The sequence below is a fragment of the Poseidonibacter antarcticus genome (assembly GCF_003667345.1).
Lineage (GTDB): Bacteria > Campylobacterota > Campylobacteria > Campylobacterales > Arcobacteraceae > Poseidonibacter > Poseidonibacter antarcticus.
On record NZ_RCWF01000011.1, the window covers coordinates 1 to 56,792 of the forward strand.

The 56,792-nt window shown below is 27.1% G+C and carries 68 protein-coding genes and 1 pseudogene; 51 read left to right on the forward strand and 18 right to left on the reverse strand.

Features of this window, described 5'->3' with window-relative positions; translation table 11 throughout:
- Positions 1-289 precede the first annotated feature (289 nt).
- Together D9T19_RS11515 and D9T19_RS11520 are read left to right on the forward strand one after the other, a co-directional pair.
- Complete coding sequence (locus D9T19_RS11515; protein WP_121628387.1) at positions 290-988, forward strand: Bax inhibitor-1/YccA family protein; 699 nt, start codon at positions 290-292, stop codon at positions 986-988.
- 34 nt (positions 989-1,022) lie between these two features.
- Positions 1,023-1,427: a thiamine-phosphate pyrophosphorylase gene (locus D9T19_RS11520; protein ID WP_121628388.1), complete on the forward strand. Its 405-nt coding sequence runs from the start codon at positions 1,023-1,025 to the stop codon at positions 1,425-1,427.
- Here the strand turns inward: D9T19_RS11520 and D9T19_RS11525 are convergent.
- Positions 1,379-2,074, reverse strand: coding sequence for a methyltransferase (locus D9T19_RS11525; protein ID WP_121628389.1), 696 nt, complete (start codon positions 2,072-2,074; stop codon positions 1,379-1,381). The genes D9T19_RS11520 and D9T19_RS11525 overlap by 49 nt on opposite strands.
- A gap of 105 nt (positions 2,075-2,179) precedes the next feature.
- Here D9T19_RS11525 and secG point away from each other — a divergent pair, with 105 nt between their 5' ends.
- The 6 genes from secG to D9T19_RS11555 all read left to right on the forward strand — a co-directional run bounded on the left by secG (position 2,180) and on the right by D9T19_RS11555 (position 6,108).
- On the forward strand, positions 2,180-2,554 hold the full coding sequence (secG, locus tag D9T19_RS11530; protein ID WP_121628390.1) for a preprotein translocase subunit SecG: 375 nt from the start codon (positions 2,180-2,182) through the stop codon (positions 2,552-2,554).
- Positions 2,555-2,739: 185 nt separating this feature from the next.
- Positions 2,740-3,297, forward strand: coding sequence for a ribosome recycling factor (gene frr / locus D9T19_RS11535; RefSeq protein WP_121628391.1), 558 nt, complete (start codon positions 2,740-2,742; stop codon positions 3,295-3,297).
- Positions 3,298-3,299: 2 nt separating this feature from the next.
- Positions 3,300-3,899 carry an orotate phosphoribosyltransferase gene (pyrE, locus tag D9T19_RS11540; RefSeq protein WP_121628392.1) on the forward strand — a complete coding sequence of 200 codons (600 nt, stop codon included), beginning with the start codon at positions 3,300-3,302 and terminating at the stop codon, positions 3,897-3,899.
- Between the two features lie 3 nt (positions 3,900-3,902).
- Positions 3,903-4,379, forward strand: coding sequence for an RDD family protein (locus D9T19_RS11545; protein ID WP_121628393.1), 477 nt, complete (start codon positions 3,903-3,905; stop codon positions 4,377-4,379).
- Entirely contained in the window at positions 4,379-5,449 is a 1,071-nt protein-coding gene (locus D9T19_RS11550) for an MFS transporter (RefSeq protein WP_121628394.1), read from the forward strand. Before D9T19_RS11545 ends, D9T19_RS11550 begins: the two co-directional genes overlap by 1 nt.
- 59 nt (positions 5,450-5,508) lie before the next feature.
- On the forward strand, positions 5,509-6,108 hold the full coding sequence (locus tag D9T19_RS11555) for a thiaminase II/PqqC family protein (protein WP_121628395.1): 600 nt from the start codon (positions 5,509-5,511) through the stop codon (positions 6,106-6,108).
- On the opposite strand, the gene D9T19_RS11560 is transcribed toward D9T19_RS11555, so the two are convergent.
- From D9T19_RS11560 to D9T19_RS11570, 3 genes are all read right to left on the reverse strand, one after another.
- The gene (locus D9T19_RS11560; protein WP_121628396.1) at positions 6,105-6,848 is read right to left on the reverse strand and encodes a YaaA family protein; all 744 of its coding nucleotides are present in this window, start codon (positions 6,846-6,848) and stop codon (positions 6,105-6,107) included. The two genes, D9T19_RS11555 and D9T19_RS11560, sit on opposite strands and share 4 nt — an antisense overlap.
- Positions 6,849-6,856: 8 nt before the next feature.
- The gene (locus D9T19_RS11565; RefSeq protein WP_121628397.1) at positions 6,857-7,270 is read right to left on the reverse strand and encodes a YchJ family protein; all 414 of its coding nucleotides are present in this window, start codon (positions 7,268-7,270) and stop codon (positions 6,857-6,859) included.
- Positions 7,271-7,350: 80 nt separating this feature from the next.
- Positions 7,351-7,716 carry a ComEA family DNA-binding protein gene (locus D9T19_RS11570; protein WP_121628398.1) on the reverse strand — a complete coding sequence of 122 codons (366 nt, stop codon included), beginning with the start codon at positions 7,714-7,716 and terminating at the stop codon, positions 7,351-7,353.
- Positions 7,717-7,909: 193 nt separating this feature from the next.
- Between D9T19_RS11570 and D9T19_RS11575 the strand changes: the two genes are divergently transcribed.
- Together D9T19_RS11575 and D9T19_RS11580 are read left to right on the forward strand one after the other, a co-directional pair.
- Positions 7,910-8,308: a hypothetical protein gene (locus tag D9T19_RS11575; protein ID WP_121628399.1), complete on the forward strand. Its 399-nt coding sequence runs from the start codon at positions 7,910-7,912 to the stop codon at positions 8,306-8,308.
- A 58-nt stretch (positions 8,309-8,366) separates the two neighbouring features.
- On the forward strand, positions 8,367-8,714 hold the full coding sequence (locus D9T19_RS11580; protein WP_121628400.1) for a nitrous oxide-stimulated promoter family protein: 348 nt from the start codon (positions 8,367-8,369) through the stop codon (positions 8,712-8,714).
- 12 nt (positions 8,715-8,726) lie between these two features.
- On the opposite strand, the pseudogene ung reads toward D9T19_RS11580, so the two are convergent.
- The 3 genes and pseudogenes from ung to D9T19_RS11595 all read right to left on the reverse strand — a co-directional run.
- A pseudogene (gene ung / locus D9T19_RS11585) lies at positions 8,727-9,383 on the reverse strand (uracil-DNA glycosylase); the annotation flags it as partial.
- A gap of 69 nt (positions 9,384-9,452) precedes the next feature.
- A complete protein-coding gene (locus D9T19_RS11590; protein WP_121628402.1) occupies positions 9,453-10,844 on the reverse strand; it encodes an aldehyde dehydrogenase family protein in 1,392 nt (463 codons plus the stop codon).
- Positions 10,845-10,876: 32 nt separating this feature from the next.
- Complete coding sequence (locus D9T19_RS11595) at positions 10,877-12,523, reverse strand: acetolactate synthase large subunit (protein WP_121628403.1); 1,647 nt, start codon at positions 12,521-12,523, stop codon at positions 10,877-10,879.
- A gap of 266 nt (positions 12,524-12,789) precedes the next feature.
- On the opposite strand from D9T19_RS11595, the gene D9T19_RS11600 reads away from it, so the two are divergent.
- The 3 genes from D9T19_RS11600 to D9T19_RS11610 are packed head-to-tail and all read left to right on the forward strand — an operon-like array spanning position 12,790 to position 14,922.
- Positions 12,790-13,383, forward strand: coding sequence for a LemA family protein (locus D9T19_RS11600; protein ID WP_121628404.1), 594 nt, complete (start codon positions 12,790-12,792; stop codon positions 13,381-13,383).
- A gap of 2 nt (positions 13,384-13,385) precedes the next feature.
- Positions 13,386-14,000 (forward strand): TPM domain-containing protein, encoded by a 615-nt coding sequence (locus D9T19_RS11605; RefSeq protein WP_121628405.1) that lies wholly within the window; start codon positions 13,386-13,388, stop codon positions 13,998-14,000.
- A gap of 1 nt (position 14,001) precedes the next feature.
- Positions 14,002-14,922: a TPM domain-containing protein gene (locus D9T19_RS11610; RefSeq protein ID WP_121628406.1), complete on the forward strand. Its 921-nt coding sequence runs from the start codon at positions 14,002-14,004 to the stop codon at positions 14,920-14,922.
- Between the two features lie 2 nt (positions 14,923-14,924).
- Here the strand turns inward: D9T19_RS11610 and D9T19_RS11615 are convergent, their stop codons facing one another.
- Positions 14,925-15,362 (reverse strand): hypothetical protein, encoded by a 438-nt coding sequence (locus tag D9T19_RS11615; RefSeq protein ID WP_121628407.1) that lies wholly within the window; start codon positions 15,360-15,362, stop codon positions 14,925-14,927.
- 99 nt (positions 15,363-15,461) lie between these two features.
- On the opposite strand from D9T19_RS11615, the gene D9T19_RS11620 reads away from it, so the two are divergent.
- Entirely contained in the window at positions 15,462-16,115 is a 654-nt protein-coding gene (locus D9T19_RS11620) for an HAD family hydrolase (RefSeq protein ID WP_121628408.1), read from the forward strand.
- Between the two features lie 16 nt (positions 16,116-16,131).
- On the opposite strand, the gene D9T19_RS11625 is transcribed toward D9T19_RS11620, so the two are convergent.
- Both D9T19_RS11625 and D9T19_RS11630 read right to left on the reverse strand, forming a co-directional pair.
- The gene (locus D9T19_RS11625; protein ID WP_121628409.1) at positions 16,132-16,512 is read right to left on the reverse strand and encodes a hypothetical protein; all 381 of its coding nucleotides are present in this window, start codon (positions 16,510-16,512) and stop codon (positions 16,132-16,134) included.
- A 12-nt stretch (positions 16,513-16,524) separates the two neighbouring features.
- Positions 16,525-17,211 carry a lysophospholipid acyltransferase family protein gene (locus D9T19_RS11630; protein WP_121628410.1) on the reverse strand — a complete coding sequence of 229 codons (687 nt, stop codon included), beginning with the start codon at positions 17,209-17,211 and terminating at the stop codon, positions 16,525-16,527.
- 87 nt (positions 17,212-17,298) lie between these two features.
- Between D9T19_RS11630 and D9T19_RS11635 the strand changes: the two genes are divergently transcribed.
- From D9T19_RS11635 to D9T19_RS11665, 7 genes are all read left to right on the forward strand, one after another.
- On the forward strand, positions 17,299-17,664 hold the full coding sequence (locus tag D9T19_RS11635; RefSeq protein ID WP_121628411.1) for a S24 family peptidase: 366 nt from the start codon (positions 17,299-17,301) through the stop codon (positions 17,662-17,664).
- Positions 17,665-17,680: 16 nt separating this feature from the next.
- A complete protein-coding gene (locus D9T19_RS11640) occupies positions 17,681-17,878 on the forward strand; it encodes a WYL domain-containing protein (RefSeq protein ID WP_121628412.1) in 198 nt (65 codons plus the stop codon).
- Positions 17,879-17,920: 42 nt separating this feature from the next.
- On the forward strand, positions 17,921-18,316 hold the full coding sequence (locus D9T19_RS11645) for a hypothetical protein (RefSeq protein ID WP_121628413.1): 396 nt from the start codon (positions 17,921-17,923) through the stop codon (positions 18,314-18,316).
- A 99-nt stretch (positions 18,317-18,415) separates the two neighbouring features.
- Positions 18,416-19,237: a hypothetical protein gene (locus D9T19_RS11650; protein ID WP_121628414.1), complete on the forward strand. Its 822-nt coding sequence runs from the start codon at positions 18,416-18,418 to the stop codon at positions 19,235-19,237.
- Positions 19,238-19,261: 24 nt separating this feature from the next.
- Positions 19,262-19,735, forward strand: a complete 474-nt coding sequence (locus D9T19_RS11655; protein ID WP_121628415.1) for an ArsI/CadI family heavy metal resistance metalloenzyme — start codon at positions 19,262-19,264, stop codon at positions 19,733-19,735.
- 65 nt (positions 19,736-19,800) lie between these two features.
- Positions 19,801-20,169 carry a DUF2237 family protein gene (locus D9T19_RS11660; protein ID WP_121628416.1) on the forward strand — a complete coding sequence of 123 codons (369 nt, stop codon included), beginning with the start codon at positions 19,801-19,803 and terminating at the stop codon, positions 20,167-20,169.
- A gap of 49 nt (positions 20,170-20,218) precedes the next feature.
- Positions 20,219-20,425: a hypothetical protein gene (locus D9T19_RS11665; protein ID WP_205588718.1), complete on the forward strand. Its 207-nt coding sequence runs from the start codon at positions 20,219-20,221 to the stop codon at positions 20,423-20,425.
- Between the two features lie 70 nt (positions 20,426-20,495).
- Here the strand turns inward: D9T19_RS11665 and D9T19_RS11670 are convergent, their stop codons facing one another.
- From D9T19_RS11670 to D9T19_RS11680, 3 genes are read right to left on the reverse strand one after another with little or no spacing between them, the layout of a single operon-like run.
- Complete coding sequence (locus D9T19_RS11670; RefSeq protein ID WP_162984577.1) at positions 20,496-21,278, reverse strand: DUF2971 domain-containing protein; 783 nt, start codon at positions 21,276-21,278, stop codon at positions 20,496-20,498.
- Between the two features lie 14 nt (positions 21,279-21,292).
- A complete protein-coding gene (locus tag D9T19_RS11675) occupies positions 21,293-22,519 on the reverse strand; it encodes a BaiN/RdsA family NAD(P)/FAD-dependent oxidoreductase (RefSeq protein WP_121628418.1) in 1,227 nt (408 codons plus the stop codon).
- 8 nt (positions 22,520-22,527) lie between these two features.
- On the reverse strand, positions 22,528-22,839 hold the full coding sequence (locus tag D9T19_RS11680; protein WP_121628419.1) for a cupin domain-containing protein: 312 nt from the start codon (positions 22,837-22,839) through the stop codon (positions 22,528-22,530).
- 358 nt (positions 22,840-23,197) lie between these two features.
- On the opposite strand from D9T19_RS11680, the gene D9T19_RS11685 reads away from it, so the two are divergent.
- The 9 genes from D9T19_RS11685 (at position 23,198) to D9T19_RS11725 (ending at position 31,714) form a co-directional block, all read left to right on the forward strand.
- Complete coding sequence (locus D9T19_RS11685; protein ID WP_121628420.1) at positions 23,198-24,466, forward strand: O-acetylhomoserine aminocarboxypropyltransferase/cysteine synthase family protein; 1,269 nt, start codon at positions 23,198-23,200, stop codon at positions 24,464-24,466.
- 12 nt (positions 24,467-24,478) lie between these two features.
- Positions 24,479-24,892 carry an RrF2 family transcriptional regulator gene (locus D9T19_RS11690; RefSeq protein WP_121628421.1) on the forward strand — a complete coding sequence of 138 codons (414 nt, stop codon included), beginning with the start codon at positions 24,479-24,481 and terminating at the stop codon, positions 24,890-24,892.
- A gap of 11 nt (positions 24,893-24,903) precedes the next feature.
- Positions 24,904-25,836 carry a cysteine synthase A gene (gene cysK, locus D9T19_RS11695; RefSeq protein ID WP_121628422.1) on the forward strand — a complete coding sequence of 311 codons (933 nt, stop codon included), beginning with the start codon at positions 24,904-24,906 and terminating at the stop codon, positions 25,834-25,836.
- Between the two features lie 46 nt (positions 25,837-25,882).
- Positions 25,883-26,113, forward strand: coding sequence for a DUF2061 domain-containing protein (locus D9T19_RS11700; RefSeq protein ID WP_121628423.1), 231 nt, complete (start codon positions 25,883-25,885; stop codon positions 26,111-26,113).
- A gap of 9 nt (positions 26,114-26,122) precedes the next feature.
- A complete protein-coding gene (locus D9T19_RS11705) occupies positions 26,123-26,827 on the forward strand; it encodes a phosphoadenylyl-sulfate reductase (protein ID WP_121628424.1) in 705 nt (234 codons plus the stop codon).
- A gap of 17 nt (positions 26,828-26,844) precedes the next feature.
- On the forward strand, positions 26,845-27,759 hold the full coding sequence (gene cysD / locus D9T19_RS11710) for a sulfate adenylyltransferase subunit CysD (protein ID WP_121628425.1): 915 nt from the start codon (positions 26,845-26,847) through the stop codon (positions 27,757-27,759).
- Between the two features lies 1 nt (position 27,760).
- Entirely contained in the window at positions 27,761-29,215 is a 1,455-nt protein-coding gene (cysN, locus tag D9T19_RS11715) for a sulfate adenylyltransferase subunit CysN (RefSeq protein ID WP_121628426.1), read from the forward strand.
- Positions 29,215-30,309, forward strand: coding sequence for a ferredoxin-like domain-containing protein (locus tag D9T19_RS11720; protein ID WP_121628427.1), 1,095 nt, complete (start codon positions 29,215-29,217; stop codon positions 30,307-30,309). Before cysN ends, D9T19_RS11720 begins: the two co-directional genes overlap by 1 nt.
- A 103-nt stretch (positions 30,310-30,412) precedes the next feature.
- The gene (locus D9T19_RS11725) at positions 30,413-31,714 is read left to right on the forward strand and encodes an aminotransferase class V-fold PLP-dependent enzyme (protein WP_121628428.1); all 1,302 of its coding nucleotides are present in this window, start codon (positions 30,413-30,415) and stop codon (positions 31,712-31,714) included.
- 626 nt (positions 31,715-32,340) lie between these two features.
- Here D9T19_RS11725 and typA read toward each other — a convergent pair.
- A complete protein-coding gene (gene typA, locus D9T19_RS11730; RefSeq protein ID WP_121628429.1) occupies positions 32,341-34,155 on the reverse strand; it encodes a translational GTPase TypA in 1,815 nt (604 codons plus the stop codon).
- 228 nt (positions 34,156-34,383) lie between these two features.
- On the opposite strand from typA, the gene D9T19_RS11735 reads away from it, so the two are divergent.
- The 12 genes from D9T19_RS11735 to D9T19_RS11790 all read left to right on the forward strand — a co-directional run bounded on the left by D9T19_RS11735 (position 34,384) and on the right by D9T19_RS11790 (position 42,506).
- A complete protein-coding gene (locus D9T19_RS11735; RefSeq protein WP_121628430.1) occupies positions 34,384-34,785 on the forward strand; it encodes a DUF1924 domain-containing protein in 402 nt (133 codons plus the stop codon).
- A gap of 9 nt (positions 34,786-34,794) precedes the next feature.
- Positions 34,795-35,313: a diheme cytochrome c gene (locus D9T19_RS11740; RefSeq protein ID WP_121628431.1), complete on the forward strand. Its 519-nt coding sequence runs from the start codon at positions 34,795-34,797 to the stop codon at positions 35,311-35,313.
- A 10-nt stretch (positions 35,314-35,323) separates the two neighbouring features.
- Positions 35,324-36,100, forward strand: a complete 777-nt coding sequence (locus D9T19_RS11745) for a cytochrome b/b6 domain-containing protein (protein ID WP_121628432.1) — start codon at positions 35,324-35,326, stop codon at positions 36,098-36,100.
- A 19-nt stretch (positions 36,101-36,119) separates the two neighbouring features.
- The gene (locus tag D9T19_RS11750) at positions 36,120-36,443 is read left to right on the forward strand and encodes a cytochrome C (RefSeq protein ID WP_265936265.1); all 324 of its coding nucleotides are present in this window, start codon (positions 36,120-36,122) and stop codon (positions 36,441-36,443) included.
- Complete coding sequence (locus D9T19_RS11755) at positions 36,409-36,798, forward strand: Spy/CpxP family protein refolding chaperone (RefSeq protein WP_121628434.1); 390 nt, start codon at positions 36,409-36,411, stop codon at positions 36,796-36,798. Before D9T19_RS11750 ends, D9T19_RS11755 begins: the two co-directional genes overlap by 35 nt.
- Entirely contained in the window at positions 36,791-37,462 is a 672-nt protein-coding gene (locus tag D9T19_RS11760; RefSeq protein ID WP_121628435.1) for a response regulator transcription factor, read from the forward strand. The genes D9T19_RS11755 and D9T19_RS11760 overlap by 8 nt, the downstream gene beginning before the upstream one ends.
- Positions 37,463-38,674, forward strand: coding sequence for an ArsS family sensor histidine kinase (locus tag D9T19_RS11765; RefSeq protein WP_121628436.1), 1,212 nt, complete (start codon positions 37,463-37,465; stop codon positions 38,672-38,674).
- A 180-nt stretch (positions 38,675-38,854) separates the two neighbouring features.
- Positions 38,855-40,069, forward strand: a complete 1,215-nt coding sequence (gene yedE / locus D9T19_RS11770) for a selenium metabolism membrane protein YedE/FdhT (protein ID WP_121628437.1) — start codon at positions 38,855-38,857, stop codon at positions 40,067-40,069.
- 1 nt (position 40,070) lies between these two features.
- Positions 40,071-40,310 carry a sulfurtransferase-like selenium metabolism protein YedF gene (yedF, locus tag D9T19_RS11775; RefSeq protein ID WP_121628438.1) on the forward strand — a complete coding sequence of 80 codons (240 nt, stop codon included), beginning with the start codon at positions 40,071-40,073 and terminating at the stop codon, positions 40,308-40,310.
- Between the two features lie 81 nt (positions 40,311-40,391).
- A complete protein-coding gene (locus D9T19_RS11780) occupies positions 40,392-41,309 on the forward strand; it encodes a glutaminase (RefSeq protein WP_121628439.1) in 918 nt (305 codons plus the stop codon).
- A 55-nt stretch (positions 41,310-41,364) separates the two neighbouring features.
- The gene (locus tag D9T19_RS11785; protein ID WP_121628440.1) at positions 41,365-41,976 is read left to right on the forward strand and encodes a trimeric intracellular cation channel family protein; all 612 of its coding nucleotides are present in this window, start codon (positions 41,365-41,367) and stop codon (positions 41,974-41,976) included.
- 77 nt (positions 41,977-42,053) lie between these two features.
- Positions 42,054-42,506, forward strand: coding sequence for a hypothetical protein (locus D9T19_RS11790; protein ID WP_121628441.1), 453 nt, complete (start codon positions 42,054-42,056; stop codon positions 42,504-42,506).
- 34 nt (positions 42,507-42,540) lie between these two features.
- Here D9T19_RS11790 and purN read toward each other — a convergent pair whose 3' ends face one another.
- The 3 genes from purN to ruvC form a co-directional block, all read right to left on the reverse strand.
- On the reverse strand, positions 42,541-43,119 hold the full coding sequence (gene purN, locus D9T19_RS11795) for a phosphoribosylglycinamide formyltransferase (RefSeq protein ID WP_121628442.1): 579 nt from the start codon (positions 43,117-43,119) through the stop codon (positions 42,541-42,543).
- A gap of 62 nt (positions 43,120-43,181) precedes the next feature.
- On the reverse strand, positions 43,182-44,063 hold the full coding sequence (locus D9T19_RS11800) for a DMT family transporter (RefSeq protein ID WP_228198004.1): 882 nt from the start codon (positions 44,061-44,063) through the stop codon (positions 43,182-43,184).
- A 2-nt stretch (positions 44,064-44,065) separates the two neighbouring features.
- Entirely contained in the window at positions 44,066-44,533 is a 468-nt protein-coding gene (gene ruvC, locus D9T19_RS11805; protein WP_121628443.1) for a crossover junction endodeoxyribonuclease RuvC, read from the reverse strand.
- 314 nt (positions 44,534-44,847) lie between these two features.
- Here ruvC and D9T19_RS11810 point away from each other — a divergent pair, with 314 nt between their 5' ends.
- The 7 genes from D9T19_RS11810 to gyrB all read left to right on the forward strand — a co-directional run bounded on the left by D9T19_RS11810 (position 44,848) and on the right by gyrB (position 54,426).
- Positions 44,848-45,087, forward strand: coding sequence for a hypothetical protein (locus D9T19_RS11810; RefSeq protein WP_121628444.1), 240 nt, complete (start codon positions 44,848-44,850; stop codon positions 45,085-45,087).
- Positions 45,088-45,146: 59 nt separating this feature from the next.
- Positions 45,147-46,856 (forward strand): type I secretion system permease/ATPase, encoded by a 1,710-nt coding sequence (locus D9T19_RS11815; protein ID WP_205588719.1) that lies wholly within the window; start codon positions 45,147-45,149, stop codon positions 46,854-46,856.
- Positions 46,843-48,135, forward strand: coding sequence for an HlyD family type I secretion periplasmic adaptor subunit (locus D9T19_RS11820; protein ID WP_162984578.1), 1,293 nt, complete (start codon positions 46,843-46,845; stop codon positions 48,133-48,135). The genes D9T19_RS11815 and D9T19_RS11820 overlap by 14 nt, the downstream gene beginning before the upstream one ends.
- Positions 48,125-49,447 carry a TolC family protein gene (locus D9T19_RS11825; RefSeq protein WP_121628447.1) on the forward strand — a complete coding sequence of 441 codons (1,323 nt, stop codon included), beginning with the start codon at positions 48,125-48,127 and terminating at the stop codon, positions 49,445-49,447. Before D9T19_RS11820 ends, D9T19_RS11825 begins: the two co-directional genes overlap by 11 nt.
- 85 nt (positions 49,448-49,532) lie before the next feature.
- On the forward strand, positions 49,533-50,849 hold the full coding sequence (dnaA, locus tag D9T19_RS11830) for a chromosomal replication initiator protein DnaA (protein ID WP_121628448.1): 1,317 nt from the start codon (positions 49,533-49,535) through the stop codon (positions 50,847-50,849).
- Positions 50,850-51,018: 169 nt separating this feature from the next.
- Complete coding sequence (gene dnaN / locus D9T19_RS11835; protein ID WP_121628449.1) at positions 51,019-52,089, forward strand: DNA polymerase III subunit beta; 1,071 nt, start codon at positions 51,019-51,021, stop codon at positions 52,087-52,089.
- A gap of 21 nt (positions 52,090-52,110) precedes the next feature.
- Positions 52,111-54,426, forward strand: coding sequence for a DNA topoisomerase (ATP-hydrolyzing) subunit B (gene gyrB / locus D9T19_RS11840; RefSeq protein ID WP_121628450.1), 2,316 nt, complete (start codon positions 52,111-52,113; stop codon positions 54,424-54,426).
- A 40-nt stretch (positions 54,427-54,466) separates the two neighbouring features.
- Here the strand turns inward: gyrB and D9T19_RS11845 are convergent, their stop codons facing one another.
- The gene (locus D9T19_RS11845) at positions 54,467-55,474 is read right to left on the reverse strand and encodes an NAD(P)-binding domain-containing protein (protein WP_121628451.1); all 1,008 of its coding nucleotides are present in this window, start codon (positions 55,472-55,474) and stop codon (positions 54,467-54,469) included.
- A 141-nt stretch (positions 55,475-55,615) separates the two neighbouring features.
- On the opposite strand from D9T19_RS11845, the gene queF reads away from it, so the two are divergent.
- Positions 55,616-55,993 carry a preQ(1) synthase gene (queF, locus tag D9T19_RS11850; RefSeq protein WP_162984579.1) on the forward strand — a complete coding sequence of 126 codons (378 nt, stop codon included), beginning with the start codon at positions 55,616-55,618 and terminating at the stop codon, positions 55,991-55,993.
- 9 nt (positions 55,994-56,002) lie between these two features.
- Positions 56,003-56,632 carry a helix-turn-helix domain-containing protein gene (locus D9T19_RS11855; RefSeq protein WP_121628453.1) on the forward strand — a complete coding sequence of 210 codons (630 nt, stop codon included), beginning with the start codon at positions 56,003-56,005 and terminating at the stop codon, positions 56,630-56,632.
- Positions 56,633-56,792 lie beyond the last annotated feature (160 nt).

Sequence of the window (56,792 nt, forward strand, 5' to 3'; positions counted from 1 at the left end):
CATTTCTCGTAACACTTGGTGTCACTTAAATTGGACGGGAATTATAGGGGGTTTTATTTGCTTTGTCAAGGGAGTTTACTTTAGATTCGCTTAAATTTGTTAATTTAGGTGAACTTTTTAATTTTACTTATTTTTTATTGGGTTTTGTATAATTTGTTTATTTTATTCTTTATATTAATCTTTCATTTACTTTTTTATACTATTATTTATTAGTCTAAATAAAGATGTTATTAAGACTAACATAATAAAATTACAAAATTAATATAATAAAATTAAAAAGGATATAAATATGTATAATAGAGATTATTTATCAAATAATTCTAATCAACATACTCAAGAGTCTTCTCAAGCACAAATGATGAGTTTTTTAAGAGCAACTTATCAATTGTTTGCAGGTTCTTTATTAGCTGCAACTGCAGGGGCATATATTGGACTAGAAATAGTTCAAATGTTAATGGGACCTGTTAAATGGATTTTATTTGCTGTTGAATTAGCATTAATTTTCTTTGTAATCCCAAGAACAAAACATATTCCAGGTGTTAACTTAGCTGTATTATTTGGATTTACGTTTATCACAGGATTAACTATAGCTCCTTTATTAGCTTCGATTTTTGCGATGGCTTCTGGTGCATCAATAGTTGGTCAAGCTTTTTTAATGACTTCAGTTGCTTTTGGTGGTATTTCAATGTTTGCTATGACTACTAAAAGAGATTTTTCTTCAATGGGAAAAATGCTATTCATTGCTTTAATAATAATGATTGTTGCAGGTATTTCAAATATCTTTATTCAATCTTCATTAATGCAATTAGGTATTGCTAGTGTTGGAGCTTTATTATTTTCTGCATTTATTTTATATGATACGCAACAAATAATCAAAGGTGGATATGATTCACCAATTGATGCTGCATTATCTTTATATTTAGATTTCCTTAATTTGTTTGTTTCATTATTACAAATTTTAGGAATCATGAATAGTAACGACGACTAAAACTAACTCCTCTTGGAGTTAGTTTCATATTATTATGGAATCAAATAAACTACGACTTATAGATGCAAATTTAAATAGACTACGAGAAGGTATTCGAGTAGTAGAAGATATATTTAGATATGTATATAATGATAAAGAAACTTCACTCAAATTGAAAAACTTACGACACCTAGCTAGACTAGATATTTACAATGAAATGCTAGAAACTAGAGATGTTGCAAATGATGTATTAAGAGAATCTATTAAAAGTGAACAAAATAGAAATGATTTATATTCAATATTGATTGCTAACTTTAAAAGAGCACAAGAAAGTTCTCGTGTACTTGAAGAATTTTGTAAACTAATATCTATTAAAGATAGTGAGACTTTTAAATATATTAGATATGAACTTTATACTTTAGAAACAGTTTTAACAAAAATCACTTCAAATTCTAAATAGTTTAAATTATATTCTTTATATAATTTTTTAGCATTTTTAAAATCTAAACTTCTACCTTCTCCACTTACTCCTGAATTTTTAATATAATCAAACAAATCTTTTTTATTATCAAACTCTAATTTATACATAATTGTTTCAAATTCACAATTAAAATAATGTGAGAATGCTTCTTTTATCTCTTTTTGGCTTAAAATTGGAGATTTTGTATTTGTTATATTTTGTATTGTTTTAAAAGTATTTGAGGTAAATAAAACTGCGTTAATTTCATTACTAATAAATGAAAGATTTTTTATAATTTTATCTAAATCTTTTGACCATTGTAAAGCTGAGGAAGAGAGTATTAAATCATATGAATCATTTTTAATTTCATTTAAAAAATCTTCAGAATCAAAATCATAGCATTTAACTACTATATTCCCATTCTTAGGATGTAATTCACACATTTTGGGAGAAAAATCTATTGCTTTATAAAAATCAATTTCCCATGTTATGTGATTAAAAACTTGACCTGAGCCACAACCTAATTCTAATATCTTTTTTGGATTTGTTTTAACATCTCTTACAAGTGATTTTGCAATGATTTGTTGAATTATATTATTGTTATTATATTCATTCGCATGCTTAGAAAATTCATTTTTTATTGACAATTTTACTCTTTATAATAGTCTTTATTTTTTAATGTATTTTATTTTAACTTTTTCTTAATAAGTTTTAGATAAAATATACCCCATTTTTCAAAAAGGAAATAGATTATGACATCTACACTTTTGGTAGTTCAATTTGTTTTAGCAATAATATTAACAATAGTAATCTTACTTCAAAAAAGTTCAAGCATTGGTCTTGGAGCTTACAGTGGAAGTAATGAATCATTATTTGGTGCTAAAGGACCAGGTAATTTCTTGACTAAAGCTACAATGGCATTAGGTTTAATTTTTATCATTAACACAGTAGTCTTAGGTTACATGTATAATGAAAAAAGAAATGCAAGTGCAATTGATAATGTTAAAACAGAAACATTAATTCCATCTACTCCAGTTGCTGCAACTGAACAATCAGCACCAGCGGCTCCAACAGCCCCTGCCGCACCTACTTCTGCACCAGTACCAACGGTACCAGCAGCTAAATAATTTTTTAGTAAGAAATATTTAATATTTCTTACTTCATTTTCAAAACTCATTTTTAAATATTCTCTAATTTAATACGTAATAAACAAAAGATTTCAAAGTTTAAAATGGTATAATACCGCCAAATTAAGTAAAAAGTCAGACTACTATAAAATTAAGTTAATTATTAATAAAACAAAGGAGAATTAATGTTAGAAGAGCTAAACGCTGAAACTAAAGATCATATGGAGAAATCTATAGAGGCTTTAAAAAGAGATTATAAAACACTAAGAACGGGGAAGGTTACTACTTCAGTTTTAGATGGTATAAAAATTGATTATTATGGAACTCCTACTGATTTAAATCAAGTTGGTTCTGTTTTAGCAGCAGATGCTACAACTATTGTAATAAATCCATGGGAAAAAAATCTTTTAGGTACTATAGAAAAAGCAATTCAAAATGCTAACATTGGTGTTAATCCAAATAATGATGGAGATTTAATTAAATTATTCTTTCCACCAATGACTGTTGATCAAAGAAAAATTAGTGCTAAAGGTGCTAAAGTTATGACTGATAATGCAAAAGTTGCTATTAGAAATATCAGAAAAGCTGCGAATGATAAGATCAAAGTTTTACATAAAGATAAAGAAATAAGTGACGATGAGAGCAAAAAAGCTCAAGATGAAATTCAAAAAATTACAGATTCTTATGTAGCAAAAGCAGATAGTACTTTTAAAGCAAAAGAACAAGAAATTTTAACGGTTTAATGATGAATATAGCTCAAATATATAAAGATGCAAATGCATTATTAGAAGGTCATTTTAAACTTAGTTCTGGGAATTTTTCTAAATTTTATTTACAATCTGCAAAAGTTTTAGAAGATCCTAAAACAGCTAAACTTTTAGCTGAAGCTCTAGCTGTTCAAATTAAAGAATCTGGTATAAAAGTTGATGCTGTTTGTTCACCTGCACTTGGTGGATTAATAGCTGGTTTTGCACTAGCAACTGCTCTTGATGTAAGATTTATTTTTGCAGAAAGAGTAGATGGACAAATGACAATTAGAAGAGGTTTTGAAGTACAAGAAGGTGAAAATTATATTATTTGTGAAGATATTATCACAACTGGTGGTTCAGCACTTGAAGCAGCAAAACAAGTAGAAAATGCAGGTGGAAATATTACTGCTTATGCAGCACTTGCAAACAGAGGTTTTTGTTCTAGAGTTGGAAGTGATTTACAAGCAAAAGAAAATTGTAAACTTCCTTTGGATAAACCACTTTTTGCATTAGAAGACTTTACTTTCCAAATGTATACTCCTGATGAATGTGATTTCAAAGATATTGCATATAAACCAGGATCAAGAGGAAACTAATTTATGGCAAGATGGAGAGATACTAAACATAATAAGAATAAGGAAAAGTCACCTATTTCTAAAGAAGAAACTATTCAAGTGGAATCTTCTTCTATCTCTTCACGCCTTAGAGCTTTTTTAACAGATACTTTTCTGATTACTACTCCTATACTTTATATTGTAATATATCTTATTATGGGTAGTGGTGAAGCATTTTCACAAAATAGAACAAAAGGATGGTTAATAATTCTTTTTGTTCATCTTTTACTAATCATATTCTTTTGGTTTGTTAAAAATCAAACTCCAGGACTTAAAGCTTATAGACTTAAGATTGTAGATGCTGTAAGTAAAAAAAGAATATCTTTAGTTCAATCACTTATAAGATACGCTGCTACACTATTTGCAGTTGTTTCATTTTTCTTAATATTTCTACCATTTATAAGAAAAGATAAAAAAACATTCCAGGATTTACTCTCTAATACTATTATTGTTCACGAATAATGTTATTTTTTAATCTATCAGCCTTTTACTTTTTCTATTTTGCTGCTGTTGGTGTATATGTAATTTTTATGCCAAAAGTCTTACATGATATTGGATATGATACATTTCAAATTGGTGTAGTTTTTGCACTAGCTCCCTTAATGAGGTTTGCTACTCCATTTTTATTTTTAAAACATATTGAATTAAATCTAACAGTTTTTAAAACTGCTCTTTTTTTATCTATTCTTACATCATCATTATTTTATTTTACTATTGATAACTTTTATGCTTTTACAATAAACAATGCAATTTTAGGTGTTTGTTTATCTCTTATCCTTCCATATTTAGATGTAACAGCAATAAAAAATCTAGGTAGTAACAAATATGGTAAATCAAGATTATTTGGTTCTATTGGCTTTATGGTTGTTTCATTAGTTCTTGCAAAGTTTTTAAGTGAACCTAAGATTGCGTTAAACTATTATTTATGTGCGAATATTTTAACTGTAGTATTTGCATTATTATTAGTAAAAAATGATGTAGCTCATGTAAAAAGTATAGAAGATGAAAGTTTTTCTTTTTTTAAATATTGGCCATTTTGGCTTAGTTTATTTTTTATGCAAATGAGTTTTGGAGGTTTTTACAACTTTTTCACTATTTATGAAACAGAACATGGAATAAGTTTAGAAATGGTTTCATATCTTTGGACTTTTGGAGTTATATGTGAAATAATAATGTTGTATTTTCAAGGTCCATTATTAAAAAGAAACTTACTAAACATCATCAAAGTTTGTGTAGGAATTACAATATTTAGATGGTTGATATTATACATATTTCCTGATTCTTTAACTATGACATTTATTGCACAAGGATTACATGCTTTTTCTTTTGCTTTATATCATAGCACTGTTATTATATTCTTATACACTCTTTATGATAATAAAAAACTAGCACAGCAGTTTATGTATGGAGTTGCTTATGGTTTAGGTGGTTTTATTGGTGCTTTAGTTGCTGGTTGGACTTATGGTGAATATATATTTGTTTATAGTGCAATTTTTGCCCTTATCTCTCTTATCTCATTATTTTTAGTTTAACTTTGTATTTCTTTACATACTGTTTTTTGATACAATAACAAAAATTATTTGGAGTACCTGTGTTATTTAATGAATTAAAAACAAAAAATTTAAATATTTGGAACGGCTATACAAAACATATATTTGCCAATAAACTTGTAAGTCAAACATTAAGTCAAAAGAGTTTTGATTATTATATTGCTCAAGATTACTATTATTTACTTATATATCTAGCAGCAATTGAGAAACTATCACAATTTCCCAATGCTTCACAATGTTTTGCTCCTATTGTTCAAGGGGTACAATTAGAATTAGAACATCATACAAAATCTGATAATACAGATGTAAACCCAAGTCTTGCAACAAAGAACTATACTAATTATCTAGAAAATCTTATAAACAATGGAACATATGAAGACTTACTAATAGCAATTGCTCCATGTCTTGTTGGTTATTATGAACTGGGTGTTTATATAAGTAGTTTAGAAGTTTGTGAAAATAATCGTTATGAAGATTGGATTAAATTATATCAAGATGATGACTATAAAAAGTCTAGTGATGCTTGTATTGAATTAGTAAATGAAATTAAAGATTATAACTTTGAGAAATTAAATGATATATTTTCTCAAGCTATAAAATTAGAAATTGCATTTTTTGACCAAGTGGTTGAATTTAATTAGTCAGTAATATTATAAATAATTTCAGTTTTTAATTTCTGTACTTTTATTTCACTTACACTTAAATTATCTATTTCTAGATTCATTAATTCTTCAATTGAATTTATATTGTTTCTAGAAATTGTATTTAAAATAATACCCCGATAGGCTTTTGCCCAATGACTAACAACTTTACCATTTTTTATAAATTTCATTGTTGTATATGGTTTATTTAACTTATAAAACTTTTCATAAAAACCTGCTCTTAAATCTAAAATATCTTCATCTTGTAGATATTCATCTAAAGCTTCTGTAAAATGTTCTTTATAAAAAAGTTCAACTGCTAAGCCATCTAACTTTTCACCCTGCTTTAATTTATAATCAGGAAGACCTGTATCTCCTGCAAGTATAGGACCAAAAAGGTTAGAGAAAATCACTACATTTTTATCAATATATAATTGCTCACTTGATGATAATTCTTCATATTTCAAATAATCATAAGCAACTCCATCATATCTTTGTATAACTTTTTTTGTATTTCTTGCAAAAATATCACTTGAATAATAATCAATAACATCTTGTTTTTTTGTACCGATTAATTTTGCTTTTTGTTCATTTGTAGCATTATTTATAAAAGATTGATATTTCTCAATAATTTCTAATCTGTATTTATATAAAGATGGAAAAATAAAACTTTTCTCATCAAATTTTATATCATTGCCATCTTTATATTTTGCTTCACTTGGTGAAAATAATATTTTCATTTTATTCCTTAATCCGTAAATATTCCATCAACATATAGCCATTTGCCTTTTACTTTTAAGAATCTACTATTTTCATTAAAAGATGCATCTAGTTTACCTTGTTTAAGTGTTGCTCTAAAGTTCACAAAACTCTCTTCTTTACCTTCAATAGTTTCATAAATTTCTAATTTTATAAAATCTGTATAATCGCTAAAGTTCCTAATATCTTTTTCCCAACTTTGAAGATTCAAAGTATAGTCTTGATTATCGGGATGCGTAGTTTCTATAATATAATCTGATTTATTTAAACTAAATGCACTAAATCTTGAACGCATCAGTTGTTCAGCAGTTTTTGGATTTGAACCATCATGAAATGGTTTACAACATTTTTTATACTTTATTAATGTTCCACAAGGACATTGTGAATTTGAAGATATTTTCAATATTGACCTCTTAAATATTTAAGAGATATTAACATAATTTGCGTAAAAAAACTAAGTAGACTTACGTCTACCTAGATTTATTATTTAGATTCTTTTGCTTTAGGGATTTTTGTACTTCTTTTTTCTTCAAGTTTTAAACTTGTTTTATTTTCCATTTTTTTTGCTTTTTTAACAGTTTTTTCACTTTTACTAACTGTTTTCTTAGATTTTGCAACTGTTTTATTTCCTGTAATGTTTGAAATAATAGCAGGACCAAAACCTTTTATATTTTGTAAATCTGAAGCTTTATTAATCTTATTAGTTTTTCTATACTTAATAATTTGCTCAGCTTTTACAGGACCAATACCCTTAATACTCATAAGTTCAGTTTTTGATGCTGTTTGTAGATTTATAGCAGCTAACATAAAAGAAACACCTAATAATAACATTACAACAATTTTTTTCATCTTCTACTCCTTAGAAATAATATAATTAGTTATATCATATTATATATAAATCATAAATTAAATTATTTATTGACTTTTTTCTTTATTTTTAATTTACAATATATATATTGTGAGTATTTAATAAGCTATCTTTTGTATAATTAGAATATCTTTTAAAAAAAAGAATACAAAAATTCACAAATAAAGGAAGTTAATGTTAAATCAAATACCTTTACAACTAATTTCAAATTTTATATCTATAATTTTAATTGGAATATTATTTTATAGATATTTACAATACAAAAAAAATATTGATGTAATAAAAGGACTTAAAAATTTAGAAGAAACCAATCAACTAAGCCAAGAAGATAAAGAATTTATTTTAAATAATGAAAATGAGTATAGATTACAACTTATTAAAACTCAGGGACTTATTAAATTTGCAAAACCATTCTTTATTTTTATTATTGGTTTAATTTTCATCTTTTTTCCATTACAAGATGCCCTAATCCATCTAAATGTAATTGTTGTAGCCTTTATTTTTATGCAAGTAGATAAAATTCATAAAACAAATTTATACAATCAATTATTTGAATTAAAGAAAGGTATATAAAACCTTTCCTTATTCATCTATTATATATTTAATAATTATGTAAGGATATTCTTAAACCATGACTACAGAAAAATTTGAAATAGAAATAAATACTTTAAAAAAGTTCTTTGAGCTTTATTGTAAAGATAAACATGATGATCAAATAGAAAAAGAAATCATTTTAAAATATAAAGATAAAGAATTTATGCTAAACCTTTCTCTTTGCCCTACTTGTTATGACTCAATCAATTACTCTTTTGAGCGATTAAAACAGTGTCAACACGAAATAAAACCAAGATGTAGAACTTGTCCAACACCTTGTTATGAAAAAATAAGATGGAAAAATGCTGCGAAAGTTATGAAATATTCAGCAATAAAATTAAGTCTATCTAAAGTCAAGAAAAGAATTAAAAGTATATTTTCTTAAGCAAAATAAAGTTTACCATTTAACTTCATTTTTACCTACTTCTTTTAAAATTTTATTTGCTTTTGAAAAATGTTTACAGCCAAAAAAACCTCTATAAGCAGACAAAGGACTTGGATGTACACCTTTTAAAATATAATGTTTTGAAGTATCAATAATCTTTTCTTTTTTTATAGCACTAGAACCCCATAATATAAAAATTATATCTTTAGCATTAGCAGATATGAACTTTATTAGATTATCTGTGAATATTTCCCAACCTAATTTATGATGAGATTTAGGTTTCCCTTCTTCAACTGTCAAAATTGCATTTATAAGCAATACACCATCTTTTGCCCATGGATTTAAATCTCCATCTTCACATAGAGATTTTTGACCTAAATCTTCTTCTATTTCTTTTAATATATTTCTCATAGAAGGTGGATTTTTAATATTTTTAGGAGTTGAAAAAGCTAAACCTTGGGCTTGACCTATTCCATGATATGGATCTTGTCCTAAAATTACTATTTTTAAGTTTTCAAAAGGTGTTAGATTAAAAGCATTAAAAATTCTATCTTTTGCGGGGAAAACTGTAGTTTTTAAATAAGCTTCATCAATTAGTGCCATTAAATTTTTATAATAATCTTTTTGTTCTTCTTCTTTAAAGAAATCTTGCCATGTCATTTCTGTCCTTTTTTGTAAATAAAAAAAGCTAAGGCTTTTAAACCTTAGCTTTTAATTTAAAATAGTTTTAATTTTTTATTATAAAACAGGAGATTTTATAATCATCATTTTTTCATTTGACATTTCTTCCATTACGTGAGGAACTCCACCAACACCTACACCACTCTCTTTTGCTCCACCAAATGGCATCCAGTCAACTCTAAATGCTGTATGGTCATTTACTACAACTGCTGTACCGTTTAATTCTCTTACTGCTTTTAAACAAGTATCAATATTTTTACTAAATACTGCTGCTTGGAAAGATACATTTAGAGAATTTGCTTTTGCAATAGCTTCGTCAATATCATTGTAAGTATAGATACAAACAACAGGTCCAAATATTTCTTTATTTGATACAATAGCATCATCAGATGGATTTAATAGTACAGTTGGTTCATAACAAGATTTTGAAATTCTTTTTCCACCTGTTAAAACTTTAGCACCTTTTTCTACTGCTTCATTAACCCATTCTTCAACTCTATTTACTTCATCATTATTAACTAATGGTCCAACTTCAGTTTTAGGATCTAATTGATCACCAACAACTAATTTAGATGCAGCATCAGCTAATTTACTAGCTACTTCATCACAAATTGATTCATGAACAAATACTCTTTGAACAGAAATACAAACTTGACCAGCATGGTAAAAACCACCTTTTGCTAAATCAGGAATCATTGCATCAATATCAGCATCAGCTGCTACAATAACAGGTGCTACTCCACCATGTTCTAATGCTACTCTAGTTCCTGGAGCAACTTTTGAATTTAAGTACCAACCAACATTAGCTGAACCAATGAATGTCAAGAATGAAGTTTTAGGAGAAGTTGCTAAATATTCACTTCCATGTCTATCACAAACAATACCTTGAGCCCAACCATCAGGAAGTCCAGCTTCTTTTAACATCTCAACAACTTTAAGTGCTGACATTGGAGTTTGAGTAGCAGGTCTGATAATAACAGGACAACCAACAGCAATTGCAGGAATAACTTGTCCAATTGCAAGATTCATTGGGTGATTAAATGCTGAAATAGCAATTGCAACACCAATAGGTTCTTTAAAAGTATAAGCAATTCTATGTGCTGAAGTTGGAGTTTGTCCCATTGGGATTTCTTTACCTTCATAAGCACCTAAGTGTTCAATTGCAAGTTTAACACTATTAATAGCTCTTAAAACTTCAACTTTAGAATCAACATAAGGTTTACCACCTTCACTTGCACAAAGAATAGTAAGCTCTTCAACTTGTGAAGACATAATCGTAACAAGTTTGTCTAAAATTTCTACTCTTTCGTGTCTTGGAATCCAGTTTTTTCTATCTAAAAAAGTTGCATGAGCTAAATCTAAAGCTGCTTCTACTTCTTCTTGTGTACTAAAAGGTACAGTACCAACTACTCTATCATCAAATGGTGATGTTACATCAATTGTATTCATTATATTTATTCCTTATTTTCTATATTTTCTATTTATACTAAACATTGTTTTTTTGCTAAAAGGTCATTTAGAATTGCATGATTTAATGAATAATCAACTGCTAAATCTATTATATGAACACCTTTGCTATTTACACATTTTTCTAATGTTTGCTCAAACTCTTCGCAAGATTCAGGTCTATATCCATTTGCTCCATAAGCTTGGGCATATTTTACAAAATCTGGGTTGTTTAAGTCAAGACCATATGTTTCAAATCCCATTCCTGTTTGTTTCCATTTTATCATTCCATAAGCGTTATCGTTTAAAATGATTACTGTTAAATCTATTCCTAATCTTACTGCTGTTTCAATTTCTTGTGAATTCATCATAAAACCACCATCACCACAAACTGCAACAACTTTTTTATCTGGATTTACCATTTTAGCAGCCATTCCTGAAGGAAGTCCTGCACCCATAGTTGCTAAGGCATTATCTAATAATAAAGTATTAGGTTGCGCACATCTATAATTTCTTGCAAACCAAATTTTATAAACACCATTATCTAAAGTTACAATATCTTCATCATCTAAGATAGTTCTGATAGTTCTTACTGCTCTTTGAGGAAGAATAGGGAACCTTGTATCTGCAAAGTATTTATTTAAATGTGTTTTAACTTCAATAATCATTTTTTTGTAATAATCAAATTCCCAATGATCTTGAGGTGAAAGTGCTGTATTTAAACTATTAATATTTGTTGCAATATCTCCTAAAACATCTAGTTGAGGGAAATATGTATCATCAACTTCTGAAGGTAAGAAATTAATATGAATAACTTTCGTTGCACCTTCATGATTATCCATAAAGAATGGTGGTTTTTCAATTACATCATGTCCAACATTGATAATCAAATCAGCTCGTTCAATTGCACAATGAATAAAATCATCTTGTGAAAGTGCCGCTGTACTTAAACAAAGTTTATGATTTTCATCAATTACACCTTTTCCCATTTGAGTTGAGAAGAAAGGAATTCCAGTATCATTTACAAAATCTGTAAGTGCACTTCCAATTCTTGTTCTATTTGCACCAGCTCCTATTAATAAAAGTGGCATTTTTGCTTTTTCAATCATTTTTACAGCATCAGCAATAGCAGTTTTTTCCGCTTTTGGATATCTAAATGTTCGAACTGGATAAATATTTAATTCAACTTCTTCAGCTGCAATATCTTCAGGTAATTCAATATGAACTGCTCCTGGTCTCTCAGTTGTTGCTATTTTAAATGCTTCTCTAACCATAGATGGAATATTGTTCCCATTTACAACTTGTTTTGCATATTTCGTCATTGGCTTCATCATACCAACAACATCTATAATTTGGAATCTACCTTGTTTTGATTTTTTGATTGGTTTTTGACCTGTAATCATCATCATCGGCATTCCACCCAATTGTGCATAAGCTGCACTTGTTGCGAAGTTTGTAGCTCCTGGGCCTAAAGTTGAAAGACAAACTCCTACTTTACCTGTTAATCGTCCATAAGTAGCTGCCATAAAACCTGCTGCTTGCTCATGCCTTGTTAAAATAAGTTTAATATCTGATTTTCTAAGTGCTTCTAAGAAATCAAGGTTTTCTTCACCTGGAATTCCAAAAATATACTCAACATTTTCATTTTCTAATGCTTTTATAAATAGTTCTGATGCATTCATATAATACTCCGATTTTGTTAATTTATTGATTTGTTGATAATCATACTCAATATCTATTAAAAAGTAGTTTAGATTATACTCTTTTCCCTGATATATATTATACTATTTGATTTATTTAATTTAAATATTAGCATAGCTGAATTTTCACATCTTTAATAATAATCAAATATAAAATTAGTGTAATACATTTATTTCACTAAATAAGCATTTATATTATGTTAAACATAATTTAACTACCATTGCTTCAATTAAACAAAAGGTTAAAAATGAAAAAAATTGCTATTTCCCTTGTGGTTATAATTGTATTACCACTTATGTATTTAATATTTTCAAACTATAATAATGTTCCAGAATTAGATGAAAATGTAAAAGAAAAATGGTCTCAGGTACAAAACCAATATAAAAGAAGAGCAGATTTAATTCCAAATCTTGTTTCTACTGTAAAAGGTTATGCAGCTCATGAAAAAGATACTTTTATTCAAGTTACTGAAGCTAGAAGTAAAGTTTCACAAATGAATATTAACGCTGATACTTTAAATAATCCAGCAGCAATGCAACAATTTTCACAAGCACAAGCAGGACTTTCAAGTGCTTTATCAAAATTGATGGTAGTTGTTGAAAAATATCCCGAATTAAAAGCAAATGCTAATTTTATGGCTTTACAATCACAACTTGAAGGTACTGAAAATAGAATTACAGTTGCAAGAAAAGATTTTATTACTGCTGTTAAAAAATATAATCTTGAACTTCGTACAATGCCTGGAAAACTTGTAGCTGCTATTGTTCATCCAAGTGCAAGTGTAAAAGAAACATTTACAGCTACACAAGCTGAACAAGAAGCTCCAAAAGTTCAGTTTTAGTTATGTATATAAATGAAGCAGATAAACAAGCTATTTCTAAGTCAATTGAACTTTTAGAGTCTAAAAGTTCTGCTGAATTAGTTGCAGTTGTTACTAAAAAAAGTGCTACATATAAATATGAATCATCTGTAATAAGTATAATTATGGTTTGTTTTATCTCTTTAATTTGTTTATATTTTGATATTTCAACTCTATTTTTAATGCAAATTCAAATACTTTTATTTTTAGTCTTACATTTTATTTTTGATAAGTTTGAAAGTTTAGTTTTATTTTTACTTCCAAGTTTTTATAAAAAGAGTATAGCAAGTAAATATGCAAATATACAATTTGCAAACCTAAAATTAAATAGAACAAAAACAAAACACGCTTTAATGTTTTTTGTAAGTATTGATGAAAAATATGTTGAAATAATTACAGATGAAAATATATCAGTAAATATATCTAATGACTATTGGCAAGAAATAGTAGATGAGTTTATAAAAGATGTTAAAAATGGCGATTTATCAGGTGGTTACTTAAAAGCTATTAACACTTGCAGTATTTATTTGATAAAAGAGTTTCCAATAAAAGATGATGATGAAAATGAACTTCCAAATGAAGTAATTGAGTTGATATAAAATGAAAAAAATATTAATAGTAATTTTTTTACTTTCAAGTTTTGTATTTTCATCTTTTGCCAATATTACAGATTCATTTCCACAACTTACGGGAAGAGTTGTAGATAATGCAAATCTTTTATCTCAAAGTCAAAAAGATTCTTTAACACAGATTCTAAAAGCTCATGAAGAAAAAACATCAAACCAAATTGTAGTACTTACTCTTAAGTCATTAGATGGTTATGAAATTGCTGATTATTCATATCAATTAGGAAGATACTGGCAAATTGGTCAAAAAGACAAAAATAATGGTGTATTACTTGTAATTGCCCTAAATGATAAAAAGCTTCGTATTGAAGTTGGTTATGGTTTAGAAGGTGCATTAACTGATAAAATTTCTTTTGAGATTATAGAATACACTCTAAAGCCAAAGTTTAGAAGTGGTCAATATTATGAGGGAATACAAAGTGCAGTTAACAAAATAATACAGGCTATAAATGGTGAATATAAAAATGATAAGAAAGTAACAAAAAGTAACAATAGTGAAGAGTTTATTCCTTTGATATTCTTTGCTCTTATATTTCTATCTATTTTAGGAAATGGAGTTGCTAGAACATTAAGAAAACAAGCATTATATAAAGCAACTAAATCATCAATTCCTTCATCATTTTTTGGATTTTTTGTTTATATAATGGGTTCTGCTTTTACTTCATATAGTATTATCCTTGCATTAATTATATTTGTTGTAGTTTTTGTATTTAACTTTATAAATACTAGAAATGTAGATTTTGATAAATTAAAAAGTATTAAAAGAAATTCTTCAAATAAATCTCACTCAGGATTTGGCGGATTTTCCAGTGGTGGCGGTTTTAGCTCTGGAGGTGGTGGATTCTCTGGTGGTGGCGGTGGATTTGGCGGCGGTGGTGCAAGTGGGGGCTGGTAGCCCTACTTGCAATCATTTTTATTAAGTAAAATAAATAAGACATTTTCTTCATCTTCATTATAATAATCTACTCTAACAATTCCACTTTTATTCAAAAATATTCTAACTAAATTAGATTTACACATATTTGTAACTTCACTTTTCTTCATTAAATTATAGAAACTTTGTTTTTCATAAAGTTCAGAAGTTAAATAAGGTCTAAAATCTTTTGCTACTTTTTCATTCTCAGGTATAAAATATTTCCTTAATCCATATGTTTTACCTTCAAAAAATGTTTCTTTTGCGACTGTAATTTCATCTAATCTTATTGGTAATTGCTTATTAATCATTTTTGCTAATACCTCTGCCATTTGTTCTGTATTTAACTTAGAAAAGCCTTTTTCTAAATTATTTGCATTTAAAAGAGTAGTTAAAATAAAAATACAAACTAAAATTCTCATATTCATTCCTTTGTGAAGCTTATTATAAAATAAATAATATTAATTATTACTCATTTGACAAGTTTATTTGAATATATTAAAATATAACAAAGGATTTTCATGTCACAAAAAGCAGTAATATTTGATCTAGATGGAACATTAATTGATTCACTAGAAGATTTAGCAAACAGCGTAAATCAAACACTTAGGGAGTTCGGGTTTAAAACGCATGAAATTAATGCATATAAATATTTTATAGGGGATGGAGTAAAAATTTTACTAAAAAGAGCTATAGCTGATACTGTAAATGAGCAAACAATAGCAAAACTTCATGAAAGATTTAAAGTAATCTATAAAAAAGAGATTGATACTAGAACAAAAGTATATGATGGTATTTATGAACTTTTTAATAAATTAGAAAAACAAGATTATCAAAAAGCGATACTTTCAAATAAACCTCATAATTTCACACTTAATTGTATGGATAAATTTTTTAAAGATTATTCATTTGTGAATATTTCAGGACAAAAAGATACTATTGCGAAGAAACCAGATGCACAAGCAGCATTATTAATAGCAAATGAATTAAAAAAAGATGTGAAAGATATATATTTTGTAGGAGATACAAAAATAGATATGCAAACTGCTAAGAACGCAGGAATGATTGCAATTGGAGTACTTTGGGGATTTAGAGATGAAAAAGAACTAAGAGAAAATGGTGCAGATTTCATAGTATCAAATACTAATGAACTCTACAATATTTTAATCTCTTAATATTTTAATGTTTTGTTTATACTTCTAATTCAAAGAATATTTCTTCTACTTTTTCATATTTTGCAACTGAACAAGTAATCTTTGAAGAGTTCTCATAATCTTTGAATTCAGTTAAAAATAGTTTTTTTAACTTCTCTACATTTGAAGTTCTAAAAATAAAGTAACCTAAAATTTCACAACCTCTTGAACCTGGTTTTTCGATACCAAAACTATCGAATTTCCAGTCAACACCTTTTGAAAAGAAAAATACTTCTTTTATTCTCTGTTTTAATTCACTTCTAACATTATTATTAAATGATTTCAAATGAATATAAAATGCAACATTTACATTATATTCATCTTGAACTAGTTTTTGTTCTACTTCTGTTTGTGGTTTTTCTATCAGCTCTGTACTCATATTTTTCCTTTCTTATTTATCTAAATTAAAAATATTACGATAATTTTCTTCTAATGAAGTTTTATCTTTATAATCAATAATTGTTCCAATTTCAATATCAATTATTAAAGTTTTATCTCTTTTGTTTATTGCTTCTTTTAAAATTTCATTTGCATTTGTTCTTATGAAAACAGGCAAAATTGGAAGTCTATTTTTTAAAGCAATAATTCTTGCACCCTCTTTAAAACTAGATAGTGGAGTGTTTTCTTTGTTTCGTGTACCTTCTGGAAAAATAAAAATAGATGTTCCTTCTGATACTACTTCTTTTAATCTTTTAAAAAATGGTGACATATTTTTAGCTTCTCTATCTAAAAGTATTGAACCTGCATTTCTAGTAAACATACCAAAGAAAAAAGAGTTATATAACTCTTTTTTTGCAACCCAATAACCTTTTATATTTATATTCATAAAAGTACGCTCAATTATTAAAGGATCGATAATACTTCTATGATTTGAAATCAATAAAAATTTCCCATCTTGAGGTAGTCTTTCTTTATTAATAATATTTACATCAATTTTTAATTTTGCAAATAAAGCTTTTGTATATTCTTGTCTAAGAAGTATTTTTTCATCTCTTGTTTTTGTTTTTTTAAGACGAAAACCAAACTTATTTGTAAGATAAGTTGAATAAATAGCCATTTTAATTTGTTTGAAATTCAAATATTGTCCTAATAATTTTTAAAATTGCATTCTATCTAAATAATATATAGATATACTTATACTCCAATTTCACACAAAAGGTAAGCTATGAATAATATTACCCTAGAATATACTGATGTTTTCGATGATAATAAAGTAAAAAATTTAACTTTTTCTAAGCACTTAATTAATGAAAACTTTAATGAAGAATCACTATTTGTAACACTAGTTGATGGGAAATCTATGCAACCTATTATAAATCATAAAGCAGTTATTATCTCTGATCTTTCAAATAAAAGTCTTGAGAATGATGGTATTTATTTAGTATATTATAAAAATAAAATGTGGGTTAAAAGATATAATCTAAGAAATAATGAATTTTTCTCAATTAATCCAAATTTTTCACATCTAATTTATAAAGAAAAGGAAATCCATTTAATTGCAAAGGTACTTCTTACCTTTACAAATCTATAAATTTAAGAAATAATAAATGAATATAGAATTAAGATTTTTACAAAAAGCAATAAAAGATAAGAATTATATTTCTTTTACATACAAAAATAAAAAATATATAAAAATAAGACCCCTTAAACTTATTACAAAAAATACATATGTATTAAAAACTTCGGTAAAAGATTTTAATTTTGAATTAATAACAAGGATTCAAATCCTAAAAGAAAAGTTTTAATCCTATAAATAGTATACTTATATATAAAATAAAAGGATAAAAATGAAAAAAATAATTTTAATATCAGCACTAACATTATCAACAATGTTCGCATTTGATCTTGCAAGTACAGCAACAGCAGTTGGTGGTTCATTAGGAATTACAGCTGAAAGCATTGGAAAACAATTAACAGATATTGTTAAAGAAAAAGCACCAACTACTGCTGCACAAGCAAAAACTTATTGTACTCAAGCATCAACTTATAAATCATTTGTAGGAATTGCAGATGATGGAATGATGGCTAAAGCTATTGATATTTGTGCAGAAAAATCAAGTGAAGGTTTAGAAGGTAAAGTTAATGATGCTAAAGATGCAGTTACATCTGAAGCGGCAAAAGCTGTTACTTCTGACTCATCTTCATCTTTAATGGGTACTGCTTCAAAATTATTAGGAAACTAATTCTTATATCAAACCCTTTATGGGTTTGATTTTCTCTTTCACTTTCTCTTTACAACAAGTAAATGATATAATTTATAAAAAACTAAAATGGTTATAAATATGAATACAACAAATTTAATGAACACAGCACTAAAACTAGCACATCTAGACTCTATGCCCTATGATACAAATATTATAGTTGAAGGTGAAAATATCAAAAAAGTACTAATTGGTATTGATATGGAAACTCCAGAATTACTTCTGGCTAAACAGCTCGGATTTGATTGTGTAGTTTCACATCATCCCAAAGCAGACTCTTGCGTAGTTGATTTTGCAAAAGTAATGGATGTACAAATTGAGCGAATGGTAAAAAGTGGAGTACCCATAAATAAAGCACAAAAAGCCTTGAAAAAAATGCAAGCAAGTATCGACTTAGGAAGACATGCCTCTAACTATGACAGAGTAAGTTCAGCAGCAAGACTAATGAAAATGCCTTATTTAAATATCCATATTCCTGCTGATTTTATAACAGAAGAAATAGTTCAATCAAGACTTGATATTGTATTTAATACTAAGCCAAAAACAAAACTTCAAGATATTATCGAAGAGTTAAACTCATGGGAATACTACATAGGAAAAGTTGCACAACCAGTTATAAGAGTGGGATCACCAAGCGACTATGCAGGAAAAATAGAAGTTTTAATGGCGGGTGGAACAAACGGTGGCGTTGATGTTTATAAATCATATTTCGAAGCAGGAGTTGGAACTATTATAGCTATGCACGTTCCTGAAGATGTAAAAAGAGCAGTTGCTGAACAAAATATAGGAAATATAATCATTGCACCTCATATGCCAAGCGATAGTATTGGATTACTTGAAATTGTAAAAGCTTGGAGAGAACAAGGATTTGAAGTTACTTGTATGAGTGGGATTGTAGAATAATTATAATTAATTAAAAGGATAGAAATGAATACTAAAAAAAGACTACATATGCATATTACAGTTGATAATTTAGAAGAAAGCATACATTTTTATAATATACAGTTTGATGCAAAACCTACTAAAGTAAAAGAAGACTATGCACAATGGTTACTAGAAGATATGTCTGTAAACTTTGCAATATCAACAAAAGGTGAAGAAAAAGGTCTTAATCACTTAGGAATTCAATATGAAAGTGACGAAGCATTAGCTACTGCTCAAAAAAGTTTTGAAGATGCTGGAATCAAAGGTAAAGAAGAAGTTGGAGCAATATGCTGTTATAAAGAATCAAATAAATACTGGATAAATGACCCAAGTGGACTAATTTGGGAAAACTATCACTCAATGAATGATGTAGAACTATATGGAGGAAATGAACATAGTGAATGTTGTACTCCAACATTTAATGATGGTAAAAAACCAGCTTTTTCTATTACAAAACCTGATAAGGGTTGTTGTTAATAAAGTATTACAGAATTTTGATACAATGATTTTAGATTTTTATTATCACAAATCAAGGAAAAAATATGCAAAAAAAGTTAAATGTACTAGGTGAGCCATTAGAACCTTGTAGTGTAAATCCACTTACTGGATATTATCGTGATGGTTGTTGTTTCTCTGGAAAAGATAATGATGGTGTTCACGCTGTTTGCATTTACGCAACTGAAGAGTTTTTAGCATATTCTAAAGAAGCAGGTAACGATCTTTCAACTCCAATCCCTGAATATAACTTCCCAGGTGTTAAACCAGGTGAGAGTTGGTGTTTAGGAGGATATAGTTTTGTCAAAGCACATCAAGAAGGTAAAGCACCTCAGATATTTATACATTCTACACATGAAAGAATGTTAGAACTTATTGATTTAGAGACATTGAAATCTTATGCTGTGGATTTATAAGACAAGGTATATAAAAGGATATCAAATATTAACAACTAAAAATAAAAAAATGTTAATTTCAGTACCACAAAACTTAGCAGATGAAATTACACAATTTGCAGAAGATTTAAATCAAAATAAAAGTATCTTAGTTAATCAAGCACTAGAATTTTATTTTGATCATTTAGATTTACAAATTGCAAAAAAAAGAAGTATGGAAAAAAATGAATCTATAAGTTTAAGCCAAATGAGAAAATTATCTAAAGAGTCAGTATAGTTTAAATATTAATAAAAAGGCTTCTAAAGAAATTTTATTTTAGATAAATTAGTAAGGTGTCCCCTGAATTTTAATAATCATCTTTATTTATTTTATCAAAATCTAAAGCAAACTTTCCAGGAACTAATTTAGCTTTTTTAAATTCTACATGTTCAAAACCATTAGATTGACAAAGATTGATGATATTTTTTATTTTAGTTTTTTCTGCTTTATATCCAAAAATTATTTCTTTTAAACATTTCTTATAAAATTTTTTACTTCCATATTCTTTACTTCCATTTAAAGATATCCTAGTAAACCTATATTCCTTTTCATATTTCCAGTCTTTCGATTTTATAGTAAAAAGCCGAGTTAATTCTTTTTCATAATCTTCATCTAATACGGAAATTAATTCATAATCCTCATTTTTTGAGTATTCTACTTTAATACCTTCACTAGGAAGACTATTTTCTTGATTTTTTAATCCTTTAAAACCAAAACATAATCCTTTATGATTATTTGAATAATGAGACCACATTAAAATATTGTTAGGAATAAGAGACAAAGATAAAATACCACTATTAGCTTTCCAAGATTTTATTTCCTTTTCTAAATTAGAAATAAAAATTTTATTAGATTTTGTTTTATTTAGATCTTGTCTTATAGATTTTGTATTCTGTAAAACTTTTTTTTTAAATTTTTTAATTTCAGAAGAACTATATGAATTTATATTTCTAAATTGAAGATTACAATCAAAAGGGTCATTAAAGAAATTTGGGGAGGCAAAATACAACTCTGAAAGTTTAATAATTTGATTAGTATGTTCTCCAAAGTCTCTATATTTATAAAGTAATGTTTCATTCTTTATTTTCATAGACATTCCATGTTTTATTTACCCAATGCCTTCCCAACTAAATACCCACTAGCCCACGCAAACTGTAGATTAAATCCACCTCTATTTCCAACAATATCTAAAACCTCTCCTGCAAAGTATAGGTTTTTGCACTTCTTACTTTCATAAGTTCGATTATCTATTTCATCTGTTCTTACACCACCACCACTGGCTTCTGCGTGTCCGAAGCCTTGTGTATCTGTGATTTTTAGTTTCCATTGATTAAGTTGATATGATATTGCTTTGATTTGTTTTGCGTTTACTTGTCCTGCTTTTGCTTCACTATCAATTTTACAGATTTCTAGTAAAACTGGTGCGATTTTATTTGATATCATTCCTGTTAAAATATCTAAGGCTTTTTGGTTTGGTGTAGTTTTGAATAAGCTTTGGATTTGGTCTGCTAAGTCATTTCTATGAAGCTTTGGGAAAAAATTTACTGCTATTTTTACATCTTGGTACATACTTAGATTATATGCTGCTACTTGCGAAACATCTAAAATAGCAAAACCTGAAACACCGTATTTTGTAAACAGTACATCTCCAAATATTTCTTGTTCAAGCTGTCCGTTTATATATAGTGATACATTACACTCTTTTTTAACTCCTTGCATACGAGAGTGATAGTTTACATCTGTATGAAGTCCTACAAGTGATGGATAAGTTAGATTGAAACTATGCTCAAATTTTGAGGCGAAGTCTAGCCCTGATTCATTTGCATTTAGTTGTGGTGCAGCTCCTAGACCGTTTGATATTAGAACTTTATCATAGTCTTTATACTCTTTATCATTTGTTTTGATATTAAACTTGTTTTCAATCTTTTGAACATCTGAGATAAGTGATTCTAAATATATGTTAACACCTAAAGAATCGAGTGTTAACTCTAAAAGCTTAGTTACTGATTTTGCTTCATTTGATAATGGATATACTTTGTTAGTCTCTTTTATATCAAGAAGTAATCCAATACTTTTACAGAACTTTTCAAAAGATTTAAAATCAAACTCTTTTAAAGCATAGCTAACAAAATCAGGATTCTCTCCTAAATAGTTTTTAGCTGTCACTTGGCTATTTGAGATATTACATCTTCCATTTCCACTAGCTAATATCTTTTTACCAATACCTTTGTTTGCATCAAATAAATCTATTTGAATATCTTTGTTTAATCTTTTAGCAGTTATGGCTGCTATTATTCCAGCAGCTCCCGCTCCAATTATTGCTATTTTCAAATCACACCTTAATAAAATATTGCAAGCCATATTGTTGGCTGCATTTGATTTGTGTATTTTACCCTATGTTTTGTAAAAGCAGGAATATTTATAAAATCACCCTCTTTTAGAATCACTTCTTTATGTTCATATTCTAAGATGGCATTTCCTTTTAATATAAGAACAAATTCATTTTCTTTTTGCTCATACCAAAAGTTTATGGGTGAGCTTTGTCCATTTGATACTATTTTTTCTATTCTTATATTGTCATTTTTGATTAATTCAAAGAATTGTTCTTGTTTTTTATCTATTATAATATTTTCAAATATATTATTCTTCATATTTTAAGCCTTTTTATTAATAAAATTATAACTATTTTATACTATATTCCCTATTATTAAACTATAGTATTTTAATCAACTATTATATTTTAAGAAATTTATCAATAAATTTTGAAATTCTTTTTATCTTTATTACTTCTGAAATAAAAAATTATTCTTTATCTAAAAGTTACCATTATATAGGATTTATATACAATTATTTACTTGAAAATGATTTAATAAATTAAACTATAATTCTTAATTACAAGTATTTTAATATAGATTATTCTATTAATTTTGATAAAATCACTTGACATTGAAATAAAAATATTCTATAATTTCACCATAATTAAAAAACGAAAGAAAGAAGGATTACACAATGCATAACGAAACAATTGCAGTTCACGGGGGCTATAATAAGAAAGAGGGTTATGGTTCAATGGCTGTACCAATTACTCAAACTACTGCATATGCCTTTAGAGATTCAGAACACGCTGCAAATTTATTTGCTTTAAAAGAATTAGGACCAATTTACACAAGATTAAATAATCCTACAACAGATGTACTAGAACAAAGATTTGCACAACTTGAAGGTGGAGCAGCAGCTTTATGTGTTTCAAGTGGTCAATCATCAATTTTCTATGCCATTGCAAATGTTGCTCAGGCTGGAGATAATATTTTAATCTCTGATAAATTATATGGTGGTGCAGTTACTTTATTAACTCATACTATTAGAAGATTTGGGATTCAAGCACATGTTTTTAAATCTGAAGATGCTTCAAATTTAGAAGAACAAATTAATGATAAAACAAAAGCGATTTTCTTTGAATCATTATCAAATCCACAAATTGCAGTAGCAGATATTGAAAAAATAGTTGAAATAGCAAAAAGAAATGGTGTTTTAACAATTTGTGATAATACAGTTGCAACAGCAGCTTTATTTAACCCAATCAAATGGGGTGTTGATGTTGTAGTTCATTCAACTTCAAAATATACAAATGGTCAAGGTACTGTACTTGGTGGAATTATTGTAGAAAGAGATGGTTTAGCAGAATTCTTTAAAGAAAATGCAGAAAAATATACTGAATTTACAACACCAGATGATTCATACCATGGTTTAGTTTATGTTGATGTTCCTCTTCCAAACTTTTGTTTAAGAGCTAGATTATCATTAGCACGAGATATTGGTGCAGTTCAAGCTCCGCTTAATTCTTGGTTATTAATTCAAACATTAGAAACTCTGTCTTTAAGAGTTGATAAACATTCTGATAATGCTTTAGAAATTGCAGAATTTTTAAGTGCACATCCAAAAGTAAAAGCAGTAAATTATCCAGGTTTAAAAACTGATAAATATTATGATAAAGCTCAAAAATACTTTAAAGATGGAAAAGCATCTGGACTTATTTCTTTTGATGTTGAGTCATTTGATGAAGCAAAAAGAGTAATTGATAGTGCTAAATTATTTAGCGTTGTTGTAAATATTGGGGATAGTAAATCACTTATTGTTCATCCAGCATCTACAACTCACTCTCAATTAACAGAAGAAGAGTTAACAAAAGTTGGTGTTAAACCAGTTACAATTAGACTTTCAATTGGTTTAGAGAACACTGAAGATTTAAAAGCTGATTTAGAACAAGCGTTAAATTAGGAATTTGAAGAAATGCCATTAATTTCAACAAAAGGTGTATATGGTTTAACAGCCATGTACGAACTTAGTAAACATGAAGCAGATACTCCAATGCAAATCAAGGAAATCTCTTCAAATGCTAATATTCCTCAGAATTATTTAGAACAATTATTGAGTAAACTTAGACGTGCTGGACTTGTTAAAAGTATAAGAGGTGCTAAGGGTGGGTATGTTTTAGCATTTTTGCCTAAAGAAATTAAGGTAGTTGATATTTTAGTAGCACTAGAAGGTGATATTAAAGTTGTTGATGTGAAAGCTAAAAACCCGATATTAAATATATTCTTTGATGAGTCAAAAGAACAAATAAAAAAGATTTTTGATTTGAATCTATCTAATTTAGATGATTATCAAGATAAATATAACGAATTTTTACATTACAGTATATAAAGGAAATTAAAATGAAATATGCAAAAAATATAACAGAATTAATTGGTAATACACCTTTAGTAAAATTACAAGGTGCAAGTGAAGAAAGTGGTGCAACTGTTTTAGGGAAATGTGAGTTTATGAATCCATCACATTCTGTAAAAGATAGAATTGGTACAAATATGATTAATAAAGCTTTAGAGCAAGGGTTAATCAACAAAGACACAACAGTTATTGAACCAACATCTGGAAATACAGGTATTGCCTTAGCAAGTGTTTGTGCAGCTTTAGGAATCAAATTAGTTCTTACTATGCCTTCATCAATGAGTATTGAAAGAAGAAGATTATTAAAAGCTTTAGGTGCTGATTTAGTATTAACAGAACCTGAAAAAGGAATGAAAGGTGCTATTGATAAAGCTCTTGAGTTAAGTGAAGAAAATTCAAATTCATTTATTCCACAACAATTTGCAAATGCAGCAAATCCTGAAATTCACAGATTAACAACTGCAAAAGAAATTATTGCAGATACAGATGGAAAAGTTGATATTTTCATCGCAGCAATTGGTACAGGTGGAACAATTACAGGAACAGGTGAAGTTTTAAGAGAAAATAATCCAAATGTTCAAATTATTGCAGTTGAACCTGATGCTTCTCCTGTATTAAGTGGTGGTAAACCAGGTCCTCATAAAATCCAAGGTATTGGTGCTGGATTTGTTCCTGATGTTTTAAATACTGAACTTTATAACGAAGTTATCCAAGTATCAAATGAAGATGCAATTGCAACTTCAAGAGCATTAGCTAAAGAAGAAGGTTTATTAGTTGGTGTTTCAGCTGGTGCAAATGCATTTGTTGCAAAACAAGTTGCATCTAGACCTGAAAACAAAGGTAAAACAATTGTAACTATTCTTTGTGATACAGGTGAAAGATATTTAAGTTCAGGACTATATGATTATGACGAAGAGTAAAATCTCTTCGCTCTCATATAAATAAAATAAGGTATGAGGTAGAAGAATGCAGGAAAAAGCTTACAGATCAGTTGTCAAAAGCATATCTTGGCGTGTAATTGGGACTCTAGATACAATAATAATCTCATATTTTATTACTGGTAATTTAAAAATGGCAGCCTCTATTGGATCAATAGAATTATTTACAAAAATGGCTTTATATTATTTTCATGAAAGAGCTTGGAATAAAATCAATTTAGGTAGAGTTAAACCATCAGCAAATGATTATCAAATATAAAGGCATTTTATGAGTAAAGAGTTAGTAGAAAAATTAAATTTAGAATTAAAAGATAAATCTACAAATGAAATATTAGAGTATTTTTTAAAGAATTATAAAAACACTTCAGCACTAAGTTCAAGCCTAGCTGCAGAAGATCAAGTTTTAACAGATATTATTTTGAAAAAAGATAAAGATGCAAGAATCTTTACATTGGATACAGGTAGATTACATCCTGAAACTTATGATGTTATGGATGCAACAAATCTAAAATATAATATCAAATTAGATGTATATTTTCCTAATGTTGATGATGTTCAAAATCTCTATAAAACACAAGGTGTAAATGGACAATATGAAAGTATTGAAAAAAGAAAAACTTGCTGTGGTATTAGGAAAATTGAACCTTTAAAAAGAGCCTTAAAAGGTTTAGATATTTGGTTTACAGGATTAAGAGCAGCTCAAAGTGTTACAAGAACCCAAATGAAACTTATCGAGTGGGATGAGGGATTTAATATAATAAAAGTAAATGCCTTAATAGATTGGAATGAAGATGATGTATGGAGCTATATAAAAGAAAATAATGTTCCATATAATAAACTTCATGACCAAGGCTTCCCAAGTATTGGATGTGCACCCTGTACTAGAGCCGTTCAAGACGGTGAAGATATTAGAGCAGGACGATGGTGGTGGGAAAACCCAGAACACAAAGAATGTGGTTTACACAGAAAATAATAAAAGAAAGGTATCAAATGGAAATAAGTCAAGATAGATTAACGCATTTAAAACAGCTAGAAGCAGAATCAATGCACATAATGAAAGAAGTAGTAGCAGAGTTTCAAAACCCTGGTATGCTTTATAGTGTAGGGAAAGATTCATCTGTAATGCTACATATTTTACAAAAAGCATTTTACCCAGCACCACCACCATTACCTTTAATGCATGTAGATACAAAATGGAAATTCAAAGAAATGATTGAATTTAGAGATAAACGTGCAAAAGAAGTAGGAATGGAATTAATTGTTTACTCAAATCCAAAAGGAATTGAGATGAATATTTCTCCATTTGAACATGGAAGCTCAGTACATACAGATATTATGAAAACTGAGGGATTAAAAAATGCTTTAAATATCCATAAGTTTGATGCAGTATTTGGTGGAGCCCGACGTGATGAAGAAAAATCAAGAGCAAAAGAGAGAATTTATTCTTTTAGAGATAAAAACCATAGATGGGATCCAAAAAACCAAAGACCAGAACTTTGGAATATTTATAATGGAAGACATACTAAAGGTGAATCAATTAGAGTATTCCCATTATCTAACTGGACAGAATTAGATATTTGGCAATATATTTATCTTGAAAATATTTCTATTCCTGATTTATACTTCTCAAAAGAGCGTGAAGTAGTAGATTATATGGGTGCAAAAATCATGGTAGATGATGAAAGAATGCCTGAAGAACTTAGAAAAACAGCAAAAAAAGAAAAAGTAAGATTTAGAACACTTGGGTGTTATCCACTAACTGGTGCAGTTGAAAGTGAAGCTACAACATTACCTGAGATTATTCAAGAAATGCTTGTTTGTACAACAAGTGAAAGACAAGGTAGATTAATTGACTCTGATGGTGATGCATCAATGGAGAAAAAGAAACAAGAAGGGTATTTTTAAGATGGCACATCAATCAGATTTAATAGAAAAAGATATAGAACAATATTTACACGAACATGAGAATAAAGAAATATGTAGATTTATCACATGTGGTAGTGTAGATGATGGTAAAAGTACTTTAATTGGTAGACTACTTTATGATTCAAAAATGATTTTTGAAGATCAATTAGCAGCTATTGAACAAGATAGTAAGAAAAGTGGAACTACTGGTGATAAAATAGATTTAGCACTTTTAGTTGATGGTCTTGCAAGTGAAAGAGAACAAGGTATTACTATTGATGTAGCTTATAGATTCTTCTCAACTGAGCGAAGAAAGTTTATCATAGCAGATACTCCAGGTCATGAACAATATACTAGAAATATGGCAACAGGTGCTAGTACTGCTGATATTGCTATTATTTTAATAGATGCAAGACAAGGTATTTTAACTCAAACTAAAAGACACTCTTATATTGCTTCATTATTAGGTATTAAAAACTTAGTAGTTGCTATTAATAAAATGGATTTAGTTGATTTTTCACAAGAAGTATTTGAAAGTATTAAAGAAGATTATAAAAAGATTATTCCAAATCTTCCACATAATGAAGACTTAAATATTGAATTTATTCCTATTTCTGCATTAGATGGAGATAATATTTTAACAAATTCACCAAAAGCACCTTGGTATACAGATAAACCTTTAATGGAATTACTAGATACTATTGATATTCATAAAGTAGCATCTAATTCATTTAGATTACCTGTTCAATATGTAATAAGACCACACTTAAACTTTAGAGGATTCTCTGGAACAATTGCGAGTGGTTCAATTCAAGTTGGTGATGAAATTACAGTATTACCTTCAAGAAAAACATCTAAAGTAAAATCAATAGTATCAAATGATATTAAAGATTTAAGACCAATTGGAAAAGATGAAACAGTAGAAACAATACCTAGAGCATTTGCACCAATGGCAACAACAATTACACTTGAAGATGAAATAGATATTTCAAGAGGTGATATGATTGTAAAATCAACTGATATTCCTAAAGTATCAAATCACTTATCAGCAATGATTGTATGGATGGATGAAACACCATTAGCTTTAAATCAAAACTATGTGATTAAAAGAGCAACATCTGTAATAAATGGATCATTTAATTCAATCGAATTTAAAAAGAATATTAATACATTTGAAGAAGTAAATGCAACTACATTAGAATTAAATGATATAGCAAAATGTACTCTTTCTTTAGATAGAGAAATTGCAATAGATGCATATCATAAAAATAGATATACAGGAAGTTTTATAATAATAGATAAATATACAAACTCAACTGTTGGTGCTGGTATGATTGTATCTTCAAATGAATCATCATCAAAAGAGCAAAGTATTAAAGAGTATACAAAAGCTGAGATTGAATTAAATCAATATATTAGAAACAATTATCCACAATGGAATTGTAAGGCGATATAATGTCAAATAATTTAACTTTAAATATTGAACATATCAAAAAAGAAAAAGATGGAATAGATGTCTTAAGTGACATCTATATCTATGCTGTCCTAGGTGAAAGAGTTTCAGCTAAAGATTTAATTAGATTTCAATGGTATGGAATTTATAAACAAGAAGATAATGAAAACTACTTTAAAGTAGTGATTCCTTTACCACTTGGAGAGTTAAATATTGAACAACTTAAAACCTTAGCTTTAATATCAAAAGAGTATGCACGAAATTCTTTGGATATTAATAGAGGTCAAAAAATCCAATTCAAATACTTGAAAATGCATGATTTACCACATATTTTCAATCTTTTACATAATGTAAATTTAAGCACAATATTTGAAGCTGGACATACTGTAAGAAATATTATCACTTGTCCAATTAATACAGTTGATGGTAAACAATTAATGGATGTAAGTACTATTGCTACTAAAATAAATGATACATTTATTGGAAATAAAAAATACTCAAATCTACCAAATAAATTACAAATAGCAATCAATGGATGTAAAGAAGAATGTTGTCATGTAGAAATACCTGATGTAAAATTTGATGCATGTACGTACAAAAGTAATAAAGTTTTATTTTCAGTAAAAATTATAGGTGAACATATAGGTTATATTACACCTTCTCAAATTCTTCAAACATCAAAAGCTATTGTAAATATTTATAAAGAGTATGGAAATAGAACTGATATTAATAAAAGTACTTTTGCTTCATTAGTTAAAACATGGGGATTAGCAGAGTTTAATGAAATTTTGGATTCATCTATTAATTTTAATCTAAAAAGAATTATCTTAGAAGCTGATACAAGAGCAACTAAAGGTGAGCATTTTGGGATAAATAAAAGTACAATCGAAGGTCAAAGTTATATTGGCTGTAAAATAAAATCACAAAATTTAAAAGCTTCTGATTTTAATAGCTTAGCTGTAATTCTTGAAAAATATAATGCTTCAAAAGTAAAATTAACAAATAAAGGTAATATCATAATTTTAGATGCACCGTCAACTAAAGCTGATGATTTAGCAAAAGATTTACAGAAAGTAAACTTTAACCCTTTTATCTAAACTTAAAATATGAAAGCTTATTTGTTCATACAAGCAAGCTTTTATATAAAATAACTTAAACTTATAGGTTAAATAAGTCCAACTAATTAATATGAGTAAAATAATGAATAATAAAATCTTTAAACCATTTCTAAACGAAAATACAGATACCCTTAATTTTATAAGATACAACACAATTGGAAAAAATAAAAAAGAGTATTTTGATTATACTGCAACAGGTTTAGCCTTTAGACAAATAGAAAATAGAATTCATAATGTATTAGAAACTTATGCAAATACACACTCAAAAGAAGCTTCTAATGCTGATACTACAAGTAGTTATTATGAAATGGCAAGAGCTAAGCTAGCAAAAAACTTAGAAATTGATGAAAACTTTGCAATACTTCCTAATGGTTGTGGAACAACTGCTGCTATTAAACATTTTCAAGAGCTTTTAGGGCTATATATACCACCTGCAACAAAAAAAAGATATAGTATTGAAGTTGATAAATCAAAGCTCCCCTTGGTCATTGTAGGACCTTATGAACATCATTCAAATGAAGTTTCTTTTAGAGAAGCATTATGTGAAATACAAAGAATAAATTTAAGCCAAAATGGCTTAATAGATTTAGAACATTTAAAAGAAGTCTTAGAAAAAAATAAACATAGAGAAATAATAGCTTCTTTTTGTATAGCCTCAAATGTTACAGGAATTATTACAAAATATGAAGAGATTTCAAAAATCTTACGAAAATATAATGCTATAGTTTGCTTTGATGCAGCAGCTTCATCTCCATATATAAATATTCCATCTCATCTTTATGATGCTATGTTTATGTCACCTCATAAGCTATTAGGTGGTCCTGGTTCATGTGGACTTTTAATAATTAGAAAATCCTTAGTTGATACCAATTTATCTCCAAGTTTTGCAGGTGGTGGAACAGTACAATATGTAAATAAAAAACATCAAATTTACGAAAAAGATATTCAAACAAGAGAAGATGCAGGAACACCTGGTATTTTGCAATTAATACGAGCAAGCTTAGCATATCAGTTAAGAAATGAAATTGGTTTTGATTTTATAGCCAAAAGAAAAAAGATATTAAAAAAGATATTTTTAAATGGACTTTTAGAAATTCCTAATTGTAAAATTTATGGGAATGCAAATGAAGATAATATTGGAATAATTTCTTTTAATATTGAAAATATAGACCCATATGAACTATGTTCTAAATTATCAAAATCAAAAGGTTTTCAAACAAGAGCAGGATGCTCATGTGCTGGACCTTATGGTCATGATTTACTAGGAATTGAAGAGTTAGATTTAGAGAATAAACCAGGATGGATTAGAGTTTCTATACACTTCTCACAAACAAAAGAAGAAATTTTAGAACTAATCAAATCTATTAAGAGTATTGTTAACTAATCTTAACCTTTTGTTTAAGATTCATTAATCATTTAGCTATATAATTTCTTTATGAATTTCATGACATTTATATCAGTTTATGTTCTATTTTTTTCAAATTAAATACATATTATCCAGACGAAACTGATTTATAAACTTGATTTCAGACAAAAAGTAAAAGTATCCTAGCATTTATAATATAATTTTAGTGGTTTCCTCCTATCTCCACTTATGCAAGATACAAGCCAGTCGTCCCAAACTGGCTATACTTTCTCCTTTCCCTTTGCCAAAAGGGGATAATTTCTTTTTCATTCATTCAAACAATTTTTCGAGAAATTATCCCTTTTGGTTTTCATACAATCAAAATAATTTATTTTATGATAAAAGCAAAACTTAAAGCAACTGCTATAAATTCAATCGCAACTACAATAATATAATCTTTGATATTTGTATTAATATTTTTCATTTTTTCTCCTTTTTATAGGAGAAAAAATCTCCTATTATTTTTTTGTTTTATATAAATATTGTCTAATCCTAAATGCCATCATATCGGACATATAAACCCTTTTGTCTAAAAATTTTGTAAAAAAAAAGGGAAGAGCTAAGAAGCCCTTCCCTTTTTAAAAATAGATAAAATCTAATTTTTATTAAGCAAATTTAGTCTTTTTAGCAGTTCTTTTTCTAATATTTGGATCAAGATCTCTTTTTCTTACTCTAATCGATACAGGTGTAACTTCAACAAGTTCATCTTCTTCAATCCATTCTAATGCATTTTCAAGTGACATAACTCTTGGTGGAATTAATTTAATAGCTTCATCCGCACCCGAAGATCTAACGTTTGATTGTTGTTTAGCTTTAATTGGATTGATATCTAAATCATTCCCTTTAGCATGTTGACCAACTACCATTCCGTTATAAACTTTATCTTGAGGTTTAATAAACATAACCCCTCTATCTTGTAAGTTAAAGATTGAATAACCAACAGCTTCACCATTTTCCATAGAAACTAATGCTCCATATTTTCTAGATTCAACAGTTCCAGAATGAGGTCTGAATTCTAAGAATGAGTGGTTCATAACACCCTCACCTTTAGTTTCAGTTAAGAACTCAGTTCTAATACCAATTAATCCACGTGCAGGAATTTCAAACTCTAATCTTGTAGAACCAGCACCCATTGGTACCATGTTTGTCATATTAGCTTTTCTTTTCCCTAATTTTTCAATAATTGCACCTGAAAATTCATCTGGTGTATCAATTACTAAATGCTCAAATGGCTCCATTTTAACACCATCAATAATTCTTACGATTACTTCTGGTCTACCAATAGAAAATTCAAACCCTTCTCTTCTCATATTTTCAGCAAGGATACAAATTTGTAATTCCCCTCTTCCGTTAACTTTGAATTTACCTTCACCAATTTGCTCATAATTCATAGCAATATTAGTATTCATTTCAGCAGTTAATCTTTCATCAATTTTATTTGATGTTACATATTTACCTTCAGTTCCAGCTAATGGAGAATCATTTACTGCAAATGTTACAGATAATGTAGGTTCTTCAATATGCATAGGGTCTAATGGCATTGGATCTACAGGATCACAAAGTGAATCACCAACATCAATAGTTTCAAAACCAGCAACAGCAACAATATCACCAGTACCAGCAGTTTGAATATCAAATCTATCAACACCTTTAAAACCAATAAGTTTAGTAACTCTACCTTTAACTTTTTCGCCATTTGATTTAACTAAAAGAACAGTTTCACCCATTGAAATTGTTCCATTAAAGATTCTTGCAATACCAATTTTTCCAATGAAGTTATCGTAATCAAGTGTAAATACTTGTAATTGAAGACCATTTTCATCTGCTCCAACTGGTTTTGGAACTTCGTTTAGAATAGTTGTAAATAATGGAATTAAATTCTCATTTGGATCTTCTAAAGCTAATTTAGCGTATCCATCTCTAGCAGCTGCATAAACAACTGGGAATTCTAATTGTTCTTCACTAGCACCCATTTGGTCAAATAGGTCAAATACTTCATCAACAACTCTATCAGCATCTGAACCTGGTTTATCAATTTTGTTAATAACAACAATTGGTCTATGTCCTAATTGTAATGCTTTTTTAACAACAAATTTTGTTTGAGGCATAACACCTTCTTGAGCATCTACTAGTAAAAGTACACAGTCAACCATTTTAAGAACACGTTCAACTTCTCCACCAAAATCAGCATGGCCTGGAGTATCAATAATGTTAATTCTTACACCTTCGTAATCAATAGCAGTATTTTTAGAAAGAATTGTAATTCCTCTTTCTTTTTCAATATCATTACTATCCATTACTCTTTCATCTACTTCTTGGTGAGCAGTAAAAGTTCCTGATTGTTTTAATAATTCATCTACTAATGTAGTTTTACCGTGGTCAACGTGCGCGATAACCGCAATATTTCTAATATCTCTCATTGAATCTCTTTATTATAGATTTTGCGAAAAAGTTCTTGCAAAGAAAAAACTTTTTCTATTAATTTCGCGGATTATACTAAATTTTTGCTTAAATATACAAATTTATTTTAATAAATTCTTAAATAAGTAATAAATTTCTAATAAATGTCAAGAAGTTGTAAAGAAAGTATACATAAGTAATTGAAAATATTGTTTTATACTTTCATTATAAAACAAAAGGAGAAAAAGATGAAATATTTAATTATTCTTGCAATGATTATAAACTTATCATACGCAGCAGTTGTTGACGATTATTTAAATTCTTTAAAACAAGAGGAAGTAAAAATTAATCCAAACTTTAAAGGTTTTGATTATAAAAGAGGTGAAGAAATCTTTACATCAAAACATATTGGAAAAAAAGGTAAAGAGATATCTTGCACCTCATGTCATACAGTTAATTTAAACAATACTGGTGAAAATTTCTTTACAGGTAAAGAGATTAAACCTTTATCACCAAAAGCAAATCCAAAAAGATTTACAAAAATAAAAACAATTAAAAAATGGCTAAAAAGAAATTTTAACGATGTTTATAACCGTGAGGGTACAGCAAAAGAAAAAGGTGATGTAGTAACTTACATGATTAATAAATAAGGAGAACAGATGAAATATTTAATTTTTTTAACAATGATACTAAGTTCATTATTTGCAGGTGATAACTTTTTTTTCAAAAGTAGAACAGATGTTGCACCTGTTAATAATCAACTATATATTAACGAATGTAGTGCTTGTCACTTTGCATATCAACCAGGATTATTACCAAGTAAGGCTTGGAGTAAAATAATGTCAAACTTGAGTGATCACTTTGATACTGATGCTTCACTAGATCCAGAAGATTTAGAGAAAATATCTAAGTACCTAAATGATAATAGTGCTGAAAAAAATATGCAGTATAAAAGAAGTAATAGAATTGTTTCGAGTTTATTACCAGGACAAATTCCTACTTCAATTTCTACAACACCGTATATAATCAAAAAACATAGAGATATAAGAAAAGATTTAATTACACAAAAAGAAGTAAAAGGATTATTCAATTGTATGGCTTGTCACACAACAGCAGACAAAGGAATATACAATGATGATGATGTAAATATTCCAAATTATGGAAGATGGGAAGATTAAAGGATAAATCATGAAAAAATCATATATTTGGTCCCTTCCCACGAGGGTCTTCCACTGGCTTTTTGTATTATTTATATTATTAGCTTTTTTAAGTGCACAAGAAGATAGATGGCTAGATTACCATGCAATAGTAGGTTATGCTATTTTGATACTTTTAGTATTTAGAATAATTTGGGGAGTAATTGGACCTAAATACTCTTTATTTAAAGATTTTCCAATTGGGAAAAGCAATGTAAAAGAGTTCTTAAATAATATCTTTGAAAGTAAACAAAAATATATAGGACATAATCCCTTAGCTTCTTATGTAATGATTTCTATGTTTATAGTTGCTATATTGATTATAATTACAGGAATATTAGCTTTTGGTATTCAAGAAGGAAAAGGAATTTTGTCTTTTTTAAATACTTCACTTTTTAAAAAAATGGAATTGTTTAAAGAAATACATGAAGTTCTAACTTCTTTATTTATAGCTTTGATTATTGCCCATTTAGCAGGTATATTATCAGATAGATTACTTCATAAAAAACATGAAACGTTAAACTCTATAATAAGTGGTTACAAAGTTACGCAAGAAGATAAAAGTATAAAACTAAATATTTATCAAAAGATATTTTCTATTTTGATGTTTTTATTTTTTGTAGGATTTTTGGTATTTAATTTTTATAAACCAGATAATATTTTAATTACTTCAAAATATGAACAAATCGATTATAATGTACAAAATGAACTTTTTGTTTCCGAGTGTGCATCGTGTCACACTCTGTATCCCTCCCAATCTTTTACCTAAAAAATCATGGGAATTACTTATGAGCGATTTAGAAAACCATTTTGGAGATGATGCTTCAATAGATAAAGAATCAAACAAAGAAATATTAGCATTTTTAGTAAAAAATAGTGCCGAAAATTATACAATGGAAGATTCATGGAACTTTTTGAATTCTATAGGAGATAAAGATATAATTGCAATGACTCAAACATCTTTTTGGAAAAAAACACATAAAGATATTCCAAAAAATATATTTGACAATAAAAAAATAAGAAGTAAAGCAAATTGTAAAGCTTGCCATACAGATATTGAAAAAGGATTAATTGAAGATGAAAATATTAAGAATCTTTCTACTTTTAACTAGTCTTATTATTTTTGCAAATGCAGGAGATGGACATAAAAAACATAAGCATTTCTATAAAAATCTTGAATACTTAGACCTTAATAAAAAACAATTAAAAGAGATTAAAAACGTACTCATAGAATTTAAACATAAATATAAAGATTTTTATGAATATAAAGATGATAAAGAAGATATTTTAGAAGATATAATGGAAGATGAAGATTTTGATAAAGAACTATATTTTCAAACACTTATTGATTTAAAAACAAGAGCTACAAAACTGGAAGTTGAAAAAATGAGCAAAATTCATAAAATATTAAATGAAAAACAAAGAGAGAAATTTGCTGATTATTTAGAGGATGGGGATATTGATTAAAAAAGTTTTATTAATTGAAGATGACTTACAAATGCAAGAATTTATAATTGAATATTTAAAAGATTATAATTTTGATTGTAAAGCTTTTGCACATCCCAAAGATGCCTTAAAAGAGTTAAAAAATCAAAATGATTACTTAATTATAATACTAGATTTAATGCTCCCTGATATGGATGGTTTTGATTTATTTAAAAAACTAAAACAAATAAAAAAAAATATCCCAATTATCATCTCCTCAGCAAGAGGAGATATAGGAAATAAAATACATGGCTTTGAGCTTGGAGCTGATGATTATTTAGCAAAGCCCTATGAACCAAGAGAATTAGTTTTAAGAATTGAACATATATTAAAAAAAACGCTTTCTAGTAAAATTATAATTTCTGATTTTTTAATTGATAAAGAAAATCATACTGTTTCTTTAGAAAATTTTCCAATTGATTTTACAAAAATAGAATTTGAAATTTTTATATTTTTAATTGATAATTTAAATAAAGTATCTTCAAGGGAACAAATACTTCATGCAACTTCCTTAGATGAAAATACAAAAAATAGAACAATAGATATGCATATTTCAAATATAAGATATAAAATTGGAGACGATTCAAAAAATCCAAAATATATTAAATCTGTTTGGGGTATTGGATATAAGTTTTTAGGAAAATAAATGTCAATCTTTAAAAAAATGTCAATCTTATTTATCACAAGTTTAATATTAATGATTGTCATAGGCTCATGGATTGACACTATTAATTCAAAAAGAATTGATAATTTAATTAAAGAAAAATATATTAAAATTACAGATGAAATATTAAAGAATTTTGATAATAAAAACTATTTAGATCAACTATTCACAAAGCAAAAATTTAAGGTTTTAAATAAAAACTTTACAATAAATGCCGAAATATTACATCATCAAAAAAATACTTTTAGTGAAATAACTATTTTAAAAGAATCTTTTAGTGATGAACTTATAATCAAAATTAAATATCTAGATGAAGAGTATATTTTAAAAACAAAAGATGAAAAGAATTTAACTGATAAAATGATTTTAAATATTTTAATTTTCTTAGATATCTTTGTTTTAATACTTATATTTTTATATATTTTAAAACTCTTATCTCCTCTAAAAATAATAAGTAAACAAATAACAAACTTCTCAAATGGTGATTTAGCTAGTAGAATTAATATTAAATCAAATGATGAGATAGGAATACTATCAAACTCTTTTAATAAAATGGCAGAAAACTTAGAAAACCTGATAAAAACTAGAGAAGAATTACTAAGAGATATTGGTCATGAACTAAGAAGTCCTATTGCAAAAGGTAAATTTGCTATTGAAAAAATAGATGATTTCTCACAAAAAAAATTACTAAAAAAAATATTTAACGATTTAGAAACCCTAACAAATGAATTAATAGAATTAGAAAGACTAAACTCTACAAAATTAAATATCACAGATTTTGATTGTGAAACTTTGATTATTGAATCTTTGGGAAAATTATACTTAGATGATGAATCAAAAATTAATGTAAAAATAGAAGACAATTTTAAAATAAATGCAGATTTATATTATCTTACAAAAGTTTTAAAAAATCTAATTGATAATGCAATAAAATATACAAGCACTTACCCCATAAATATAATCTCCAAAACAAATACCATTGAAGTTTCAAATAAAGGTAAAAAACTATCAAAAGAATTAGAGTATTATCTAAAACCATTTACACAAGAATTATCTCAAAGAGACGGATTTGGTTTAGGTTTAAGTATTGTAAAAAAAATTTTAGATAAACATAACTTTAAATTGGAATATGAATTTAAAAACCAAACAAATATATTTAGAATTGTATTTATTAAGACTGATAATAGTAAATAATATTTTACTATTTCAATTATTACTAAGTTATATTTAATTATTATTCCATCAGATTTGTGGTACAAATAGAGATTATTGTTCAATCTTCAATCTCATCTTTTTAGGATACTTAAACTTTTAAAACAATAAAAGTTATATCCAAATTTTCAAAATTAAAACACATTGTTAGGAGAAATTTGCATGGAATATTTCAAGCAATTTAAGGAAAAATATCTGGTTGCATTCTGGCATCCTACGCCTGCTGTTATAGCATTGGGTGTACTTGCAGCTTATTATTTTGGTATTACAGGAACGTATTGGGCAGTTACAGGAGAATTTACACGTTGGGGTGGACATATTTTACAATTAGCTGGTGTTGATATTAGCGATTGGGGCTATTATAAAATTATGAATATGAATGGAAATAGTCTAACAAGAGTTGATGGTGTTATGATTATTGGTATGTTTGCTGGATGTATAGCTGCTGCTTTTTGGGGAAATAATGTAAAACTTAGAATGCCTGCTAGTAAAATACGTATTGCACAAGCACTTATTGGTGGTATAATTGCAGGATTTGGTGCAAGACTTGGTATGGGTTGTAACCTTGCTAGTTTATTTACAGGAATTCCTCAGTTTTCAGCACATGCATGGTTTTTTACACTTGCAATGATTATTGGTATTTATTTAGGTGTAAAAGTAACTGCCCTATCTTTTTTTAAATCTAAAATTAAATTAGAAAAAGTTTCTTGTAGTAAAGATTTAAATAAAGACTCAGATGAAAATAAACAAAAAGTTAAATCGTTATTTACAATAGGTTCTTTTGTATTTGTAGCTATGATTATTTGGGCTTTATATTTAATTTTTATTGATAATAGTCAAAAACTTGGAATTGCAATGCTTTTTGGAGCTGCTTTTGGTTTATTAATCGCAAAAGCTCAGATTTGTTTTACATCTGCTTTTAGAGATATTTTTACAACAGGAAGAAGTGAATTAGCAGTTGCTATTGTAATTGGTATGGCTGTTTCAACTATTGGTGTTTTCTCTTATATTATGATTGGAACTCCTGCTAAAATTATGTGGCTTGGTCCTAATGCTATTATAGGTGGTTTACTATTTGGTTTTGGTATTGTATTAGCTGGTGGTTGTGAATGTGGATGGATGTATAGAGCTGTTGAAGGTCAAGTTCATTTCTGGATTGTTGGTATTGGAAATGTAATTGGTGCTACTTTACTTGCATTTATGTGGGATAGTTTTTCTTTATCTTTAGCTACATCGTGGCCAAAAATAAATCTTCTTGAAACATTTGGTCAATATGGTGGTTTATTTATGAACTATATTTTCTTATTCTTATTATTTTTATTAATTCTAAAATTAGAAAAAAACTATAGAACAAAATTACAACAAAAAGGAAAATAATATGGATAAAAAAAATATAGTTCCAAATTATAGACTAGATATGCAAGGTGAACCTTGTCCATATCCTGCTGTTAAGACACTTGAAGCAATGCAAAGTTTAGAAGAAGGTGAAATCTTAGAAATTATTAGTGATTGTCCTCAAAGTATTAATAATATTCCAATTGATATGAAAAATCATGGATATAAAGTATTAAGTATTGATAGTAGTGGTCCTACTATTCAATATATAATACAAAAATAAAAGAAGAGGATTAAATAATCCTCTTTTCTTTATGATTGTTTTTGTATAATCCTCTAAAATTATAACTTTAATAGAGAGCTAATGAATTATCAAACAATCTTAGAAGAAATACAAAAAGAAATTCAACCTTATTTCAAAAATGGTAAAGTAGCTGATTATATTCCAGCACTAGCAAAAGTAGATCCAAATCAGTTTGCAATGTCAATTCAATTATTTGATGGAAGTCAATATAATATTGGAACTGTTGATAATAAATTTTCAATTCAAAGTATTTCAAAAGTTTTTGCTTTTACTTTAGCTTTAAACCATTATGGGAAAGGCTTATATAAAAGAGTTGGTCATGAACCATCAGGCGATCCTTTTAACTCACTAGTACAACTGGAATATGAAAATGGTATTCCTAGAAATCCTTTTATAAATGCAGGTGCAATTGTAACTATTGATAGCCTTGTTTCACTTCATAGAAAAAATAGTTTTGAATATATTTTAAATTTTATAAAAAAAGTTTCAAATGATGATTCAATCACTTACGATGAAGAGATTTTTAAATCAGAATTAAATCATGGATTTAGAAACTTTGCATTAATAAATATGATTAAAAGTTATAATAATATTTATAATCCAATAGATGATGTAATAGATGCATATTTTAAACAATGTTCAATTATGATGACTCCTTGTCAACTTGCAAAAGCAATGTTATTTTTAGCAAATCATGGAGTAAACCCCTTAAATAATGAAAGAATTATCACAAATGAAAAAGCAAAGAGAATAAATTCTGTTATGCTTACATGTGGTCACTACGATGCATCAGGTGATTTTGCATACAAAGTTGGACTTCCAGGGAAAAGTGGCGTTGGTGGAGGAATTGTTGCGATTGTTCCTCAAAAAATGGCTATTTGTGTCTACTCTCCAAAATTAAATGCTCAAAGTAATTCATATATTGGAACAAAAGCATTAGAATTATTTACAACAAAGACTGGCTTATCAATTTTTTAATAATACTTGATAGCTTTTTTAGTATAATAATAAAAAATTATAATTAAGGTAAATAATGACTGCATTGGAAATAGCTGATTTTATAGGAATAATATCTTTTGCTTTAAGTGGATTTTTAATTGCAGTACATTGTAAACTTGATATTTTAGGAGTATTTATCTCTTCATTTTTAACAGCTCTTGGTGGTGGAATGATTAGAGATGTCCTTGCAGATAGGACTCCTTACGTTTTTACAGATACCCTTCCTGTTATTTTAGTAATAGCAACGGTATTAATAGCTTTGTTATTTAAACTTCATAAAAGTGATGATATAGAAAGTAAAACTGCTTTTATAGTCTCTGATGCAGTAGGATTAGTTTCATTTTCAATAACAGGTTCAATTATTGCAATTCAAAATGAATATAACTTTTTAGGTGTATTGATTTTAGCCTTTTTAACAGCAGTTGGAGGTGGGACAATTAGAGATATTTTAATAAATAGAGTTCCATCAATTCTAATATCAGAATTTTATGCAACGGTTGCGCTAATTGTAGGATTTATAGTTTATACCTTAGATATATTTGAAATGAGAACATTATTTACAGTATTAATTGTTTTTGTATTTGGCGTAGCCTTACGATTATTAGCATATTATAGAAAGTGGCATCTACCAACTTTATCTAAATGATAATTATTATTATTTGTTTAACTTTCTGTTTACTATTTATAGCTACAATTCATCAATTTTTAAAATTAGGAGAAAAAATGAAAAAAATTTTATTTACAGTATTATTATTTGTTGCAACATTTGCAAACGCTTTAAGTATTGGTGATTCTACACCTACGTTTGATATAAAAGATCAATTTGAGAAAGCTCACAAAATTAGTCCAGACTCTAAAACTATTTTAGTTGCAGGAGATAAAGGTACTAGTGAAATATTAAGAGATTATTTACTTACAAAAGATAAAGGTTTCTTAGAATCAAATAAATCAAATTATGTAGCAGATATTTCAGGAATGCCAAGTTTAATCGCAAAATGGTTTGCATTACCAAAAATGAAAAAATATCCATTCTCAATTCTTTTAGTTGATGAAGAACAAACTAAATCATTTACTAAAAAAGAAGATACTATCACAGTTTATACTTTAACTGATGGTAAAGTTTCTGATATTAAGTTTATTAAAACAGCTGAAGAATTAGCAGCAGTATTTAAATAAATTCTATCTAGTCTATTTTTAGAAATAGGCTAGATTAAGCTAAAAGCTTAACAAATGCCTCAATAATAGCTATACTTTCAAGCTCTTTGATTCTGTTTTCTAAAGAATCAACACTTTCACCATTATTTATTTTAAGCTCTTTTTTTAAAATGATTCTACCATCATCATATTTCTCATTTACAAAATGAATCGTAACACCTGATTTAGGCTCGTTATTTTTAATAATTGCTTCATGTACAAATCTTCCATACATTCCTTTGCCTCCATAAATTGAAGGTAAAAGTGCAGGATGTGTATTTACTATTCTTTCAGGAAACTGTGATATTAAAATAGTTCCAATCATTTTCATATAACCAGAACAGAATATATAATCACAGTTAAACTCTTTTAATAAATTTGATATTTTTTCATCAATATTTTCATTAGGGTATTTTTTTTCATTTATTACAAAATTAGGTATTTGCATATCATTTGCTATATTTAAAACATTCGCATTACTATTATTGGAAATTACTACAACAACTTGTGCATCTAAAATCTTCTCTTCTATGGCTTTTTGTATTTTTTGAAAACCACTTCCATTATATGAAGCTAAAATACCTATTCTTTTCATTTTTAATATCCTATTTAATAATTGCGCGTGATTATAACAGATTAAATATAAAAAACAATGATTTATTTATCTTTCTTATTAATTAAAAATACACCAAAAAATATAAAAATAGTAGCTATAAAATCTATCATCTTAATATCTTCACCAACAATAAAAAACCCAATAATTAGAGCAACAACAGGAGGAATATATGTAATAGAAGAGGCTTTTAATACACCTAGCTTTTCAATCATATAATAGTATAAGATATAAGCTAGTCCAGTACCTAAAATACCTAATCCTACAACCAATCCTATAAAACTATGAGTATCTTGCCAAATGTTATTTATACCTTTAAAATCTACTATTAAAAATAGAATAATTAAAGCACTTCCTAATTGATAAGTTGTTAAAGCTACTACATTAATTTTTAATGGCATAATAAATTTTTTAGCATAAACAAAAGAAGAACCAACACTTAATGATGCAATAAGTAAGTATAAAACACCTTCTATATTTGTATTTTCTAAGTTACTTGAAAATACTCCACTTATTATTAAAACACCTAGAAATCCTAATAATACACCCAATAAAGCGAGCTTTGTAACTTTTTCTTCTTTTAAAAATATGCTAGCCATTAAAAAAGAAAAAAGTGGTATCGCCCCACTTAAAGCACCTGCAATTCCAGATAATAATAATGAAGAACCTTTTACATAACCAAAAAAGTAAATAACAGCTGCTAATAAGGACATAACAACAAAATGTATTATATATTTTAAATCTTCAAATTTTAAAGCTTTTATATATAAAGCATAAAAAAATACTGGAATAAAACCAAATAAAACTCTATAAAAAACAACTTGCATAGGTTCAATAAACTCTGCTGCCATCTTCATATAAATAAAATTACTTCCCCAAATAATACCTAAAGACCAAAAAGCTAATATAGGAATATATTTCATCATTATTATCTAATCCTTTGAGAGTGTGTAAGTGCAATTGCAATTGCATCTGTAATATCTAAGGGTTTTATCTCTTTTTTAATTCCAAGTAATTTTTTTACCATAAAAGCAACTTGAGTTTTATCCGCTTTTCCATTGCCCGTAACTGCTTTTTTAACTTGTAAAGGAGTATATTCAGCAAAATTTCCAAATTTTTGTAAAATTTTTAATGATATAGCTCCTCTAAATTGAGCTAACTTAATTACTGTCTTTGGATTAAAGGCATAAAACATATCTTCAATTGAAACTTCATTAATAACATGTTTGTCAAAAATAAGATCAAAACCTTCTGTCATTTCCACAATTTGTTCTTGTAAAATTTTTGTTTTTATTTTAATTAAACCAGCTTCAATAAGTCTAGTTTGAGAACCATTTTTTTCAATTATTGCATAGCCACAATTTCTTGTTCCAGGGTCAATTCCTAATATTTTCACGTATATTCACTTTTAATTTATTTTTTATTCACATCAGTATAATAGCCATATAATGGTATGTTTTAGATAAATTTTCACTTAATGTGAACAATCTATTCACTACTTATTCACTATGTGTAAAACTAGTTCTTATTGAAAATCATAAATATTTTATAACTTATTAATTTACTAGTTTTTAAGATTTTTTTTGACATAATTAGTATAATCTTTATATATTCATAATTTTATAAATCATTTATTTATTTTAATTTAAGATTTTTTTGACATAATAACACAGAGTAAAATTCTACTCATAAAAAGTTAAAGGATGTAAAATGTTAGGAAATCTTTTAGGTGGGTTATTAAGTCCATTATTAAGTGTTGTTTCTGGTTTACTTGGAACTGTTGTTAATTTAGTAAGTGGTATACTTGGTGGTGCTCTTGGTACTGTTGGTGACCTTGTTGGTGGATTAACTGATACTGTAGCTGACGTTGCAGACACTAATATTAATGTTAATATTGATATCAATGGTGTTCAATCTCCTTCAGATGCTGATGTTGGTGGTTTAGCATAATTTAAAAAGTAAGTCTTAACGACTTACTTTTTAATTGTTACTAAAATACAAGGGAAATTTTGTCACAAAATAAAAATACTTCTGAACTCAAAAGCGTACTCAAACAATCTAAAAAATTATTCTTTACTATAGGCTTATTTAGTTTTTTAATTAATATACTTATGTTAGTACCTCCCATTTATATGCTTCAAATATACGATAGAGTTCTTTCAAGTAAGAGTAAAGATACACTTTTCATGTTAACACTTATTGTTGTAGTATTATTTATTACAATGGCTTTATTAGAAATTATTAGATCAAAAATATTAATAAAAATTGGTAATAGAATTGATAATAATTTAAGTAATAGAATATTTGATTCTCTATTTCAATTAGAAAAAGTAAATCCTAATAAGGCTAGTTCTTCATATATAAGTAATTTAACTCAAATGAGACAATTTTTAACAGGTAGTGGTGTATTTGCATTTTTTGATGCCCCATGGATTACAATTTATTTATTAATTCTTTTTTTATTCCATCCTATGTTCGGATATTTCGCACTATTTACAATATTTATTTTATTAATAATCACCTTAGTAAATGAAATTACTACAAAACAAAAAATAAATATAGCAACAGTAGATAATCTTTCTTCAAATAATTATCTAGATTCTTCTTTAAAAAATGCAGATGTTGTCAATACAATGGGAATGAAAAAAGATATTAAATACATATGGCAAAAAAAATATTATAGTTTTTTAAGAGCACAAAATGATGCAAGTGATAGTGCTAGTGTTTGGACTAATCTTTCAAAAAATTTTAGATTATTAGCTCAATCTTTAATCCTAGGACTAGGTGCTTATCTTGCAATTGATCAAGAAATAACTCCAGGTATGATGATAGCAGCATCTATAATATTAGGAAGAACCTTAGCACCACTTGATTTAATCATATCAAGTTGGAGACACTTTATTACTTATCGTTCTAGTTATAAAAGAATTGAATCTTTATTGCATGACTTTCCAAAAAAAGAGCAATTGACATCAATTCCTATTACAAAAGCAGAACTATTATTAGAAAATATGGTACTTACTCCTCCTTTAGGTGATGCCCCAACAATAAAAGGTATATCTTTACAAATTAATGAAGGTGATGTTGTTGCAATTATTGGTAATAGTGGAGCAGGAAAATCAACTTTAGTAAAAGGTATTCTTGATATATGGCCTATTTCTGAAGGTAAAGTTAAAATTGATAATATAGATATACAATTATTAAATAAAGAAGAAATTGGCTCAAGTATTGGGTATCTTCCACAAGATATAGAACTTTTTGAAGGTACAATTAGTCAAAATATTTCAAGATTTAAAGAATTAAATTCTGATAAAGTTATTAAAGCAGCAAAAATTGCTGGTGTCCATGAAATGATAGTAAAATTTCCAAAAGGCTATGATAGTAGTATTGGAAGTGGAGGAACTAAACTTTCAGGAGGACAAAGACAAAGAATAGGTCTTGCTAGAGCAATTTATAATAATCCACGATTAATTATTTTAGATGAACCAAACTCAAATCTAGATAAAGCAGGAGAAGAAGCTTTGCTTAATTGTATAAAAGTTTTAAAAGAAAATTTAACAACTGTTTTAATAATTACACATAAAGAAAATATTTTAGAAATTACTAATAAAATAGCAATACTTGAAGATGGGACATTAAAAGAATTTAATGAAACAAATATAATATTAAATAATATAGATTTTTTTAATTTAGATGATGGCAACAATGAAAGAAGTTAATAAAGCACCAGATGAGAATGCATCAAAAATAGTTAGATTTGGATTTACTCTTATATTAATTGTTTTTATTTTTTTAGGGGGTTGGATGTCTTATGCACCTCTTGCCATCCATTCTGTAGCAATGGGAAAAGTTTCTGCTGATTATAATAAAAAAAGAATTCAACATTTAGAAAGTGGTATTATAAAAAAAATTTATGTAAAAGATGGTGATTTAGTAGAAAAAGGACAAATACTTATACAACTTGATGATACACAAATAAAAGCTAAAATTGAATCATTAAAATTTCAATATGAAAGTATGCTAGCTTTACAATCAAGACTTTTTGCTCAAAAAAATAATAAAAAAGAACTTGTTTTAAATGAAGAAGTTAAGAATAAAAATATTATTAAAGAGCAAAAATACCTTTTTAAAACTATTACAGAGTCAATTAAAGAAAATAAAAAAGTTATTTCTAAACAAATTTTACAACTCAAAAATCAAATTGCAGGTTTAAATTCTACATTAAAAAGTAAAAAATATATGCAAGTATCCATAACAGAAGAGATACGTGAACTTGAAAAATTATATGCAAAAAGATTAATTAACAAGATTAATTTAAGAAAATTACAAAGAGAAGAGTCATCATTATTAGGTGAAATCATAAATATTGAAGAAGAAAAAACTAGACTAAAAGAAAAAATAAATGAGTTAAAAACTAAAAATGTATTAATTGAAAAAGATTATAAAAAAGATACATTAAAAGAATTAACGACAATATCTCCAAAAATTTCTGAAGTAAGATTAAAAATTGATGCCCTAGAGGATACCCTAAATAAAACAACTATTTATTCTCCTGCAGATGGGCATATTGTAGGACTTACAAATTATACTCAAGATTCTATAATTAAAGCAGGTTCAGATATATTAGAAGTAGTTCCAAATGATTCAAATCTTATAATTCTTGCTCAAATAAAATCTACAGATATAGATAAAATTCGAACAGGTTTAACTGCAAGTATAAAATTCTCAGCATATAATACTCAAAAATCACATTCTATAGATGGAGAAATCACTTATGTTTCTGCTGATAGTTTTATTGACTCAAATACAAATGAATCTTTTTATGAAGTAAAAGCTAAATTAAGTAAAAAAGGTATTGAACAAATTAAATCTTATAATTTTAATTTAGTAGCTGGTATGCCAGCTGAAATGATGATAAAAACAGGAGAAAGAACTGTATTAAGTTATATGCTTAAGCCTCTATTAGATAGGTTTAACAGGAGTTTTAATGAAGAATAATTTTTTAATTTTATTCTCAATTTTTTTTATTCATTTAAACTTATATAGTAGCGAAACTTTAACTTTTTCTAAAGCATATAGCCTTTCTTTAAAAAATTCTGAAAAAGTAAAGTCTTTAGATTATAAATTAAAAGCAAGTTATGAAAATATTGTTCAAGCTAAATCGAAAAGATATCCTGAAATAAATCTTTATTCATCATATACTCAAAATGATTATAAATTTGTAAATAAATCAATTAAACAAATGAAACAAAAAGTTAGAGATTATAGTGTTATATTACAACAACCTATTTTTGACAAAACAATTAATTCTCAAGTAAAGGTTGAAAACTCCAAATTCAAATCCCTTAATGCTGAAATAAAGGGAATGAAACAAGATTTGGCAAATGATATATTAAAAATTTACCTTTCACTAATTGAATCTAAAAATAAAATAAAAATGTTATTGCTTTATAAACAAAACCTTAAATACAAAATAGATTTATTAGAAGAACAATATTCAATGAATTTATCTACTCAAACTGAAGTTTTAGAAATAAAAATTGAATTAAATCAAGTAAATGTAGATTTAGAGAAAGAAAAACTTTTATATAAAGTAAATAAAAAAAAATTACAAACTTTAATGGGTGATAATCGAAATTTTAGAGTTCCTGATTTAAATAATTTAGAATATATATCAAATAATTTAGTAAAATTAAAAAAAATAGTAAATACAAACAATGAAATTTATTCAAATTTACAAATAAAAAAATTAATGAATATTGTTAAAATGTATAAATATCAAGTCAAGAGAAATAGATACAACCATTTACCAAAAATTAATTTAAGTCTAGAATATACAAAAAATGTTGCTGTAGATAATAATTTAAGTTTTGATTCTTCATTTGATGAAGATAAAGAAATAGGTTTAAATATTGTTATACCCCTATTTAAAGGTGGTTATTATGATTCTTTAACAACTGCTTCAAAATTAAATGTAAAAGCATCACAAAAAGAATTAAATAGTTTAATAAATCAATTAAAATCAGAATATAAAGAAAATAAAACAACATTATTATGGACTATTAAATCAGTAAAATTATATACAGAATCTTTAGAAACAGCTATTTTATCAAAAGATAGTATTCAAAAAGAATATAAATATGGTGTAAAGAGTATAATAGATTTATATGATGCAAAATATAAAATATTTAAAATAAAAGAGGAATATATTAAAAATATATTTACTTTAGTAGACACATATTTATCATTATTAATCCTAACAAATAATTTTGAAGATCTAAAATCTATAGATCTAATCTTAAAAGATTAAATCAATTAAAAACTAGCTTATATCTAAATTTATAATTAATTAGATATAATATTTACTATTTATAAATAAAAAGAGTTAATAGTATATGACAAGTAAAGATTTCCTAACAATTATTCAAAAAGAGGCTACATCTATTGATTTCGATAGATATCTAAAGCAACTTGTGTATAAAAAGATATCATCTGATAATAATATTGCTATTTTTGAAGTTTCAAATAAATATATTGCTTCATGGATTAAAAGTAAGTATACAGGTGTAATACAACACTGTTTTGAAATATATGATGGAACAAAACCGACAATTGAGATAAAAATTGCTGGTGAAAAAAAATCAAAAAGAGAGATTATTAAAGAACAAATTGAAAATAAAACTGCAGAAAGTACAATATTAAATCCATCATATACATTTGATTCATTTATTGTTGGACCTTCTAATCAAATGGCCTATAATGCCTCATTAGCAGTATCTAATAAACCAGGAATTCAATATAATCCTTTATTTATTTATGGTGGAACAGGTCTTGGTAAAACCCATCTTTTACAAGCAGTAGGAAATTCTGCAATAGAAGGTGGAAAGACTGTAATTTATGTAACAATTGAACAGTTTATGAATGATTTTACATTTTCAATTAAAAATAAAAATATGGAACATTTTAGATCAAAGTACCGTAAATGTGATGTTTTATTAATTGACGATATACAATTTTTATCAGGGAAAGAACAAACTCAAGAAGAGTTCTTTCATACATTTAATGAATTACATAATGCAAAAAAACAAATTGTAATGACATCAGATAGGCTTCCTTCACAGATTGCTGGATTAGTTGATAGATTAAAATCAAGATTTGAATGGGGATTAACAGCTGATATACAACTTCCTGGATTAGAAACTAAAATTGCAATTATTGAAAAGAAATCCGAATTAAATGGTATCTCATTAACAAGAGAGATTATAAATTTTATTGCAACAAATCTTGATAATTCAATTAGAGAAATAGAAGGTGTATTAATTAGAATTAATGCCTCTGCATCTTTATTAAACCAAGAGATTAACCTAGAAATGGTGCAAGGTTTATTAAAAGATCAAATTAAAGAAACAAAAGAAAATATTAAACTTCCTGATATAATTAATATCGTTGCAAGTGAGCTTAATATTAAACCAAGTGACATTAAATCCAAGAAAAGAACAGCAACTGTTGCAAATGCAAGAAGAGTTGTTATTTATCTTGCACGTGAGCTTACACATAACTCTATGCCTGATATTGCTAAATTTGTTGGAATGAAAGATCATAGTTCAATTTCTCATAATATTAAAAAAGCCAATGAGTTAATTGAAAAAGATGAAAACTTTAAGTTAATTATCGAAAATTTAAAGAATAAAATCATAAATAAGGAGTGGTAACAGTAGAAGCTCTAAAAAAGTTTCAAGAGATTATGTGAAAAGGTGTGAATATTTCATTTCGTTTAATCACATGAAAGAGATTCGATACAGTCAATCTTGAAGATGTGTTTTCATCTTTTCACATGCTCTACTACTGCCACTATTAAAAATAAAAAATATAGGAGAAAAAATGAGGTTTGTAATTACAAAAAATATCATTGAAAATGTAATATCGTCAATGCAACCTTTTTTAGAAAAAAAAGATGCTAGTTCTATAACATCACATATATATCTAGAAATAACAAATGGTAAACTAATTTTAAAAGCAACAGATTATGAAATTGGTTTAGAATCATACATAGATAATATAAATGATACTGTAGATGGTAAAGCTACAACTAATGGTTCTAATTTACTTGGTATTATTAAAAGATTAAAAAATGAAGATATAATATTTGAAGTAGCCAATAACAATATAATCATAAAACAAAACAAAGCAACTTTTAAATTACCAATGTACGATGCGAATGAATATCCAACTTTAACTAAGTCAGAAAATTTAAAGAAATTAGATATATCAACATTAAATTTTATAAATTCAATAAGAAAAATTACACCTGCAATTGATAATAACAATCCTAAATTTGAATTAAATGGTGCATTAATAGATATTAAAAATTCTAAAATAAATTTTGTTTCAACTGATACAAGAAGATTAGCAATTTCATATTTAGAAAACATACATAATCAAGAATCACAATTTATAATTCCTAAAAAAGCTATTATAGAAATTCAAAAACTATTTTTAGATGAAGCTACTATAAATTACGATGATACAAATTTAGTAGTATCAAATGATAAAATGACTTTCTTTACAAAATTAATAAATGGAAAATATCCAGATTATGAAAGAATTATTCCACAAAGTTTAAAATATAATTTAACATTACCAAAAAATGTATTAGTAGAATCAATAAAATTAGTAACTTCTTTATTTTCAAATATTAAAATTTCATTTAATCAAGATGGAATAATTTTTGAATCATTAGATGAAGATACAGAATCAAAAACACAAATAGATATGAATTTAGATATAGATAACAATTTTTATTTAGCAGTAAATGCAAGATACTTATTAGATTTTTTAAGTATGACTAATAATGAAAATATAACTGTAGGTTTCAATGATTCAAACTTACCATTTTATTTAGAAGATGATAAATTTTATACAATTGTAATGCCAATTGTTTTAGAAAAATAGAAAGAAATAAGGAATTTACCAATGAGTAATGAATATAGCGCCGGCAATATTAAAGTTTTAAAAGGTCTTGAAGCTGTTAGAAAAAGACCAGGTATGTATATTGGTGACACTAGTGTTAATGGTTTACATCACTGTGTTTATGAAGTAGTAGACAATTCAATTGATGAAGCAATGGCAGGATATTGTGACACAATTAAAGTAACAATTACTAAAAATGGTTCTTGTCTTATTTCAGATAATGCAAGAGGTATTCCAACAGGTATTCATCCAACTGAAAAAATTTCTGCAGCAACTGTTGCTTTAACTGTATTACATGCAGGTGGAAAATTTGATAAAGATACTTATAAAGTTTCAGGTGGACTTCATGGTGTTGGTGTTTCTGTTGTAAATGCATTATCTAGTGATTTACATATGACAATTTATCAAAATAAAGAAGTTCATTATCAAGAATTCAAAATTGGTATTCCAGTAGAACCACTAAAAGTTATTGATACTTGTAGAAAAACAGGTACTACAATAGAATTTTGGCCAGATGCAACAATTTTTGAAACAACAGATTTTCAATTTGATATTTTAGCAAAGAGATTTAGAGAAGTTGCATATTTAAATCCTAATATTTCAATTGAATTAAAAGATGAAAGAATAAATAAAAAAGAAATATATCATTTTGAAGGTGGATTAGCACAATTTGCAGAAGATTTAAATAAAGATACTGCAATTACAGAGGCTGTTTCGTTTAACGTAAAAGAAGAAGATGTTGAAGCAGATTTTGCTGTTTTATATAACACAACATATACAGAAAAAACTCTTTCTTTTGTAAATAATATTAGAACAATTGATGGTGGAACACATGAAGCTGGTTTTAAAGCAGGACTAACAAGAGCAATTGTAAAATACGTAAATGAAAATGCAGCAGCAAGAGAAAAAGATACTAAAATTACTGGTGATGATGTAAGAGAAGGTCTTATTGCTATTGTTTCAGTAAAAGTTCCAGAACCTCAGTTTGAAGGTCAAACAAAAGGTAAACTTGGGTCTTCTTATGTAAAACCTATTTGTCAAAAAGTTACTTATGAATCTTTAGTTAAGCATTTTGAAGAAAATCCAGTTCAAGCAAAAGCTATTATGGATAAAGCTTTAATGGCTGCACGTGGACGAGAAGCTGCTAAAAAAGCAAGAGATTTAACTAGAAAAAAAGATGCAATGACAGTTGGAACTCTTCCTGGTAAATTAGCAGAATGTCAAAGTAAAGATCCTGCTATTAGAGAATTATACCTAGTAGAAGGGGATTCAGCGGGTGGTTCTGCAAAACAAGGTAGAGATAGAGTTTATCAAGCAATTTTACCACTTAAGGGTAAAATTTTAAATGTTGAAAAATCAAGATTAGATAAAATTTTAAAATCTGATGAGATTAGAAATATGATTACTGCAATTGGTTGTGGAATCGGTGAAGATTTTAATGCAGAAAAAGTAAGATATCATAAAATCATTATTATGACCGATGCCGATGTTGATGGATCTCATATCCAGACTTTACTGTTAACATTCTTCTTTAGATTCTTAAGACCAATTGTTGATAGTGGATATCTATTTATTGCTCAACCACCATTATACCGATATAAAAAAGGTAAAAATGAAACATATTTAAAAGATGATACTGCACTTTCTAATTTCTTAATTGAAAATGGTTTAGAGTCATTTTCGTTTGAAGGTCTTGGATACAATGATTTAGTTGATTTATTTAAAACTGTTTCAAGATATAGGGGTATGTTATCTCAATTAGAAAAGAGATACTCTTTAGCTGAAGTATTAAAACACCTAATTGAAAATCCTGATTTAGTAAGCTTAGGATTTGATGACTTATTTGAAGTTGTTAAATCATTTCTTAATGAAAAAGGTTACAATATTTTATCAAAAACTATTACAGATAGTAAAATACAGCTGTTTGTACAAACAAACGAGGGTCTAGAAGAGCTAATCATTGATGATGAACTATTTGCTTCACCTTACTTCTGTGAGGCTACATACATCTATAGTAAGCTTATAGAAAGAGATGTATCAATGTTTAACGGTCGAGATTTAATTGAAATTCTTGAAGAAATTGAAGGATTAGCAAAAAAAGGTGCTTATATTCAAAGATATAAAGGTCTTGGGGAAATGAATCCTGAACAATTATGGGAAACTACAATGACTCCTGAAGCTAGAAGACTTTTACGTGTTACTGTTGATGATGCTGAAGTTGCATCTGATACATTTACATTATTTATGGGTGATGAAGTAGAACCTCGAAGAAATTATATTGAAGAACACGCAAAAGACGTTGAACATCTTGATGTTTAATATTTTTTTGTAGTAAATAAATATAGCTTTTAAGCTATATTTATTTATTTTCTAAAGAAGCTACAATTTCTGTATGTGAGAAAATTTGTCCTCTTTTTCTTAGTATATTATTTACAATATGATAACCATGATTTAAAGCAATTGCAATTGAACCACCAGATTTCATAGCTATATCACCAGCTACATAGACACTTTTTGCTGTAGTTTCATGGTGTTCATTAAAAATTGGTTTAGCATTTTCATCTACTTCAACACCACATGATTTTAAGAAATCAACAGGTGTAGTTCCACCAATTGCATAAATAATTCTATCATATAGAACACTAAATCCATCGTTATAATTTACTTGAATTTTTCCTACATTATTTTCAAGAGATAAAATATCTGTATTCATTCTAAGTCGTAATTTTTCTTCCCCATGATATTTAGTTAAAATCTCTTCATTTGTTTCATTAAGTCTTGAAAATTTTTCTTTTCTATAAACCATCGTTACATTATTATTGTGAGATGCTAGTTCATAAGCATATTCAGCAGCAGAATTTCCACCACCAACAACTAATACTTTTTCATTTGATGAACATTTATCAAGGTTAAAGTTAACAAGACCTTTTATAGATGGTGGTATTTTATAAGAAGGCTTATTAGGTTTACCCATTTTACCAATTGTAATAGCAGCATTATGTGCTTTAATAAGACCAACAGAAGTATATATATATAATAATTCACCATTTCGTACAATTTTTTCTACTTCTGTATTAAATGAGGAATCTATTTTCTCACTATCTAGTAAATTATCAAAATAATCAAGTGTAGTTTCTTTTGTTCCATCAAAGAAATGAACATTTCCTTGTAATACAGATACTTGACCTTTATAATCTTTATCAACTCTTTTATTATCTTTATAAAATTTTCTTATAGTATTTGAATGATTATCTGATTTTTCAATTAATAAAATTTCTCCTAGTTTATGTGCTGAAGCCTCTATAGCACAGCCTATTCCACCAGGTCCACCTCCAATAATTACAATGTCATATATTTTATTTTTCATACTTTCCCACTTTTTTTATATTTCTAAATCTACACGATTATACTAAAATTTCAGTATTTATATACTTAGTAATATCTGTAAGTAACATTTAGATAAAATTGCTTTAGTTAATACTAAAAAAAGGTTATAAAAAATATGGAAATGAAATATGGTGAGAAAGAAATAAGAGAGTTTGATATAAATAATGAAGAAAATTTTTGGCCTAATAAAAATAAGAAAAATTATATTATAGATATTGAATTACCAGAATTTATGGCAAAATGTCCAAGAAGTGGATATCCAGATTTTGCAACAATTAAGGTTCAATATACTCCTGATGAAAAAGTTATAGAACTAAAAGCTATTAAAATTTATATAAATACTTTTATGTATAGAGAAGTTTCTCATGAAAATTCTGCAAATGAAATATTTGATACATTATATGAAAAATTAAATCCAAAATGGTTAAAAGTAGTTGCTGATTTTAAACCAAGAGGTAATGTTCATACTGTAATTGAAATAGATTCTGCAAAGTTATAGGTTATTTCCTTGGAAAGATTAGTTACTACATCTCAAGCAGCCGAGATTCTTGGGCTTTCTTTACAAGGAATACACTATAGAATTAAAAAAAATCAGTTAAAATCAATCAAAAAATCTGGAAAGATTTTTGTATATATTACTGATGAAATGGAAAAAGAATCCATAACTCATGTGGAAAATAAAAAAGCAAGTATTAATACAAATACAAATATTAATGATAAAAATACGTCAATTATTGAGGTAAAAAATGAGCAAATTTTATTATTAAGAAAATCTTTAAAATGGATGAAAAAACAATATATTTCTGAGATTAATAGATTAGAAAAAAATCAAGAGAATGTAATGGATGTACTAAAATCTGAAATAAAATTACTTCAAAGTGCATTTAATGAAATGCGTTCTATTTATAAACCTCAAATAGCAGAATTACAAAAAAATACAACTACTCAAAAAAATGATAAAACAGAATTTATTTCATTAAAAGATTTTTCAATATTGATGAAAAGAAATCATAAATCACAAAATGATATAAAATTAATTATTTTAACAGCTATAAAAAATAATGATAGAAGATTTATTTATAATAAAAAAGATAAAAAACTTTTAATAGTAAAGTCAGATTTTAAAGATTTATTATAAAAATTAGTATTTATACAGAAAAAAGTGCAAAAAAAAAGAGTACTTAAAAAGTACTCTTCTCCAGATACCCAAACACACCACTAAGAAAGGTGCCTTGCTATGTTCCCATCCTGGGGCTTTGTCTTTAATAATGATTGTAAAGGTCTAAAGAAGAGCACTC

What these genes read in the sequence shown, in the direction of transcription:
- D9T19_RS11515 (WP_121628387.1), top strand. Translation starts at nt 290, where the DNA reads ATGTATAATAGAGATTATTTATCAAATAATTCTAATCAACATACTCAA.
- D9T19_RS11520 (WP_121628388.1), top strand. Translation starts at nt 1,023, where the DNA reads ATGGAATCAAATAAACTACGACTTATAGATGCAAATTTAAATAGACTA.
- secG (WP_121628390.1), top strand. Translation starts at nt 2,180, where the DNA reads ATGACATCTACACTTTTGGTAGTTCAATTTGTTTTAGCAATAATATTA.
- frr (WP_121628391.1), top strand. Translation starts at nt 2,740, where the DNA reads ATGTTAGAAGAGCTAAACGCTGAAACTAAAGATCATATGGAGAAATCT.
- pyrE (WP_121628392.1), top strand. Translation starts at nt 3,300, where the DNA reads ATGAATATAGCTCAAATATATAAAGATGCAAATGCATTATTAGAAGGT.
- D9T19_RS11545 (WP_121628393.1), top strand. Translation starts at nt 3,903, where the DNA reads ATGGCAAGATGGAGAGATACTAAACATAATAAGAATAAGGAAAAGTCA.
- D9T19_RS11550 (WP_121628394.1), top strand. Translation starts at nt 4,379, where the DNA reads ATGTTATTTTTTAATCTATCAGCCTTTTACTTTTTCTATTTTGCTGCT.
- D9T19_RS11560 (WP_121628396.1), bottom strand. Translation starts at nt 6,848, where the DNA reads ATGAAAATATTATTTTCACCAAGTGAAGCAAAATATAAAGATGGCAAT.
- D9T19_RS11570 (WP_121628398.1), bottom strand. Translation starts at nt 7,716, where the DNA reads ATGAAAAAAATTGTTGTAATGTTATTATTAGGTGTTTCTTTTATGTTA.
- D9T19_RS11575 (WP_121628399.1), top strand. Translation starts at nt 7,910, where the DNA reads ATGTTAAATCAAATACCTTTACAACTAATTTCAAATTTTATATCTATA.
- D9T19_RS11580 (WP_121628400.1), top strand. Translation starts at nt 8,367, where the DNA reads ATGACTACAGAAAAATTTGAAATAGAAATAAATACTTTAAAAAAGTTC.
- D9T19_RS11590 (WP_121628402.1), bottom strand. Translation starts at nt 10,844, where the DNA reads ATGAATACAATTGATGTAACATCACCATTTGATGATAGAGTAGTTGGT.
- D9T19_RS11595 (WP_121628403.1), bottom strand. Translation starts at nt 12,523, where the DNA reads ATGAATGCATCAGAACTATTTATAAAAGCATTAGAAAATGAAAATGTT.
- D9T19_RS11600 (WP_121628404.1), top strand. Translation starts at nt 12,790, where the DNA reads ATGAAAAAAATTGCTATTTCCCTTGTGGTTATAATTGTATTACCACTT.
- D9T19_RS11605 (WP_121628405.1), top strand. Translation starts at nt 13,386, where the DNA reads ATGTATATAAATGAAGCAGATAAACAAGCTATTTCTAAGTCAATTGAA.
- D9T19_RS11610 (WP_121628406.1), top strand. Translation starts at nt 14,002, where the DNA reads ATGAAAAAAATATTAATAGTAATTTTTTTACTTTCAAGTTTTGTATTT.
- D9T19_RS11615 (WP_121628407.1), bottom strand. Translation starts at nt 15,362, where the DNA reads ATGAGAATTTTAGTTTGTATTTTTATTTTAACTACTCTTTTAAATGCA.
- D9T19_RS11620 (WP_121628408.1), top strand. Translation starts at nt 15,462, where the DNA reads ATGTCACAAAAAGCAGTAATATTTGATCTAGATGGAACATTAATTGAT.
- D9T19_RS11625 (WP_121628409.1), bottom strand. Translation starts at nt 16,512, where the DNA reads ATGAGTACAGAGCTGATAGAAAAACCACAAACAGAAGTAGAACAAAAA.
- D9T19_RS11635 (WP_121628411.1), top strand. Translation starts at nt 17,299, where the DNA reads ATGAATAATATTACCCTAGAATATACTGATGTTTTCGATGATAATAAA.
- D9T19_RS11640 (WP_121628412.1), top strand. Translation starts at nt 17,681, where the DNA reads ATGAATATAGAATTAAGATTTTTACAAAAAGCAATAAAAGATAAGAAT.
- D9T19_RS11645 (WP_121628413.1), top strand. Translation starts at nt 17,921, where the DNA reads ATGAAAAAAATAATTTTAATATCAGCACTAACATTATCAACAATGTTC.
- D9T19_RS11650 (WP_121628414.1), top strand. Translation starts at nt 18,416, where the DNA reads ATGAATACAACAAATTTAATGAACACAGCACTAAAACTAGCACATCTA.
- D9T19_RS11655 (WP_121628415.1), top strand. Translation starts at nt 19,262, where the DNA reads ATGAATACTAAAAAAAGACTACATATGCATATTACAGTTGATAATTTA.
- D9T19_RS11660 (WP_121628416.1), top strand. Translation starts at nt 19,801, where the DNA reads ATGCAAAAAAAGTTAAATGTACTAGGTGAGCCATTAGAACCTTGTAGT.
- D9T19_RS11665 (WP_205588718.1), top strand. Translation starts at nt 20,219, where the DNA reads ATGTTAATTTCAGTACCACAAAACTTAGCAGATGAAATTACACAATTT.
- D9T19_RS11670 (WP_162984577.1), bottom strand. Translation starts at nt 21,278, where the DNA reads ATGAAAATAAAGAATGAAACATTACTTTATAAATATAGAGACTTTGGA.
- D9T19_RS11680 (WP_121628419.1), bottom strand. Translation starts at nt 22,839, where the DNA reads ATGAAGAATAATATATTTGAAAATATTATAATAGATAAAAAACAAGAA.
- D9T19_RS11685 (WP_121628420.1), top strand. Translation starts at nt 23,198, where the DNA reads ATGCATAACGAAACAATTGCAGTTCACGGGGGCTATAATAAGAAAGAG.
- D9T19_RS11690 (WP_121628421.1), top strand. Translation starts at nt 24,479, where the DNA reads ATGCCATTAATTTCAACAAAAGGTGTATATGGTTTAACAGCCATGTAC.
- cysK (WP_121628422.1), top strand. Translation starts at nt 24,904, where the DNA reads ATGAAATATGCAAAAAATATAACAGAATTAATTGGTAATACACCTTTA.
- D9T19_RS11700 (WP_121628423.1), top strand. Translation starts at nt 25,883, where the DNA reads ATGCAGGAAAAAGCTTACAGATCAGTTGTCAAAAGCATATCTTGGCGT.
- D9T19_RS11705 (WP_121628424.1), top strand. Translation starts at nt 26,123, where the DNA reads ATGAGTAAAGAGTTAGTAGAAAAATTAAATTTAGAATTAAAAGATAAA.
- cysD (WP_121628425.1), top strand. Translation starts at nt 26,845, where the DNA reads ATGGAAATAAGTCAAGATAGATTAACGCATTTAAAACAGCTAGAAGCA.
- cysN (WP_121628426.1), top strand. Translation starts at nt 27,761, where the DNA reads ATGGCACATCAATCAGATTTAATAGAAAAAGATATAGAACAATATTTA.
- D9T19_RS11720 (WP_121628427.1), top strand. Translation starts at nt 29,215, where the DNA reads ATGTCAAATAATTTAACTTTAAATATTGAACATATCAAAAAAGAAAAA.
- D9T19_RS11725 (WP_121628428.1), top strand. Translation starts at nt 30,413, where the DNA reads ATGAATAATAAAATCTTTAAACCATTTCTAAACGAAAATACAGATACC.
- typA (WP_121628429.1), bottom strand. Translation starts at nt 34,155, where the DNA reads ATGAGAGATATTAGAAATATTGCGGTTATCGCGCACGTTGACCACGGT.
- D9T19_RS11735 (WP_121628430.1), top strand. Translation starts at nt 34,384, where the DNA reads ATGAAATATTTAATTATTCTTGCAATGATTATAAACTTATCATACGCA.
- D9T19_RS11740 (WP_121628431.1), top strand. Translation starts at nt 34,795, where the DNA reads ATGAAATATTTAATTTTTTTAACAATGATACTAAGTTCATTATTTGCA.
- D9T19_RS11745 (WP_121628432.1), top strand. Translation starts at nt 35,324, where the DNA reads ATGAAAAAATCATATATTTGGTCCCTTCCCACGAGGGTCTTCCACTGG.
- D9T19_RS11750 (WP_265936265.1), top strand. Translation starts at nt 36,120, where the DNA reads ATGAGCGATTTAGAAAACCATTTTGGAGATGATGCTTCAATAGATAAA.
- D9T19_RS11755 (WP_121628434.1), top strand. Translation starts at nt 36,409, where the DNA reads ATGAAAATATTAAGAATCTTTCTACTTTTAACTAGTCTTATTATTTTT.
- D9T19_RS11765 (WP_121628436.1), top strand. Translation starts at nt 37,463, where the DNA reads ATGTCAATCTTTAAAAAAATGTCAATCTTATTTATCACAAGTTTAATA.
- yedE (WP_121628437.1), top strand. Translation starts at nt 38,855, where the DNA reads ATGGAATATTTCAAGCAATTTAAGGAAAAATATCTGGTTGCATTCTGG.
- yedF (WP_121628438.1), top strand. Translation starts at nt 40,071, where the DNA reads ATGGATAAAAAAAATATAGTTCCAAATTATAGACTAGATATGCAAGGT.
- D9T19_RS11780 (WP_121628439.1), top strand. Translation starts at nt 40,392, where the DNA reads ATGAATTATCAAACAATCTTAGAAGAAATACAAAAAGAAATTCAACCT.
- D9T19_RS11785 (WP_121628440.1), top strand. Translation starts at nt 41,365, where the DNA reads ATGACTGCATTGGAAATAGCTGATTTTATAGGAATAATATCTTTTGCT.
- D9T19_RS11790 (WP_121628441.1), top strand. Translation starts at nt 42,054, where the DNA reads ATGAAAAAAATTTTATTTACAGTATTATTATTTGTTGCAACATTTGCA.
- purN (WP_121628442.1), bottom strand. Translation starts at nt 43,119, where the DNA reads ATGAAAAGAATAGGTATTTTAGCTTCATATAATGGAAGTGGTTTTCAA.
- D9T19_RS11800 (WP_228198004.1), bottom strand. Translation starts at nt 44,063, where the DNA reads ATGATGAAATATATTCCTATATTAGCTTTTTGGTCTTTAGGTATTATT.
- D9T19_RS11810 (WP_121628444.1), top strand. Translation starts at nt 44,848, where the DNA reads ATGTTAGGAAATCTTTTAGGTGGGTTATTAAGTCCATTATTAAGTGTT.
- D9T19_RS11820 (WP_162984578.1), top strand. Translation starts at nt 46,843, where the DNA reads ATGAAAGAAGTTAATAAAGCACCAGATGAGAATGCATCAAAAATAGTT.
- D9T19_RS11825 (WP_121628447.1), top strand. Translation starts at nt 48,125, where the DNA reads ATGAAGAATAATTTTTTAATTTTATTCTCAATTTTTTTTATTCATTTA.
- dnaA (WP_121628448.1), top strand. Translation starts at nt 49,533, where the DNA reads ATGACAAGTAAAGATTTCCTAACAATTATTCAAAAAGAGGCTACATCT.
- dnaN (WP_121628449.1), top strand. Translation starts at nt 51,019, where the DNA reads ATGAGGTTTGTAATTACAAAAAATATCATTGAAAATGTAATATCGTCA.
- gyrB (WP_121628450.1), top strand. Translation starts at nt 52,111, where the DNA reads ATGAGTAATGAATATAGCGCCGGCAATATTAAAGTTTTAAAAGGTCTT.
- D9T19_RS11845 (WP_121628451.1), bottom strand. Translation starts at nt 55,474, where the DNA reads ATGAAAAATAAAATATATGACATTGTAATTATTGGAGGTGGACCTGGT.
- queF (WP_162984579.1), top strand. Translation starts at nt 55,616, where the DNA reads ATGAAATATGGTGAGAAAGAAATAAGAGAGTTTGATATAAATAATGAA.